Origin of the sequence: Paenibacillus sp. 102 (genome assembly GCF_039549175.1) — a bacterium.
Taxonomy (GTDB): domain Bacteria; phylum Bacillota; class Bacilli; order Bacillales; family Bacillaceae_G; genus Bacillus_A.
This window is the reverse complement of the sequence record NZ_JBCGHT010000014.1, coordinates 1-57,671: the sequence shown is the minus strand read 5'-3', so window position 1 is coordinate 57,671 and position 57,671 is coordinate 1. Positions and strand designations below refer to the sequence as shown.

52 protein-coding genes and 10 pseudogenes (1 of these 62 running past the window's edge) are annotated in these 57,671 nt (G+C 31.8%); 35 read left to right on the top strand and 27 right to left on the bottom strand.

Going from position 1 to position 57,671, the window contains the following annotated elements:
- Nucleotides 1–155, bottom strand: the beginning of a protein-coding gene (locus AAIE21_RS22420; protein WP_343268809.1) for a SpaA isopeptide-forming pilin-related protein. Its footprint begins 2,083 nt before the window's first position; only the first 155 of its 2,238 coding nucleotides appear in the window; its start codon is at nucleotides 153–155; its stop codon lies off the left edge, out of view.
- Between the two features lie 153 nt (nucleotides 156–308).
- Nucleotides 309–518, bottom strand: a complete 210-nt coding sequence (locus AAIE21_RS22415) for a helix-turn-helix domain-containing protein (RefSeq protein ID WP_343268808.1) — start codon at nucleotides 516–518, stop codon at nucleotides 309–311.
- 142 nt (nucleotides 519–660) lie between these two features.
- On the opposite strand from AAIE21_RS22415, the gene AAIE21_RS22410 reads away from it, so the two are divergent.
- The gene (locus tag AAIE21_RS22410) at nucleotides 661–1,044 is read left to right on the top strand and encodes a helix-turn-helix domain-containing protein (RefSeq protein ID WP_016133013.1); all 384 of its coding nucleotides are present in this window, start codon (nucleotides 661–663) and stop codon (nucleotides 1,042–1,044) included.
- A 271-nt stretch (nucleotides 1,045–1,315) separates the two neighbouring features.
- Here AAIE21_RS22410 and AAIE21_RS22405 read toward each other — a convergent pair whose 3' ends face one another.
- Nucleotides 1,316–1,567: a hypothetical protein gene (locus AAIE21_RS22405; RefSeq protein ID WP_343268807.1), complete on the bottom strand. Its 252-nt coding sequence runs from the start codon at nucleotides 1,565–1,567 to the stop codon at nucleotides 1,316–1,318.
- 24 nt (nucleotides 1,568–1,591) lie between these two features.
- Entirely contained in the window at nucleotides 1,592–2,746 is a 1,155-nt protein-coding gene (locus tag AAIE21_RS22400) for an AimR family lysis-lysogeny pheromone receptor (RefSeq protein ID WP_343268806.1), read from the bottom strand.
- A gap of 491 nt (nucleotides 2,747–3,237) precedes the next feature.
- Between AAIE21_RS22400 and AAIE21_RS22395 the strand changes: the two genes are divergently transcribed.
- Nucleotides 3,238–4,233, top strand: a complete 996-nt coding sequence (locus AAIE21_RS22395; RefSeq protein WP_343268805.1) for a Replicase RepFR55 — start codon at nucleotides 3,238–3,240, stop codon at nucleotides 4,231–4,233.
- A gap of 896 nt (nucleotides 4,234–5,129) precedes the next feature.
- Here the strand turns inward: AAIE21_RS22395 and AAIE21_RS22390 are convergent.
- Both AAIE21_RS22390 and AAIE21_RS22385 read right to left on the bottom strand, forming a co-directional pair.
- Nucleotides 5,130–5,654, bottom strand: a complete 525-nt coding sequence (locus tag AAIE21_RS22390; RefSeq protein ID WP_343268804.1) for a hypothetical protein — start codon at nucleotides 5,652–5,654, stop codon at nucleotides 5,130–5,132.
- Between the two features lie 197 nt (nucleotides 5,655–5,851).
- On the bottom strand, nucleotides 5,852–6,370 hold the full coding sequence (locus tag AAIE21_RS22385; protein WP_343268803.1) for a general stress protein: 519 nt from the start codon (nucleotides 6,368–6,370) through the stop codon (nucleotides 5,852–5,854).
- A gap of 239 nt (nucleotides 6,371–6,609) precedes the next feature.
- Between AAIE21_RS22385 and AAIE21_RS22380 the strand changes: the two genes are divergently transcribed.
- The 5 genes from AAIE21_RS22380 to AAIE21_RS22360 all read left to right on the top strand — a co-directional run bounded on the left by AAIE21_RS22380 (nucleotide 6,610) and on the right by AAIE21_RS22360 (nucleotide 10,947).
- Entirely contained in the window at nucleotides 6,610–6,939 is a 330-nt protein-coding gene (locus AAIE21_RS22380) for a DUF2085 domain-containing protein (RefSeq protein WP_343268802.1), read from the top strand.
- Nucleotides 6,940–6,977: 38 nt separating this feature from the next.
- On the top strand, nucleotides 6,978–7,193 hold the full coding sequence (locus AAIE21_RS22375; protein ID WP_343268853.1) for a hypothetical protein: 216 nt from the start codon (nucleotides 6,978–6,980) through the stop codon (nucleotides 7,191–7,193).
- A 201-nt stretch (nucleotides 7,194–7,394) separates the two neighbouring features.
- A complete protein-coding gene (locus tag AAIE21_RS22370) occupies nucleotides 7,395–8,927 on the top strand; it encodes a WD40 repeat domain-containing protein (RefSeq protein WP_343268801.1) in 1,533 nt (510 codons plus the stop codon).
- A gap of 351 nt (nucleotides 8,928–9,278) precedes the next feature.
- Nucleotides 9,279–10,205 carry a DUF2268 domain-containing putative Zn-dependent protease gene (locus tag AAIE21_RS22365; protein ID WP_343268800.1) on the top strand — a complete coding sequence of 309 codons (927 nt, stop codon included), beginning with the start codon at nucleotides 9,279–9,281 and terminating at the stop codon, nucleotides 10,203–10,205.
- Nucleotides 10,180–10,947: a MerR family transcriptional regulator gene (locus AAIE21_RS22360; protein WP_343268799.1), complete on the top strand. Its 768-nt coding sequence runs from the start codon at nucleotides 10,180–10,182 to the stop codon at nucleotides 10,945–10,947. Before AAIE21_RS22365 ends, AAIE21_RS22360 begins: the two co-directional genes overlap by 26 nt.
- Nucleotides 10,948–11,199: 252 nt before the next feature.
- On the opposite strand, the gene AAIE21_RS22355 is transcribed toward AAIE21_RS22360, so the two are convergent.
- On the bottom strand, nucleotides 11,200–11,778 hold the full coding sequence (locus AAIE21_RS22355; protein ID WP_343268798.1) for a DUF3967 domain-containing protein: 579 nt from the start codon (nucleotides 11,776–11,778) through the stop codon (nucleotides 11,200–11,202).
- A 386-nt stretch (nucleotides 11,779–12,164) separates the two neighbouring features.
- Between AAIE21_RS22355 and AAIE21_RS22350 the strand changes: the two genes are divergently transcribed.
- The 4 genes from AAIE21_RS22350 to AAIE21_RS29660 all read left to right on the top strand — a co-directional run bounded on the left by AAIE21_RS22350 (nucleotide 12,165) and on the right by AAIE21_RS29660 (nucleotide 15,522).
- Nucleotides 12,165–13,388 carry an Alp7A family actin-like protein gene (locus tag AAIE21_RS22350; RefSeq protein WP_343268797.1) on the top strand — a complete coding sequence of 408 codons (1,224 nt, stop codon included), beginning with the start codon at nucleotides 12,165–12,167 and terminating at the stop codon, nucleotides 13,386–13,388.
- 20 nt (nucleotides 13,389–13,408) lie between these two features.
- Nucleotides 13,409–13,765 carry a hypothetical protein gene (locus AAIE21_RS22345; protein ID WP_343268796.1) on the top strand — a complete coding sequence of 119 codons (357 nt, stop codon included), beginning with the start codon at nucleotides 13,409–13,411 and terminating at the stop codon, nucleotides 13,763–13,765.
- A 210-nt stretch (nucleotides 13,766–13,975) separates the two neighbouring features.
- Entirely contained in the window at nucleotides 13,976–15,103 is a 1,128-nt protein-coding gene (tnpB, locus tag AAIE21_RS22340) for an IS200/IS605 family element RNA-guided endonuclease TnpB (protein ID WP_343268795.1), read from the top strand.
- A gap of 122 nt (nucleotides 15,104–15,225) precedes the next feature.
- Entirely contained in the window at nucleotides 15,226–15,522 is a 297-nt protein-coding gene (locus AAIE21_RS29660; protein ID WP_481858705.1) for a 2-acyl-glycerophospho-ethanolamine acyltransferase, read from the top strand.
- 80 nt (nucleotides 15,523–15,602) lie between these two features.
- On the opposite strand, the pseudogene AAIE21_RS22335 reads toward AAIE21_RS29660, so the two are convergent.
- From AAIE21_RS22335 to AAIE21_RS22320, 4 genes and pseudogenes are all read right to left on the bottom strand, one after another.
- A pseudogene (locus tag AAIE21_RS22335) lies at nucleotides 15,603–16,042 on the bottom strand (DUF3967 domain-containing protein); the annotation flags it as partial.
- Nucleotides 16,043–16,281: 239 nt separating this feature from the next.
- Nucleotides 16,282–16,878 carry a DUF3967 domain-containing protein gene (locus tag AAIE21_RS22330; RefSeq protein ID WP_343268794.1) on the bottom strand — a complete coding sequence of 199 codons (597 nt, stop codon included), beginning with the start codon at nucleotides 16,876–16,878 and terminating at the stop codon, nucleotides 16,282–16,284.
- Nucleotides 16,879–17,057: 179 nt separating this feature from the next.
- Entirely contained in the window at nucleotides 17,058–17,372 is a 315-nt protein-coding gene (locus tag AAIE21_RS22325; RefSeq protein WP_343268793.1) for a DUF3892 domain-containing protein, read from the bottom strand.
- A gap of 285 nt (nucleotides 17,373–17,657) precedes the next feature.
- The gene (locus AAIE21_RS22320; RefSeq protein WP_343268792.1) at nucleotides 17,658–18,770 is read right to left on the bottom strand and encodes a Gfo/Idh/MocA family protein; all 1,113 of its coding nucleotides are present in this window, start codon (nucleotides 18,768–18,770) and stop codon (nucleotides 17,658–17,660) included.
- Between the two features lie 127 nt (nucleotides 18,771–18,897).
- Between AAIE21_RS22320 and AAIE21_RS22315 the strand changes: the two genes are divergently transcribed.
- Nucleotides 18,898–19,767 (top strand): LysR family transcriptional regulator, encoded by an 870-nt coding sequence (locus tag AAIE21_RS22315; RefSeq protein ID WP_343268791.1) that lies wholly within the window; start codon nucleotides 18,898–18,900, stop codon nucleotides 19,765–19,767.
- Nucleotides 19,768–20,046: 279 nt separating this feature from the next.
- Here AAIE21_RS22315 and AAIE21_RS22310 read toward each other — a convergent pair.
- Nucleotides 20,047–20,298: pseudogene (locus AAIE21_RS22310) on the bottom strand (glucan-binding protein); the annotation flags it as partial.
- Between the two features lie 520 nt (nucleotides 20,299–20,818).
- Here AAIE21_RS22310 and AAIE21_RS22305 point away from each other — a divergent pair.
- Nucleotides 20,819–21,640 (top strand): ParA family protein, encoded by an 822-nt coding sequence (locus tag AAIE21_RS22305; RefSeq protein ID WP_343268790.1) that lies wholly within the window; start codon nucleotides 20,819–20,821, stop codon nucleotides 21,638–21,640.
- Between the two features lies 1 nt (nucleotide 21,641).
- Nucleotides 21,642–22,013, top strand: coding sequence for a hypothetical protein (locus tag AAIE21_RS22300; protein WP_343268789.1), 372 nt, complete (start codon nucleotides 21,642–21,644; stop codon nucleotides 22,011–22,013).
- A gap of 277 nt (nucleotides 22,014–22,290) precedes the next feature.
- Here the strand turns inward: AAIE21_RS22300 and AAIE21_RS22295 are convergent.
- Nucleotides 22,291–22,977, bottom strand: a pseudogene (locus tag AAIE21_RS22295) (RNA-guided endonuclease InsQ/TnpB family protein); the annotation flags it as partial.
- Nucleotides 22,978–23,582: 605 nt separating this feature from the next.
- Complete coding sequence (gene tnpB / locus AAIE21_RS22290; RefSeq protein ID WP_343268788.1) at nucleotides 23,583–24,710, bottom strand: IS200/IS605 family element RNA-guided endonuclease TnpB; 1,128 nt, start codon at nucleotides 24,708–24,710, stop codon at nucleotides 23,583–23,585.
- Nucleotides 24,711–24,965: 255 nt separating this feature from the next.
- On the opposite strand from tnpB (AAIE21_RS22290), the pseudogene AAIE21_RS22285 reads away from it, so the two are divergent.
- Nucleotides 24,966–25,280: pseudogene (locus AAIE21_RS22285) on the top strand (hypothetical protein).
- Between the two features lie 109 nt (nucleotides 25,281–25,389).
- Here the strand turns inward: AAIE21_RS22285 and AAIE21_RS22280 are convergent.
- Entirely contained in the window at nucleotides 25,390–27,114 is a 1,725-nt protein-coding gene (locus AAIE21_RS22280; protein WP_343268787.1) for a helix-turn-helix domain-containing protein, read from the bottom strand.
- 1,257 nt (nucleotides 27,115–28,371) lie between these two features.
- On the opposite strand from AAIE21_RS22280, the gene AAIE21_RS22275 reads away from it, so the two are divergent.
- Both AAIE21_RS22275 and AAIE21_RS22270 read left to right on the top strand, forming a co-directional pair.
- Nucleotides 28,372–30,072 (top strand): hypothetical protein, encoded by a 1,701-nt coding sequence (locus tag AAIE21_RS22275; protein ID WP_343268786.1) that lies wholly within the window; start codon nucleotides 28,372–28,374, stop codon nucleotides 30,070–30,072.
- A gap of 1,058 nt (nucleotides 30,073–31,130) precedes the next feature.
- Nucleotides 31,131–31,534: pseudogene (locus tag AAIE21_RS22270) on the top strand (hypothetical protein).
- Nucleotides 31,535–31,896: 362 nt separating this feature from the next.
- Here AAIE21_RS22270 and AAIE21_RS22265 read toward each other — a convergent pair.
- The 3 genes and pseudogenes from AAIE21_RS22265 to tnpB (AAIE21_RS29655) all read right to left on the bottom strand — a co-directional run bounded on the left by AAIE21_RS22265 (nucleotide 31,897) and on the right by tnpB (AAIE21_RS29655) (nucleotide 33,364).
- Nucleotides 31,897–32,412, bottom strand: coding sequence for a hypothetical protein (locus tag AAIE21_RS22265; protein WP_343268785.1), 516 nt, complete (start codon nucleotides 32,410–32,412; stop codon nucleotides 31,897–31,899).
- A 312-nt stretch (nucleotides 32,413–32,724) separates the two neighbouring features.
- Nucleotides 32,725–33,171 (bottom strand): annotated as a pseudogene (locus AAIE21_RS22260) (SUKH-3 domain-containing protein).
- 49 nt (nucleotides 33,172–33,220) lie between these two features.
- On the bottom strand, nucleotides 33,221–33,364 hold the full coding sequence (tnpB, locus tag AAIE21_RS29655) for an IS66 family insertion sequence element accessory protein TnpB (protein ID WP_481858704.1): 144 nt from the start codon (nucleotides 33,362–33,364) through the stop codon (nucleotides 33,221–33,223).
- A gap of 74 nt (nucleotides 33,365–33,438) precedes the next feature.
- Here tnpB (AAIE21_RS29655) and AAIE21_RS22255 point away from each other — a divergent pair, with 74 nt between their 5' ends.
- Both AAIE21_RS22255 and AAIE21_RS22250 read left to right on the top strand, forming a co-directional pair.
- Complete coding sequence (locus tag AAIE21_RS22255) at nucleotides 33,439–33,894, top strand: AHH domain-containing protein (RefSeq protein WP_343268784.1); 456 nt, start codon at nucleotides 33,439–33,441, stop codon at nucleotides 33,892–33,894.
- A gap of 22 nt (nucleotides 33,895–33,916) precedes the next feature.
- Nucleotides 33,917–34,426, top strand: coding sequence for an ankyrin repeat domain-containing protein (locus AAIE21_RS22250; RefSeq protein WP_343268783.1), 510 nt, complete (start codon nucleotides 33,917–33,919; stop codon nucleotides 34,424–34,426).
- A 743-nt stretch (nucleotides 34,427–35,169) separates the two neighbouring features.
- On the opposite strand, the gene AAIE21_RS22245 is transcribed toward AAIE21_RS22250, so the two are convergent.
- The gene (locus tag AAIE21_RS22245) at nucleotides 35,170–35,343 is read right to left on the bottom strand and encodes a hypothetical protein (RefSeq protein WP_343268855.1); all 174 of its coding nucleotides are present in this window, start codon (nucleotides 35,341–35,343) and stop codon (nucleotides 35,170–35,172) included.
- Between the two features lie 228 nt (nucleotides 35,344–35,571).
- Here AAIE21_RS22245 and AAIE21_RS22240 point away from each other — a divergent pair, with 228 nt between their 5' ends.
- The 4 genes from AAIE21_RS22240 (at nucleotide 35,572) to AAIE21_RS22225 (ending at nucleotide 37,893) form a co-directional block, all read left to right on the top strand.
- Nucleotides 35,572–35,868, top strand: a complete 297-nt coding sequence (locus tag AAIE21_RS22240; protein ID WP_343268782.1) for a hypothetical protein — start codon at nucleotides 35,572–35,574, stop codon at nucleotides 35,866–35,868.
- Nucleotide 35,869: 1 nt separating this feature from the next.
- Nucleotides 35,870–36,055: a hypothetical protein gene (locus AAIE21_RS22235; protein WP_343268781.1), complete on the top strand. Its 186-nt coding sequence runs from the start codon at nucleotides 35,870–35,872 to the stop codon at nucleotides 36,053–36,055.
- 100 nt (nucleotides 36,056–36,155) lie between these two features.
- Nucleotides 36,156–37,337 (top strand): FtsK/SpoIIIE domain-containing protein, encoded by a 1,182-nt coding sequence (locus AAIE21_RS22230; protein ID WP_343268780.1) that lies wholly within the window; start codon nucleotides 36,156–36,158, stop codon nucleotides 37,335–37,337.
- Nucleotides 37,276–37,893, top strand: a complete 618-nt coding sequence (locus tag AAIE21_RS22225) for a replication-relaxation family protein (RefSeq protein ID WP_343268779.1) — start codon at nucleotides 37,276–37,278, stop codon at nucleotides 37,891–37,893. Before AAIE21_RS22230 ends, AAIE21_RS22225 begins: the two co-directional genes overlap by 62 nt.
- Nucleotide 37,894: 1 nt before the next feature.
- On the opposite strand, the gene AAIE21_RS22220 is transcribed toward AAIE21_RS22225, so the two are convergent.
- Nucleotides 37,895–38,119, bottom strand: a complete 225-nt coding sequence (locus AAIE21_RS22220) for a helix-turn-helix domain-containing protein (RefSeq protein WP_174103126.1) — start codon at nucleotides 38,117–38,119, stop codon at nucleotides 37,895–37,897.
- A 557-nt stretch (nucleotides 38,120–38,676) separates the two neighbouring features.
- Between AAIE21_RS22220 and AAIE21_RS22215 the strand changes: the two genes are divergently transcribed.
- The 4 genes and pseudogenes from AAIE21_RS22215 (at nucleotide 38,677) to AAIE21_RS22200 (ending at nucleotide 40,784) form a co-directional block, all read left to right on the top strand.
- Nucleotides 38,677–39,348 carry a hypothetical protein gene (locus tag AAIE21_RS22215; protein WP_343268777.1) on the top strand — a complete coding sequence of 224 codons (672 nt, stop codon included), beginning with the start codon at nucleotides 38,677–38,679 and terminating at the stop codon, nucleotides 39,346–39,348.
- A gap of 328 nt (nucleotides 39,349–39,676) precedes the next feature.
- Nucleotides 39,677–39,889 (top strand): annotated as a pseudogene (locus AAIE21_RS22210) (DDE-type integrase/transposase/recombinase); the annotation flags it as partial.
- Nucleotides 39,890–39,994: 105 nt separating this feature from the next.
- Nucleotides 39,995–40,231, top strand: coding sequence for a hypothetical protein (locus AAIE21_RS22205; RefSeq protein WP_343268776.1), 237 nt, complete (start codon nucleotides 39,995–39,997; stop codon nucleotides 40,229–40,231).
- Between the two features lie 367 nt (nucleotides 40,232–40,598).
- Nucleotides 40,599–40,784 (top strand): annotated as a pseudogene (locus tag AAIE21_RS22200) (RNA chaperone Hfq).
- 287 nt (nucleotides 40,785–41,071) lie between these two features.
- Here AAIE21_RS22200 and AAIE21_RS22195 read toward each other — a convergent pair.
- Together AAIE21_RS22195 and AAIE21_RS22190 are read right to left on the bottom strand one after the other, a co-directional pair.
- The gene (locus AAIE21_RS22195; RefSeq protein WP_343268775.1) at nucleotides 41,072–42,418 is read right to left on the bottom strand and encodes a S8 family serine peptidase; all 1,347 of its coding nucleotides are present in this window, start codon (nucleotides 42,416–42,418) and stop codon (nucleotides 41,072–41,074) included.
- Nucleotides 42,419–42,473: 55 nt separating this feature from the next.
- Nucleotides 42,474–42,734, bottom strand: a complete 261-nt coding sequence (locus tag AAIE21_RS22190; protein WP_343268774.1) for a hypothetical protein — start codon at nucleotides 42,732–42,734, stop codon at nucleotides 42,474–42,476.
- Nucleotides 42,735–42,958: 224 nt separating this feature from the next.
- On the opposite strand from AAIE21_RS22190, the gene AAIE21_RS22185 reads away from it, so the two are divergent.
- From AAIE21_RS22185 to AAIE21_RS22155, 7 genes are all read left to right on the top strand, one after another.
- Entirely contained in the window at nucleotides 42,959–44,185 is a 1,227-nt protein-coding gene (locus AAIE21_RS22185) for a Y-family DNA polymerase (RefSeq protein WP_343268773.1), read from the top strand.
- Nucleotides 44,182–44,523, top strand: coding sequence for a YolD-like family protein (locus tag AAIE21_RS22180; RefSeq protein ID WP_343268772.1), 342 nt, complete (start codon nucleotides 44,182–44,184; stop codon nucleotides 44,521–44,523). Before AAIE21_RS22185 ends, AAIE21_RS22180 begins: the two co-directional genes overlap by 4 nt.
- A 334-nt stretch (nucleotides 44,524–44,857) precedes the next feature.
- Nucleotides 44,858–45,019: a hypothetical protein gene (locus AAIE21_RS22175; protein ID WP_343268771.1), complete on the top strand. Its 162-nt coding sequence runs from the start codon at nucleotides 44,858–44,860 to the stop codon at nucleotides 45,017–45,019.
- Between the two features lie 71 nt (nucleotides 45,020–45,090).
- On the top strand, nucleotides 45,091–45,600 hold the full coding sequence (locus AAIE21_RS22170; protein ID WP_343268770.1) for a hypothetical protein: 510 nt from the start codon (nucleotides 45,091–45,093) through the stop codon (nucleotides 45,598–45,600).
- Nucleotides 45,597–46,964 (top strand): chromosome partitioning protein ParB, encoded by a 1,368-nt coding sequence (locus AAIE21_RS22165; protein WP_343268769.1) that lies wholly within the window; start codon nucleotides 45,597–45,599, stop codon nucleotides 46,962–46,964. The genes AAIE21_RS22170 and AAIE21_RS22165 overlap by 4 nt, the downstream gene beginning before the upstream one ends.
- Nucleotides 46,948–48,084: a hypothetical protein gene (locus tag AAIE21_RS22160; protein ID WP_343268768.1), complete on the top strand. Its 1,137-nt coding sequence runs from the start codon at nucleotides 46,948–46,950 to the stop codon at nucleotides 48,082–48,084. Before AAIE21_RS22165 ends, AAIE21_RS22160 begins: the two co-directional genes overlap by 17 nt.
- Before the next feature lie 260 nt (nucleotides 48,085–48,344).
- Nucleotides 48,345–49,517, top strand: coding sequence for a hypothetical protein (locus AAIE21_RS22155; protein ID WP_343268767.1), 1,173 nt, complete (start codon nucleotides 48,345–48,347; stop codon nucleotides 49,515–49,517).
- A gap of 467 nt (nucleotides 49,518–49,984) precedes the next feature.
- On the opposite strand, the gene AAIE21_RS22150 is transcribed toward AAIE21_RS22155, so the two are convergent.
- From AAIE21_RS22150 to colA, 5 genes and pseudogenes are all read right to left on the bottom strand, one after another.
- The gene (locus AAIE21_RS22150; RefSeq protein ID WP_343268766.1) at nucleotides 49,985–50,161 is read right to left on the bottom strand and encodes a hypothetical protein; all 177 of its coding nucleotides are present in this window, start codon (nucleotides 50,159–50,161) and stop codon (nucleotides 49,985–49,987) included.
- A 450-nt stretch (nucleotides 50,162–50,611) separates the two neighbouring features.
- Nucleotides 50,612–50,692: pseudogene (locus AAIE21_RS22145) on the bottom strand (IS6 family transposase); the annotation flags it as partial.
- A gap of 78 nt (nucleotides 50,693–50,770) precedes the next feature.
- A complete protein-coding gene (locus AAIE21_RS22140; RefSeq protein ID WP_343268765.1) occupies nucleotides 50,771–52,114 on the bottom strand; it encodes a teichoic acid transporter in 1,344 nt (447 codons plus the stop codon).
- 522 nt (nucleotides 52,115–52,636) lie between these two features.
- The gene (locus AAIE21_RS22135) at nucleotides 52,637–53,323 is read right to left on the bottom strand and encodes an IS6 family transposase (protein WP_343268764.1); all 687 of its coding nucleotides are present in this window, start codon (nucleotides 53,321–53,323) and stop codon (nucleotides 52,637–52,639) included.
- Nucleotides 53,324–53,397: 74 nt separating this feature from the next.
- On the bottom strand, nucleotides 53,398–56,034 hold the full coding sequence (colA, locus tag AAIE21_RS22130) for a collagenase ColA (RefSeq protein ID WP_343268763.1): 2,637 nt from the start codon (nucleotides 56,032–56,034) through the stop codon (nucleotides 53,398–53,400).
- Nucleotides 56,035–56,500: 466 nt separating this feature from the next.
- Between colA and AAIE21_RS22125 the strand changes: the two are divergent.
- A pseudogene (locus AAIE21_RS22125) lies at nucleotides 56,501–57,544 on the top strand (IS4 family transposase); the annotation flags it as partial.
- Nucleotides 57,545–57,671: the final 127 nt, after the last annotated feature.

The following is a 57,671-nucleotide window of genomic DNA, read 5'->3' as shown; positions in this document are numbered from 1 at the left end:
TCTTTCCCGTACATGGGGCTATAACTCCATTTCATTTCATATCTCTCATGATTAATGACTTCAGCACTCGCTTTCGTCAGTGGAAATACAAAATTCAGAACAACTAGAAGCATACTCACAGCAATGAGTAACGTTTGATACGATCGTTTCAACATATTAACAGCTCCCTCAAATGATATACAGTTTTCAATGATAGATAAAACAGAATTTTCAGATTTTAAACTTTAAAAAATAATAATAAAATTGGACCCTTTCTTCATTACTGATTTACAATATAAATGTATAATTGTATATTACTAAGCAATGTTTCATTCCAACTTTGCTCGATAGTAAGTTGCGAAAAAGAGGCTCTCAATAGGTACTCCACAAAAATCCGCAATACTTTTTGCCCGACTAGAAATCAGTCCTTTTCTCCCTGATTCTACATCATACAATGTACTAACTGGAATTTTGGAACCGTTTGAAACCTCATTAATTGTATAGCCCTTTGATTCACGAATTTCTCTTAGAACTGTCAAATATCTCACCCCCTTATTTACAGTTTATTCGTCTTTAAGACTAAAGTCAACACTTAAAGTTCATATTTTTAACACTTTAAGTGTTAAAAATATAGATACTCTTCTTAAAACCTACTTGTTTAAAATTGGAGTGATAACTTATATGAAAATTGAAGAAAACGTACTAGGAAAAAACATAAAAAAATTAAGGGCCTTAAAAGGAGTAAATCGCAAAGAAATGGCGGAAGATCTTAAAACTACGTATAGGACTGTTTCTAGTTGGGAAACAGGAGAAAAAAAACCTCGCCTAAACAAATTAGAAGAAATCGCAAATTATTTTGACGTTAATACAGCTTCTTTATTAAAGAGTGAAATTCCTGATAAAGAATTATTAAATACTATAAAGGGAGAAGATCCTGTTGAACGCCTAGCCCGACTGCTTTATGAAAAGTACATGAGCGTTCCAGATAAACATAAACCTAGAATTGAAGAAGAATTACTAAAATATGCAAATAAATTAAAAATGCAAATTGATAAAGAAGAATAGAGAGTCTCTACGATTGAGACTCTCTTATTCTTCTTTACAGCTATATTCTGAGCATAATTCAATAATTTCACCAAATGTTTGTAAATCCATTTCTTTTATAATCTCTGTAAGCTCATATATACTTAATTTCATGTCTTTTCCTCCATTTTTAGATTGTGAATTTAGGTACATAAATTTCGCAATTCCTTATTTAGAAATTTATAAAACATTTTATAAAAGCACAAAAGACACCGTTTAAACGATGTCTTTTTTAAATAAACAAGATTAAGAATCAGCCTCCACCACCGGGGTCAACCATTCTAGGCATTATGGATTTATTAACTGTATATTTCAAATTAGATTCATATGATTCAAATAAACTCGGAGAACCTCCGCCAGGATCTACATTCATATAAGAAACAAATTGATTATCAACATGTTTAAATTTAAAATGCCATTGATACGATACCAATTTATCTGATAATCCATTTACTATTGTTATCACCAGTAAGGAAACTACTATCAATCCAAATAACTTTTTCACTCTATTCTCTCCTTTCTGTAAAAACTATATTATAAATTCCATATATTCTTCATATACTCCTTCTGCAAATTTCCCGTACAAGAAATCATTATTTGACTTAAACATATTAATAGATTTCTTTATTAATGCTAAATCATCCTTAGCCATCCCCATATAACATGTCTGCATTGGTGATAAGTACTCTTTTTGTATTTCAATTTTTTCTAATATACTTATAGCTTCACTTTTTTTCCCTTCCTTAATTAAAAAAAGTGCAAACTCAGCTGGATGAAGTTTATTAAATTCTATTTTATCTATATCTTTCCACCAGACAATTCTTATAAAATTGATATCGTTTAACGCTATCATAAATTTTAAACTTTCTTTCGCCCCACTCAATATATTTAAAGCTTCCAAAAAGAATTTTAAAGACTTATTGTAATCAGAGAACATGTAACTTTCTCCACGCCTAATATTCAAAAATGCTTCCATGACTGGGAAAAATTTCAGATCTCTATATGTTCTTAAACATGTGTTATGTTCTTCAAAATCTTGACACATATCTTTTCTTAAAAGCGAATAACTCCATAGTTCTTTTACCCAAAAATAATATAAATTCTTTAAATAACTATTCGTCACTAATTTCATATTATTTTCAATCCTAATCTTATATCCTTCCATCAATCCAAAATCACCTAAATCACATAAAATTAGCATGCTAAGTATGTCACAATAGATTTCTATATCATAATTTTTTTTATTGATTATGGTTCTCGCCTTTTCAATATCTAAATATAAATCTTTAACATTATCTCCATCCAGACGAGCAATATATAAACTAAAAACTTTTTCCAATCGCTTCATTTCAATGTCGTCACTTTTCTTACATAGTTGCGAAATAAACTTCATTAATTTCAAGTAATCATTTAAGTGGGCAATAGCAAATGCAACTTTCACATTTATATTCATTCTATCTTTTAAGGAACTTAAATAATTAATCATCATTTGTTCTTGCTTATCTTTATCATTTTCAAAAACAATATATACAATTTTGGAGAAAGTGTATACTGATAATGCATTATCCTTGTTAAAGTAATTTGAAATGGTTGATTTAGCAACACCAACCTCTTTTGCAAGGTCTGTGTATGTCATATTCTTAAATGATATGTAATCATCAATTTCTTTTGCTAGATTCTTCATATATATTCACCTCTTTTTCAGCGGTATTCAGTTGAGTTTATAAAATATTCAGAAACATACATATTTAAGGCGATTATACCATAACAAAAAACTCCCTATTTTTCTCATTAATTATCAAAATATTCAGTTAATCAAAGGCGGATGAATAATAATTTTATCTATATTTTTCTCTTTAACTCTAAATATGAACTTTAAGTGTTGATATTCTTCAAACGGAATTGTAGAATATAAATAACTTATCTATGTACACAGTTTTTATAAACCAAAACAAAAAAAAACCCACCGTCCAGTTTTTAATTGGTTTCTAGTTTGGCGACCGGATCCAATTAAAAACTCCACAAGATAGGGTTTTAATTCACACTACAAATGTATGTGTTTTTCTTTAGTATCATACTTGATATTAAAATTATATCATAAGGTACATACTATGTGAATATAAAACCTCTGTTTTCCTGTTTAATTTGTGGTGGGAAAAATAGGAGGTTTTTTCTGTGTTATTGCACAACTTTTTGCTCCGTCGAGCAAAAGCTGAATTAAGTCCCCGAATCAAACACTTATCCAAAACACCTGGGGCTATTAATCAAGCAATCAAGAAAGTTACTACTTATATTGATAATATTGTCCTAGAATATGAGGGTATTACTACAAAGGATTATCTTACCAAACGAAAATATGAAGCATTAGAAACTGTTTTATCCTATTTGGTACAAGAAGGGTATTCTCAAGTAAAGCAAGATCATATCAGCAAAAAATCAGGTATTTCAAAACCAATTATTAACTACGTGTTTAATTGGTTACAAGACTTGGGAGTATGCCAACAAATCAAAGTACGAAGACATGGTAAAATTGCCCCTTCAATTTACATTTTAACTTTACATAACAATTACTTAAAAATCATTGAATATTTCAAGGTGAAATGGGCCGTAGCAATTGATGTATGCTCTACTTTCACTAAATTTTTAAAGAAAAAGCTCTTTAAAAAAGCTGTTGAATCCAAGCATGAGGAAAAGAATATTTCATCTACTGGCATAGATATTTTCAATTTTGAAGAACTAGAAAAACCAAATATTAATGCAAAAAACACTACTGATAGATCCCAAGATTTAGATGATTATTTAAGTGAAGATCAGAAAAAAGCCTATCGCTATATAACAAGTCAACCAGTAACATATTTAACCGAACAGGACGCTTATACTATAGCCTTAAGAATGCCGAAAGAAATTGACCGTTATCAAAGATGGGATTTTGAAAAATGCGTTGAATGGTTTGAATATGATCAAGCTGAAATAAGTAATCCCGCTCATTTTATGAAGATGTTCGCTGAAAAATCTAAACAAAGAAAAGAGCGTAACGATTACAAAGCAAAAGAAGCCTTAACTAATATGGAAAACGAACAAAAATATGAAAGCAAACTTCCAATTATAGACTGGCTTAATAGCAAGAAAATGGATTCCGTCTTACAAAAAATAGGTGTTCTAAAGCCCTAATTAAAAAAACATCTAAAACTTAGCCTTGCTCAAAAAAAGATAATTAGCAAGGCTATTTGTCATGTATTCTTATAACCTCTAAGCAACTTATCCTTTTTCGACACAAAGAAACTCAAAGCACCTCTCAATTCCTATAATTATTTCTCATTTTCTAGACTATTCTGCTATGAAATTTACACTTGTATAAAACTGAAAATTCACTTATTTATTCACAGATTGACCTTGAAATTTACTAAGATAAAATCTTGAATCGCTTGGTATAGTTAGCCTAATATCTCTAAAATAGATTCTAATATTTATAATAGTTTTATTTTTAAACAAGATTTAATAAATATAGTATTCGATCCCATAAAGTACACAACATAGGTATTTTCTTTATTTAGCGGTATGGTTTTAAAACTATATGTATAATTGCAAGTTTGAATTAAAGTTTGAATTAAAGTTTAATCAGCAATATAGAATGTACTAATAATTTTAACGTTTTCCGAAAGAAGTCTCCTTCCTCAAGTGTGTGCAGGCGATACCCCAACGGTAGGTGGGAGATGAATTTCGATTTGGCACTAGCCAAAAGATTGTAGTAAACTCATTACATACAGATTGTTCTTTGAAAACTGAAGATATGGGGTTGATACGAGAAAAGATTCGTATCGTAAAATCTTCAATCAACTCGTCACCATATCAAAATAGCGAAAACCAAGCCATGACGTTGATATGGATAAAACAGTCATAATCGCTAAAATGCGGTGGGTTCTCACCAAGAACTAAAATTGGTATTTTTTTCTCTACAAATACTAACCGTCGGTGCGACGGGGATAGCTTGGTAAATATAGATAGCTAATAAAAGTATCTACTTCCCAAGAAGCATCCACTTCAAGCTTCGCTAAGTGGTATGTAGTTCACTCATATATTCCCGATTCAAACAAAAAGTAATGGCTATCAGATTGCCCGAATATATGATCATAAACATAACCTTTTTGTACTTGTATTGTTTCAATATGATTCAATCTAACTAAGAATTCTTTAACAACTTGTTCTGGTACATTCACACTAGCTAAATCCTTTTTAAATCTACTTATAAAATCATCGTTGTTTACTAACTCTATGCTACTACATACTCTTGAATAGGATGTAGTAATCCAGAAATCTTTTAGTGCTGTTAGCCATCGTTCATCTAAAGGGGCTGGCTCATCACTAATATCCCATTCCTCTCCATCAAACAATTCTTTTTTAAATAGTGCAGAAAATGCTTCTTGAATATTATCAAATTGACCTTTTCTGGCGAATATTAAGTCTACTTGCATTGCATATTCATCCCGAAATTCATATACATCAAATGATAAATTTAATAATCTTACGTTTGCAATTTGTTTGGCAAATAAATTAAGATCATCAAACAATTCTTGAATTTCTTTATTCATCATATTCCCCACCCCCTTCTTCTTAAAGTTTTGATATTATGATCATTGATGTTTAACTAATATTGTTGGTTCACTAAGAAAAACGAAGTGTAAGTAATTTCGGTCAATTCTTTTAATAAACGGTATATCTTTGTTTCAAACCGATAATAGTAACCTTCAAATAACCCTAAAATACATAAGTAATTTCAACATGATATTTTTTATGAATTACGTTTAAAATCCTTGTTTATACACGCTTGTTTTAATTTCTTTGACCTTAGAAGATATTTAATATCAGAGATGCTATCGTATGAAAGTTGAACATAATAATAATTAATATACTCAAGCAATGCAAATACATAAATAAATCCAGAAACAAATAACCCTGCTAAAGGTAATGAAGGATACCAATAATACAAATCAATAACAAACGTAACAATCCCAGTGAAAATCAATACAATATTCATTTTCTTTATATTTTTTAATCGTTGAATAACCCAAATAGGAGTAATAGATGTCTTTTCCCTTTTTAGTCTTTTACTTTTTACGTACCAGTAAACCGTACCTTGTATTAAGAGAAATTCCAAAAGAAGAAATGAAATCCAAAAAGAATATAGTGAATATAAATGTAATTTAGGATAGACAGTATTTATTAAAAAACTTAAAGGAACAAAATTAATTACCGCAAATAATTCACCTTTATATAAATACGAAAGTCTTCTTTCTATAGTTCCCCTCATAATCCACACCTTTTATACTACTTATTAAGATTTAATAATATTATAAATATATTAACACGTAATATATTCATATTCCTTTCTTTTTATTAACTAACCGATATCGAAACATTATTCGTGAACCACAAACACAAAACACCAACATCCCTTTATAACAGCCAATAGCATACACATAACATCTTAAGAACTCTATAATTTTGTTACTAAATAAATTAATATATTACTAGAGAGGATGATCCGTATTGATCCGAGGTTTCATTTTATATATCCCTTGTCACAGAAAATCCGAAAGGAGTTTTCCTAAACTACAAAAATACATACCTTTATGTGCACGATGCACAGGTATGTTTATTGGTTTCATTATGTTCCCAATTTATTTATTAATAACACCTTCGTATACTCTATCATTAGCACTATCTTTCTCTGCTCAAATACCATTATTCATCGATGGATTCACCCAAAAGTGGAAATGGAGAAGTAGCACAAATTTTCTAAGAGTAACTACTGGCATCTTAAGCGGGAATGGTATGGGACTATTTATTTCATCTAGTATCATATGGATTCTATTTTAAACCCATTATTCATCAACGGAGGTATTTACATGTTCTGAATCTACTCGATTTTAATTCTCATTTCCGGTGGCAGTGGAATTGGTTTTATCATTCATGAAAAATATACAGAAGCAATAATAGCTTTTGCTATTTGTGCACTATTTATCGGATTACTATATTTTTATCTTAAGAGAAACTCCAAAAAGAGAAATTCGGATTGTAGCACTTTAGATTGTACCGATTGTTCAGATTTAGATTGTGATTGCAATGATTAAACTTCTACTTATCCATATTTCTCTGATAAGCAAAAAAAACTTGTGTATCGTTAAAGATACGCAAGCCTTTATGTGTATTACCTGAAATTTAACCGTTCAAATATCAACAGAGTTATCATACTAACCGGCTCTATTTTTAATTAACAAATGACTCTATTTTAACTTGCGGAATACATCAATTAGTAGAAGGAGGAAATATACGTGAGTCAAAATGTTAGAATTGCTAACCTCCCAAGTTATAAGCAAAAGAAAACTTTAAAAGAGTGCAACGAGCTCCTCAGTTCCATTTTAGAAATCAAACAAATATCTGCTTTTCAATGGTTATTTGAAAAAGGAATCTATTATATGGAGATTTATTTATCCTTTGTTGATGGAAATGGGGATAGTATCGATTCAGATTTATATAACTGTATAGAAACATGTGTACCTTGGAAATATTTGAACAACGATGATTCATTGTGGATTTATACGCAGCTTCGTCTTGAAATTGCAAGAGCTTTTAACTGGAATATGCTTGATATACAAAGCGAGAACATTTATACACCGATCCATACACATGACCTTAAACCACTATATAAATTATCGTCAGAAGAAAAGAAACAATCCGTACCTGTTTCTTTATTATCATATAAAATAGCTGAACACACTGTATTATACCGTCAGAAAGGTATCCTTTGTGCTAAAGATAACGCGAGAAAAAGATACTCCAGTCTAGTTCACCTTTCCGAAGATAAATTTATTCATACATACAATGGTGGAATGTATGTTTCGGATATACCCGGAATACAAATCCGCGAGGGAAATTCTCTTCATTGTATTGATGAAATTACTGGTATTGGACGTGAAACTATAAAGAGAGATGATGACTCCGTACTTTTAGCTGATGGACCTTTAGTAGAAGGATATCGGGCACATGTAGCTATTTGTAATCTATATCCATTAAATTTGGTTGATATTCTTCCGCTTTCCCCGCCATTTACATGGATATCGGAAAATGAAAATAAATTTATTGCGTTAGTTCCTCGGAAGGACTTACATGAAAAAAGTCACTTTGACATCAAACCAGCAACTGTAAAAGGGACGAAATTAAGAATCTCAGCAGAAGCCGTACAATCACATCCGTGGTTAAATGATGCTTTGAATCCCGAAAAGTATCATCTCATAGAGGTTGATATAGATTTACGTACGTGGAAACCTGTATTAACTCAAAAAGACTTTTTAAAGAATGTATACCCTTACGAAAGTAGTTATATCAAATTTATGATATATTCTCAAAAAGAAAATTGCATTTACATCACGGATGGATCCAGAATTGGATGCATTGAATTAACTAACCAAAGTTTTCAATGGATTACAGAGCTTAGTGGGGATTTAAATGTTTATTGTTTCAGTATGAGTCCATGCGGAAACTATATTGCTATTGGCGGTATAGCTGATGATCAGTATTCTCCAAGTTCATTTTCATTAATACATGCCCCTACTGGAAAGTTCATTTTCAGACTCCCAGTTTTTAGAACATTTAATAGTGCAATTTATTCGATTACATGGCACCCAGACAGTCAATGGCTAGTATTAGGATTAGCAAATGGGACTCTTATAGAACTTAACCTTTACGGCGAATCCCGATATTTCAAAGCGCTCAAAGGCAGCATAAGTCATATATGTTTCAATCAAAACATGATGTATGTAACAGGGAATGAAAAAGTAATTCGGGCCTGGAAAATCGAAGAATAAAATTTAGTTTTTGGGTTCGGTTCAAAAGCTTTTGAAGTTAAAATAAGATAGATTCAATTAAAACAAAGTCCAGAGGAATTGGTTAAAAATCCAATTCCTTTTTTCCAAACTGTGGTTAGACAGAAAAATGGTAAATAAAAATTATTGAATGATATTCTATTAATTCATTTTAAGTACGTTCAGCATCCATACTAAGCTAAGGTACTTACAAATGAAGGGTTCCTATTAATATTTCAAAAAACATCTAATCCCTTGATCCCATCCTCCTACTATATTTTTAGTTAACCCCCTTGACTATAACGCTACGTCATAGTGCATAATTTTAACTATATTAAATAAGGGGTGAAAGAAATGAATATAAAATCATTACGCTCAGATAAAATATATCGAAAAATTTCACAAGCTCCAAAAGAGGAAAAAGTTGAGTTATACAGACAAGAAATGTTGGCTCCGTTCATGGGGAAATGGGAAGTTCAACATGTTCCTTTTAAAGCTGAGGAGCCAAATAGTTTTGATGTTATTACATTGAATAATATAATGGGCATTTCTCCTACTCAGATTACAAATGAGATTACACCAGAATTAGAATTGATTTCTTCTGATTCTTTTTGGTCTGAGTGTACAGAAGCTGTTAGGAAAAGCCTTCATTTATTTAGAGAGCATGATGTAAACCTATATGTATCCGATTACTTATTCACTATTCTATTAGGGGATCGAAATAGCCCTCCATTAATGTTAAATGAAGGATATAGTGGTGATGGAGGTATCCCTGGCTATATTTTGTGTACACTTGTCCCAAATGAATACACAATACCTCGAATGAAGGCTGCTTTAGCACATGAATGTAATCATAATGTTAGATATCAATTCATTCAGTGGGACCATACTGTTACTTTAGGTGAATTAATTGTTAGTGAAGGGTTAGCAGAGAACTTTGCTACTTCTATTTATGGAGAAGATCTGCTCGGTCCTTGGGTATCGAAAACAACTATGGAAATGCTGAATAGACATATTAAACCTGTGCTCAAGGAACAATTACAATTAACAGGCTTTGATAAAATTGCACCGTATCTTTATGGTGATGAATTAGCAAAACTTCAAAACTATATGCCAGTCAATGTGCCTTATGCTGCTGGTTATGCCTGTGGATACTATTTAATTAAATACTATTTAGAAAAAACAGGTAAAAATATCTTTGAAGCCACAATAACTCCTGCCAATCTAATATTAGATGAAATAAAAGGATTTTGGGATGAAGAAACAATTATTAACGGTTAAAGATATTGTCCAAATTACAGGCGTAACAAAAAGAACATTACACTATTATGATAAAATAAATTTATTAAAGCCAATTTACTTAAAAGAAAATGGTTATCGAATCTATGATAGGAACAGTTTAGCAAAACTTCAAACGATTCTATTTTTAAAGGAAATGGACTTTTCTCTAAAGGAAATAGCGGATATTTTGAAACTTACAAGAGAAGAACAGCAACAATTATTAAAGAAGCATAACCAAACTTTATTGTTAAAAAAACAACGTTTAGAAATAATTATTACTACGGTGGATGAGTATGTATCAGGAAAGGATATCTACAATTTAAATATTTTTAATAATTCATCCATTTTACCATTACAGGAACAATATGCTCATGAAGCGAAATTCATCTATGGAGAAACAGAAAAATACAAAGAGTTTGAGGGGAAACTGAAAAAACTCTCTCCTAGTGAAAAAGCGAACCTATTTTCTGAATTTGAACTAAACATGGAAAAAGTATTAAGAAAAATTGCATTCTGTATTAATCAATCCCCTTCTTCCGATGAAGTACAGAAATTAATTGTAGAATGGAAAAGTTATCTCGAACAATCTATTGTATGTGACTCTGAAATGTTGAAATGTATTGCAAATACTTATAAATTAGATAATCGATTCAAAAATTACATAAATCAATTTAGTAATGAAGACTTAGCTGAATTTTTATATAACTCTATTATACATTATATAGATAAACAAAATAATTAATTTCATACTTTTAGAATACAACATATAAATAAAAGATGGTGTTAATTGAAATTTCACACCATCTTTTATTAAATAACTTTATTGTCACTGCACACCTCCATGGGGTTGCCTAAAATTATTCTATTCTCGACTCCATCTTAACTTTTTCAAAACGTGGCGACTTTATTTCAAATGCACAATATCAAATTCAAAAAAAGTAGGGAAGTTTGTATATTTTTACAAGCTTTCCTACTTTTTCACGTATCATTTAAGTTATTTTTTAAATAATTTAGCGAACCATGATTTTTCTTGTTGAGTAGATGCAATTAATTTCTTAGTTTCTTGTATTTCACGAACTACTTCTAATAACTGTTGATCTCTGTTATTTATTTTCCCATCAATACTCTTTTGTTGTTCATCAATCTTATTCAATAGCATTTGATTAGTTTGTTCTAAATGATCTATGCGCTTTAAAAGTTCCATGTTCATGGCTTTTTGTTCTTGAAAATATATAGAAACTTCTTTCATACTTTCATACATTGTCTGAATAATTGGCTTCGTTATTTCGTCGTCTTCATCACTCTCTTCTACTACAATATAATCTACATTTTGTTTCAACATCTGTTCTATTAATTCTGGTGGCTCTTGTGCATCTTTCATATTGGCAATTAATTTAAAAAGCTCTAATGCTTCCTGTTCATATCTCAGCGTTCGCCCTTTTGTCCCAGCAACAGTTGGTAAGTATGGTTTAAATTGATCCCGCCAGGCCTGAAGAGTTGTCCGTGGCTTCCCAAGCATCCTTGCTATATCTGCAAGAGAATATGTTTTCTTGTAAGGTTCTTCCCTAGCCATTTCATCGTCCTCCCCTCATCGTCATTTGTTGTTATCGATGTCCGACATGTTGTCATTTTATTGTTATTGATTATCATTCATGTCGGTCTTGTTGTCATTTCACTGTTATTCATCATCATTTATGTCGGTCTTGTTGTTGTTTTACTGTTATTCATCATCATTTATGTCCGACATGTCGGCATCTAACTGTTATGTGTCTAATTCGTTTGAAAGAAGGTATTTCCTTGTTTATTTTGAACTTTTTAAGTATATAACTTAATTAAATAATAAGTACGATTTAAGTCTTACTTATTATAAAAAAGTGTTCTTATTTTCAGTTTAATGTGCTAAAATACAATTAAAAGTATTGCTTAAGTCGCACTTAATGTATAAAGGAGGAATTAGAAATGAGAATTGGAAGAAAAGTAGCGGATTTCGGAAATAGTTTTAATAATTTCATGGTGGATGGTTATTATATTGAACTTGCAACGAATGTAGTTAAAATTTCAAAGAAAAAAGCTGAGGATTTACTTGTTGATCGTATTTCTAGACCAGAAGATTTACTAGATAGATTATTAATTTCTACTGAAATTGATGGTGAAGAATCTTTCTATTTAGTTGGACAATTAGCTGAAGATAATCAATTAGCAAACTCTCATGTAAATAAGATGCACGATAAAATTAATAGTCCTATCCCTTACATAAGCTTTTTAGGAGCAATTGCATATTATCATGCCCTTAACGCTGAGCAAGAAGATAATGAAGTTGAAATTGAAAACATGAGTATGATGCTTCCAATTTGGCTTTTAAAACGTGAAGAGAAATTTAGCATTGCTCATAAAAAAATGGAAGAAAGATTTATCGGTGAACATAAAGTTAAAGTGTTAACACCTGGAATGGAAAGAGAACTAACTATTACAGTTAATTCAGCAAAATGTAGAAATGAATCAGAAGTTGCTAGACATTCTTTAAAATATAAAATGGTTTCAAGAGATCAGAATACAAATGTAATTAGTATTGAAAAACGATATGAATCCGAGAGATTCGATGATTATGAAGTGGTTTTAACTGATATTGGTGGTGGTTCTACAGATGCTGTACGATTAGGTAAAGGACTCACAACACCTAAACACAGAGATTCTTTCCAAGTTATCGATATTGAACCATTCTTAGGATACCTAGAACGTTTTAGAAAAGAAAAATTGATTCAATACTTTAAAGATCTAAGAACATTAGAGAAATTTATTGTTAATAATTATAAAGAACAAAAGTATGTACTATCGAATGAAAATACTGGTGAAGAATATGATTTCACAGTTGAAATTGTAGAAGCACTAAAAGAATATGCAAGAATTTTAGTAGCTAAAATTCTTGATGTGTTCATCCCCTCTAGTACGAATACAGTATTGAAATTCATCTATATTGGAGGCGAAGCACCAGTTTTACAACCATATATCCGTTTAGCTTTATTGAATCATATGTCTGAAACGGCTGCTAAAAACAATCACTTCTTCTTGAACGATATTATTCAAAATAGCGAGAAAGAAGTATTTGCTCCAACTTCACGTACAATTAACCTAGCTGCATTAGAATTAAAAGCAATTGATGAAATGAAGGGGCAGTTAGCTTAAAATAAAGGGACGTGCTGATAATGGCTAAAAATAGAAAAATGGCATTACGTGCTGATAATATGCCTGAAGATGTATATAAGATCCTTAATGAAAAAGCTAATAGTAGGCAATTAACAGCATTTGTTGTTGAACTAGTACAAAATGAAAAACGTTATGAGCAACTACTGCAAAAATTAGATACTGTAGAGCAGAGATTAAATCTTTTAGATACAGTTGAAAATAAATTGGATCTTCTACTTACTAATGGATTTGTTCCCACACAAAAACAAGAAGATTTAAAAACGAAAGAGCCCGTACTCCAAGAAGGTAAAATTATTGACGCTAAGGAAGTACTTGGTGGTATTTCTGAAGAAGATAACGAAGAGATTGATTTCTAATTATTGACACTCCCACGGCTTAAGCCGTGGGAGTGTCAACAATTTAATCCTATTATGATATGATTTTTATCATCTTCTGACAGAAGACTCCTTCCTCAAAAATGTGAAGGTGTGAAACACCAATTTTAGGTGGGAGATGAATGTCGGTAGGCGAAAGCCTACGTTTTTTAGTATACTGTAGTCATCATACTAAAAAGTGAGGTGCAACCCATGTTAGTAAATAAGGCATATAAATTTCGTATCTATCCAAATAAGGAACAGGAAATAATAATTGCTAAAACCATTGGTTGCAGTCGCTTTGTATTTAATCGTTTCCTCGCCCTTTGGAATGAAACTTATAAAGAAACAGGAAAAGGATTAACCTATCATTCTTGCTCTGCCGAGCTCACTCAATTAAAGAAGCAAAATGATACGATTTGGTTAAAAGATGTAGATAGTATCGCTCTTCAATCCACATTAAAAAACCTCGCAGATGCTTTTTTACGTTTTTTCAAGAAACAGAATGATATTCCACGATTCAAGTCTAAAAACAATAAAATTCAATCCTACACAACTAAGCAAACGAACGGCAATATCGCGATTGCAGGTAACAAAATGAAATTACCGAAACTTGGCCTTGTTCGCTTTGCCAAAAGTCGTGAAGTAGAAGGTCGTATTCTAAATGCAACGATTCGACGTAACCCAAGTGGTAAATACTTTGTATCTATCCTTGTCGAAACAGAAGTACAAGAGATGCCTAAAACTCAATCCACTTGTGGAATTGACGTTGGATTAAAAGATTTTGCTATTCTTTCTGATGGTACCACATACAAGAACCCTAAATTCTTCCGTACATTAGAAGAGAAGTTAACAAAAACACAGCGTATCCTTTCCAGAAGAACGAAAGGTTCTTCGAACTGGAATAAACAACGTGTGAAAGTTGCAAGAATCCATGAACATATTGCAAATGCAAGAGCCGATTACTTACATAAGCTCTCTACCGAAATCATCAAAAACCACGATGCCATCGGTATGGAAGACTTACAAATCAGTAATATGCTCAAAAATAGAAAGCTTGCAAAAGCGATTAGTGAAGTATCTTGGTCACAATTTCGAACTATGTTGGAATATAAAGCAAAGTGGTATGGAAAACAAGTTGTTGTAGTATCTAAAACATTTGCTTCTAGTCAATTATGTTCCAATTGTGAATCCAAAAACAAAGATGTTAAAAATCTAACAATTCGTGAGTGGGATTGCTCTTCTTGTGGCACACATCACGATAGAGATCGAAATGCAGCGCTCAATCTTAGAAACGAAGCAATTCGTCTCTTAACCGTAGGAACTACGGGGATAGCCTAATCCATTAGAGTTCGATAGAACTCTGTACTTAGGAATCTCCCACTTCAAACAGTCCGTAAGGATGTTAAGTGGTGAGTAGTTCAAAAAGAGAGGTGTATTTTTTGGAAAGCAAAAATCTGAAGATGTTCACTAAAATCTCGTTCTTTACAGCACTGGCTACGATTATTGTTATACCAATCTCCTTATGCATTTCATCAATAACTTCGGACGAGAGTGTGGAATCTATCCTAAGTGTCTTTATATCACTTGCGTTTTTTGCTTCCTTGTTTGGCATTCCTTTAAGCATCGTTTCAATGTTCAGCAAAGAAATTTTAGCTAAAAGAATTTTTGCTTTAATTGTAAATTCATTACCGATCAGTCTTTTTGTTTATGCTCTAATTATGGAATTTATAGATGAATTCCTCCGAACTGCACCTTAAATGAGTTCAAATAAAATATGGTATGAAACGTCAATTTCATACCATATAGTAATATCCCTACTTCTATTATCAAAATATCATCACCAGAACTTCCACCATGGCTTCTTCTCTCTTGCTGCTGCAACTTCTTCATGAAATTCCTTCATTATTTTCTTTGTCTCTTGGATCTCTCTTAATGTTCTCATCAAAGTTTCATCTCGTTCTTCTAATCTTTTTTCAATCCGTTCGTTCCGTCGTCCCATACTTTCCTCAATGCGTTTACTTCTTTTCTCAGCTTGTTCGCTTAATCTTTGCTCCATTTCCAAGAGGTTTTGGTTCATTTGTTTCGCCATAACGTTATATTGTTGCTGTAGCTGTTGTTGAGTATAAATCGGTTTCCTGGGATTCCTCTGTCCTCATATCAACATTTCCTAATTGCTGCGTAATTAGCTTCACTACTTTTTCAAGCGTCATACCGTCATGCTTACTTAATTAATTTCTCAAACACCATAACATCATACTTTGTATACTCTCTTCTGCCTCATTTATCCTTTTTAACTTTAGGAAGGCAAATGTTTTTTTTTGAGGGATAGCCAATTTCTTGACTTGATGGGCATGGGATATAGGGGAGATTTTGAAAAATAAATGGGGTAGTATAAATGACAGATTCTATTACATGTACCACATTTCACTGCTATAATCTATTCGAAAATATATAAATATCCCTATTTCTATAAATTGATATTTCCCTATATCCCTACTTCTGTTATCAAAATATCATCACCAGAACTTCCACCATGGCTTTTTCTTCTCTCTTGCTGCCGCAACTTCCTCATGAAATTCCTTCATTATTTTCTTTGTCTCTTGGATCTCTCTTAGTGTTCTCATCAAAGTTTCATCTCGTTCTTCTAATCTTTTTTCAATCCGTTCGTTCCGTCGTTCCATACTTTCCTCAATGTGTTTACCTCTTTTCTCAGCTTGTTCGCTTAATCTTTGCTCCATTTCCAAGAGGTTTTGGTTCATTTGTTTCGCCATAACGTTATATTGCTGCTGAAGTTGTTGTTGAATATGAAATGGTATTAAATCTGTGTCCTTGGACTCTTCATCATTAACCAAATCTGAATTGATACTTTCTAACTTCTGCGTAATCATCTTCGCTGCCTTTTCTAACGTCATACCGTCATGTTTGCTAAGTTCGATTAACTTCTCAATTACCATGACGTCATGCTCTGTGTATTCCCTCTTACCTTGCTTATTCTTCTTAATGATGTAGAATTCTCGTTGGAGGACTTCAACGTATTTTCTTAGTGTGCTATCGCTCACTTGCAAGCGACTATAGACGTCTTTTGCGGTATAAATAATTTTCATATCCGACATAACGCTATAACACCTCCTAGAAAAAGTATTCCCTGGCATTCTATAAATTCCTGCAAAGAAAAAAGCCCTGATATTGGGCTTCTTATTCTACATTCATATTTTGTTACATAACTTGAACTACTCACCACTTCAAACAGTCTTTAAGGACGTTAAGTGGTGGGTAGTTCAAGTTTATCCGTTTAAAAAGAGGGTAAGTTATCTAAGTTATTTTCTTTAATACCATCAGGTTCACTACGTATAATATCCCTGCCATACTTATGAAATACATCCACATGTGCTAATTTTCCTGATTTTGCTTCATCAAGAGCAGTAATATAATCTAATTCTCTTCCACTACTGGTTTTAAAAGCAATAATATCATCCTCATCATTTTTACGAACTGCAACAATTTGTTCTACTCCTGAATCGATTTCCTCAACAACTTCCAATTGAGCTTGGTCTTCTCCCTGTTGTAAGTATTCATTATAAATTTTCTGAAAGTCTTTTTTATCCATAAAACCCACCTCCAAAACATTATTTTAGTATGTTCGGAAGCTATTAGTTTTATGTACTTTGACCCTTAACAAAATGGATTGGAAACCATGGATAATGAACTGAACTTTGCTAATGCAAAAGATTCTAAAGATTGTCCGATTTACAATGAAATAGTCCAAATATCACTACTATAACCTTCTATATAATATAGAAATATCCCTATTTCTATAATTGGATATTTCCTTATATTTTTGACGTTTATCTGCCGGGGATGCATAAATACAAGGTATAATGTCTTAAGATTGTTACTCATTTATTATGAGTATTTTTTTACCGGTCTCTGCAGATTTTCGAACTGCATCCAACAAATGATGCAGTTTAACAGCGTCATTAAAATTAGGAATTTGCCTTCGGTTCTCAAATATATCTTTGGCAAAAATAGTATAAGCATTAGCAACATAGTCTCTTGCACCATTATCTTTTATAGAGGATATTTTTACTTCTTCAGAATAAACATCCTTAGTATTTAACAAATAATTTGGGTGTGTAATTTTTTCAATTTTGAGATTACCAAATTGTACATGACCTGAGGAATTATTCTGTGTTAAACGAAAAACACCCTTTTCCCCTCTAATCTCTAATTGAAAGGCTGGATAAACTCCACCCTGAATATGTACAGAGGCCGAAGCACCATCAACGAGTGTCCCCTGTATTAGTATTTGATCAGCTGTGTTTTTTGGTATCTTTATGCCTGTTTCTTGTATGACAGCTTCTGTATAATGGATGTTCATTGTAGCTGATAATTCTTTAAAATCCCCCAGAATATAACAAAGAACATCCAGTGAGTGCCCACCGTTGATTGTGAGAAGGTTCGCCCCATTTCCTCTTTTTAAAAGATAACCACTTCTTTCATCTGTTATTCCTCCCTTGCCTTGTGTTGCTACCTGCATTGTGCAAGAGATGATTCTGCCAATCTCTCCCTGTTTGATTGCCTGCTTTAAATAATTAACTTCTGGCGATTGCCTTCCCTGTAATCCAATCGCATGATGAATGTTCGTATTATTAACCAATTTTGCCAGTTTTTCAGCCTCTGTAGTATCTATACCTAAAGGCCATTCACAGTAAATATGTTTGTTTTCTTCTATGGCTGCAATCGAAGCTTCATAGTGGAAAGGAACCTTTATACTAACTATTACTAAATCAACATCTTTTGATCGTGCTAATTCCTTATAATTTGTAAAAGCATGCGGAGCATTTAGCATCCTCGCGCTTTTTTTCGCGGTTTCCATTTTTGATGTTCCAACTGCCGTTATTTGATAAAAAGGGGTTTCCTTTAGTACCGGAATATGTGTTTTACTAGCCCATTGATTATTCAAAGATCCACCTATAATCCCTACTTTTATCACTTTGTTCTTCATTAGCTATTCCTCCAAATCCTTATTGGAACCATTATCTTTAAACCAAGTATAATGATAATCAGACATCATTTAAAATGTTAATTTATGATGGTTCTATCACTTTTTTTGATGGGTGGCGAAAATTCTAATGGATATTGAAAACATGAAGGCTTTTGTTTCAGTTGCGGAATTAAAAAGTATATCTGCTGCTGCAGTTAAATTGAATCACCTTCAATCTAATATGACTGCAAAAATAAAAAAAATCGAAACTTATTATAATCAAGAACTGTTTATCAGAAATTCAAAAGGAGTAAAACTAACGAAAGAGGGAGAAAAATTATATCATCAATTTAAGAAAATATTGTTCGTTTGGGAAGAAACTGAAAATATCATGAAAAAGCATGCTGAAAAACTCCGTATTGGTACTATGATATCAATCGGTGGAAATCAATTTTCCAGTGCTTTAAATAAACTTTATATAACATACTCTGATTTATCGGTAACATTAAAAACAGGTTCAACAGAATATATTGAAGGTCAAGTTCTTCTTGGGAAAATTGACGTTGGTTATACGATTGGATCGCTAAACAATAAAAAAATAAATTATAAAAAAGTAGGATATGAGGAATTGGTTATAATAGGTCAAGGTATAGATCAATATACGATATTTGATGATTATTTACGCAAAAAAAACATACTTGTATTATCAGATAAGTGTTTGTATCTCACATTATTGTGTAATATTTTTAAAGACATGAAAATTCAACAGGATGAAATCATTGAAGTGGGTGATCCAGAATCCTTAGTACAATTTGCATTGATGGGTATGGGAATTTCCTTAGTATCAAAGCGCATAGCAAGTCGCTACAACATCGATAATTATTTAGAAGTTCCATCACCTTATAAATACGTCGATTTGTATTTGATTACACGTCTAAATCATGAATTTACCCCTATAGAAAAACAGTTCATTGAGTTAAATAACTCACTTAGCAACACCATTAGGGGGATTTTTTGAAAAATAACTGAAGTAGTATAAATAGCAGATTCTATTGCATGTACCACATATCACTGCTATAACCCCCTTCAGATAGGGATATATCCCTATTTCTATAAGTGGATATATCCCTATATCCCTACTTTTGTGATCTGGAATATTATTAAAAACATTATTCTTTCTAAATTAATAAGAAGGGATAACACACAAAAAAGACACCTGCACAGGTGCCTTTTCTTATTATAGAAGTATCTTAAAATAGATATCTGGTGTCATATATTCAGTTTAAAAGACCTTTTGTTACATCATAACGCCATTATCTTTGAATGAATACCATTTACCATCAATAAAATGTTTTTCTACTGCCATTGCACCATTAGATTGTAAATAATACCAATTTCTATCTTTTTTTAACCAGCCTGTTTGCACCGGACCATCATAAAAGTAATACCATTCACCGTCCACTACTTTCCAGCCTGTTACCATGGAGCCATCCGGATTGAAATACCATACCGTACCGCCTTCAGCTAGTTTTCCTGTCCGCATAGCACCACACATCCATCAATCTAAGATAGATACATATACCTAAAACGGCTAAACTATCTTATAAATGGTTATACTGTTTTATAAACAATTAAACTTTATTTCAAATCCACGCTATTAATGATTGTTGTTAATAATAGAATGAAAGGTAAATCATCTCTTTTGAAATCAATAGTTTAGGCATTATCCATTAATTCTATGATCTTATTGCATGTACTGAATATCACCACTATAATTCTCTTTATAATATGGAAATATCCCTATTTATATAAGTTGATATATCCCTATATCTATATTTTGTTATTAAAATATAGATATAGGGATATAAGAAATTGTTAAAAAAAGAACTAGAGTGGTATAAATGGCACATTCTATTGCATGTACCACATATCACTGCTATAATCTTCTATATAATATAGAAATATCCCTATTTCTATAAATAGATATTTCCCTACAACTTGATTTCGGTACCAAAAATACAGAAATAGGGATATAGGGAAATTTTCAAATAATAAATGGAGTGGTATAAATGGCTATTACAATTACTGTTGGGAATTACAAAGGGGGCGTTGGTAAAACCACTAATGCTGTATTAAACTCTTATGAATTCGCAAAAAAGGGGAAACGAACTTTACTCGTTGACCTTGATCCACAGAGTAATGCAACAAAATCTCTTATGTTAACAAAATCTATCCTTAATCCTGATGAAAAGGTAACTTTAAATAAAACATTAATGAAAGGAATTCAAGAGGGGAATTTAGATGGATTAGAAGTTGAAATAATGGAAAATTTACATTTAATTCCTTCTTATGTTGATTTTCAAGATTTCGCAAAATTTTTATATAAATCGTGTTCTTCGGAAGCAGAAGAAGATTTCTACTTTAAGGGATTACTTGAGAAAATAAAACATAAATACGATTACATATTTATCGATGTTCCACCTATGTCAATTGAAGTCACAAAAAATGCAGTTGTAGCTTCTGATTATGTTCTTATAACTCTACAAACACAAGAGCGTTCTCTTACAGGTGCAGAAAACTACATTAACCAACTAGTAAAATTAAAAGAGCAATATGATCTTGATATTGAGGTTGTAGGTATTCTTCCCGTGCTATTAAAAAATAATGGTAAAGTGGATGAATACATTATGGAAAATGCTCGTGAAATTTTTGGTGAAGAAAACCTATTTAAAAATATCGTTCCACAGATGGAACGTATTAAAAGGTTTGATGTTAACGGTATTACTGAAAATGATAGACATGATTTAAATGTAATAGAATTATACGAAAAGATTAGTGATGAATTATTGTCTCGTATCAATATTTTTGAAAGTTTGAAGGTTGGTGTATAACATGGCAAAAACTCCTGGATTATTAGGCAGAAAAAAGAGCAATTTTGACCCAACAGATCCTTATATCCCAAACGAGGATCCAGTTGTAACAAAAAGTGGCGAAGATACTCCAAATTTTTCACCTAAAAATGAACAAAAACAAGTAAATCAGCAGGAGAAAAAGAACGAGCAAACACCAGAGAAAAAGAAATTTAAAAACCAACAAGGCAGTATTAAAATTTCTAGTCAATCTAAGGAAGAACTCGAAGCACTAATGAAACTCACTAATACGAAATATGCTCATAAAATAATTAATTTACTTATAAATAGTTATGTCGAAAATGAATTAACTCCTGAACAGAAAAGGAAATTTAAAATATTAACAGAGATTTAAAGATATAGAAATATCCCTATTTAGAAATGGGGATATTTCTATATCTTTGTGGTTTAAAAAATATCATCACCTGAACTTCCTTCACAAACTTTTATTCTCCCTCTCCGCTGCCACTTCCTCATGATATTCCTTCATCATTCGTTTTGTCTCTAAAGCTAACTAGTGAATGACCCCTCCTTAACACTCTTACGAGTTGTTTGAAGAAGGGGCTTCCTGTTTCATAGAGCGTTGCTATTTGAGAATCCAAGTAGTCTTACATACTCTCCACAGGCGTCTTTTATACTGTTTGGACACAACCTTGCCCTACAGTTTCAGTCGTTCTCGCAAGTAATTGCTCTAACCCTTTTTGCAAAATGTTTAGACTAGCATTATGATCCCTGTCTAATACCGTTCCACACTTTGTGCAAATATGTGTCCGAATCGATAGTGATTTCTTCACACGATTCCCACAGCTCGAACAATCTTGTGATGTATATGCTGGGTCTACTTTCACAAGTAAGCCTCCAAATTTTTCACACTTATACATCAGCAGCTTGCGAAAAATCCCCCACCCCGCATCGGAAATCGACTTTGACACCTTTCGATTCCGAACCATATTTCGGATATCAAGATTTTCTATACAAATCACCTAATACATTTGCGTGAGATGATAACTTAATTTGTGTAAAAAATCTTTTCTTTGATTCGCCACCTTTTCGTGAAGGTTCCGAATCCTTTCTACTTGTTTTCTATAGTTAGCAGAGCTTTTCTTTTTCTTCGAAAGGTTACGTTGTGCTTTTTTCAATTGTTTTTCTTTTTGCAAAAGAAATCTTGGATTTTCAAATATCGTTTCATTAGAAAGAACAGCGTATGCATGAAGTCCCACATCTATACCAACTACATTTTCTCTATCGATAGAGGGAGATACAACTTGTCTTCCGACACTAAAAATAGCGTACCATCTCTTAGCCTGGCGTTTCAGAATCTATCATCGCTGTGTTCTTTTCTAACAATATAGAAATATCCCTATTTCTATAAGTGGATATTTCTATATATCTCTACTTTTGTTGTCAGAAATGAAGGGATAGGGGGGAGCTTTGGAATAATTACTGATTCTATTGTATGTACCATATATCACTACTATATTCTTCTTTACAATATAGAAATATCCCTATTTCTATAAGTAGATATTTCTATATATCCCTACTTTTGTTGTCAGAAATGGAGGGATAGGGGGGAGCTTTGGAATAATTACTGATTCTATTGTATGTACCATATATCACTACTATATTCTTCTTTACAATATAGAAATATCCCTATTTCTATAAGTGGATATTTCTATATATCCCTACTTTTGTTGTCAGAATGGAGGGATAAGGGGGAGCTTTGGAATAATTACTGATTCTATTGTATGTACCATATATCACTACTATATTCTTCTTTACAATATAGAAATATCCCTATTTCTATAGGTGAATATTTCCCTATATCATTGCTTTTGTTATCTTGAACTACTCACCACTTAACGTCCTTACGGACTGTTTGAAGTGGGAGATTCCTAAGTACGGAGTTCTATCGAACTCTAATGGATTAGGCTATCCCCGTAGTTCCTACGGTTAAGAGACGAATTGCTTCGTTTCTAAGATTGAGTGCTGCATTCCGATCTCGATCGTGATGTGTGCTACAAGAAGGGCAATCCCACTCACGAATTGTTAGATTTTTAGTGTTTTTGTTTTTGTATCCACAATTCGAACATAACTGACTAGAAGCAAATGTTTTAGATACCACAACAACTTGCTTGCCATACCATTTCGCTTTATATTCCAACATCGTTCGAAATTGTGACCAAGATACTTCGCTAATCGCTTTTGCAAGCTTTCCATTTTTGAGCATGTTACTGACTTGTAAGTCTTCCATACCGATGACATCGTGGTTTTTGATGATTTCGGTAGAGAGTTTATGTAAGTAATCAGCTCTTGCATTTGCAATATGTTCATGGATTCGTGCAACTTTCACACGTTGTTTATTCCAGTTCGAAGAACCTTTCGTTCTTCTGGAAAGGATACGCTGTGCTCTCGCTAACTTTTCTTCTAATATACGAAAGAATTTAGGGTTCTTGTATGTTGTGCCATCAGAAAGAATGGCAAAATCTTTTAATCCAACATCAATTCCACAAGATGATTCAGTTTTAGACATTTCGTTTACGTTTGTTTCGACAAGGACAGATACAAAGTATCTACCACTTGGATTGAGTCGAATCGTTGCATGTAAAATACGACCTTCTACTTCACGACTTTTGGCAAAGCGAACAAGGCCAAGTTTCGGTAATTTCATTTTGTTGCCTACAATTGCAATATTCCCGTTCGTTTGCTTAGTTGTGTAGGATTGAATTTTATTCTTTTTAGACTTGAAACGTGGAATATCATTCTGTTTCTTGAAAAAACGTGAAAAAGCATCTGCGAGGTTTTTTAATGTGGATTGAAGGGCAATACTATCTACTTCCTTTAACCAGATTGTATCCTGCTTCTTTTTTAATTGAGTGAGCTCGGCAGAGCAAGAAGGATAGGTTAATCCTTTTCCTGTTTCTTTATAGGTATCATTCCAAAGAGCAAGAAAATGGTTAAATACAAAGCGACTGCACCCAATCGTTTTAGCAATTAATATTTCTTGTCTCTTATTTGGATAGATACGAAATTTATATGCTTTATTTACTAACATGGGTTGCACCTCGCTTTTTTGTATGATGCCTACAGTATACTAAAAAATGTAGGCTTACGCCTACCGACATTCATCTCCCACCTAAAATTGGTGTTTCACACCTTCCCATTTTTGAGGAAGGAGTCTTCTGTCGGAACATGATAAATGTGGGGATAGGAGGGAGCTTTAGAATAATTACTGATTCTATTGTATGTACCACATATCACTACTATATTCTTCTTTACAATATAGAAATATCCCTATTTCCAAAAGTAGATATTTCTATATATTTCTACTTTTGTTGTCAAAAATAGCGAAGATACTTCTGTTTCTTCACCTAAAAATGAGCAAAAGCAAGTGAATTGACAAGAGAAAAAGAATTTTAAAAATCAACAGGGCGGTATTAAAATTTCTAGTCAATCTAAGGAAGAGCTTGGAGCACTAATGAAACTCACTAATAAATATGCTCATGAAATAATTGATTTACTTATACATCATTATGTAGAAAATCAATTAACTCCTGAACAGAAAAGGAAATTTAAATTATTAACTGAGATTTATAAATATAGAAATATCCCTATTTCCGAATAGGGATATTTCTATATTTATGTATTGTATTTTAAAACCAACAAATTCAATAACTACATTAAAAAGAGTCCTATTTCTAGGACTCTTTTTAATACTAATTTTTAGCTTTAATTTACATTTTATCGATAATCATTTGTCTTTTATACCATTGGTTTAATTTGTCTCTCGCAGTTCCAGAGAGACGCTTTGTTTTTTTATTATAGAATCTTGAAAGAGTGGGCTGTGATATGCCTATCTCTGCTGAGAGCTCCCGCATAGTTATGTTCTTTCTCCGATGCATAAATTCTATTCTATCCCGAATTAACTGTTCATTTCTGTTCATATCTAAGGACTTTTCTTCAGTTTTTACTGGCTGATTATCCCTATGAATTACATCAATAGTCTTCTTCTTCGCTAAACTTTCCGTTGAATGAATTACATCAGTAGTCTTCTTCTTTGCTAAGTTTTCCATTGAGTGAATTAATTCTTTAGGTGGTAGTATTACTATTCCTAACTGTGAATAATAATTTTTAAACCAATTCTTCTTCGTCAATTGTTCTTCATCTAAACCTTTATCATATCCCCAATGGGAAATTACACCTTCTTTTTCTAAATCAATCAAAACATTTTCTAATTGATCACGAATACGGTTAGGCTTTTGCTTTTGGTTTATGCCCATTACCGCTAATAATCCTTTATCCCCCCCTATAGAATAGGGCCTTTTTAAGTTAGAAAACATTTGACGAATTCTCCACTGCCATGTCAAATAACGAATTAACCTTTTATGATATTTGTGTCTATAGCTATTATATTCTAGGGCCTTTTTTGATAATAGTGCCGTAGTGCTATTAGATCCATATAGATAACTGGATAAGAAACTTCCCGGTTTAATTCGGCACGATTCTATACCCATGTATTCATTTGTATTTTTATCTCTCCAAAGCACTACAGAATCTAATACAAATAACCTTTTAATCACTTCACGCTTTACCTCATAATGTTTCCCAGTTTCAGCGCGATCATTTAGTACAACTACTTCATTCTCATCGTTTAAGTATATAAAAATACTTGCTAGAGCCGCTATACGTTTAGCTACCTTAATCTTATCTTCCACCCTATAATATTCAACACCATTTGCTTTTGCTTTTGAAATACTGCACATTTCTAAAACTTGTTCATATGAAAAATCAATAAATTCATCAGGTGTGTTTGCTTCATTTAGCCATTGAATTGTGATGGTATCTAATACGTCAGCTGTTAAATCATCCATATTACTCATTACACCATCTACTAATGTATTCCATCTTGCGGCTTCTTCAATATTCGTTAACCTTAGGTCTTCATCTTTATGAGATGAAAGCTGTGCTACTCCGTTACTATCTTTCGTTTCAATGGGATATGATTTTAATTTTGTACTTTCATCTTCCTCAAATTGATTTTTTGCTATCCCATCTCTTAACTTATAATAAACAGCGGAATTATTTACTTCCAAATAATTTTCATGTGCTATGTTCGCATCAGGTTCAATCACTGGTGTATGTGTTCTAGTATTAACTATTTCATCATTACGAAACTCTTGGGCTATAAAGACACTAATTGTCTCATGAATCGTTACTTTGTAAGTATCTATATTTTTAAATATATCTAAAGCGGAAATGCCTTTTCCTTGCTGCTGCTTCACCCACTGTACAAGCATTGAAAATGATGGAGAAAGGTATTCTGAAGTTACAATTTTACTATTATCTGCTACAACGTCTACATAGTAAGAATTCCATTTATGCCACAATTGCTCGTTCTGTTTATAAAGTGGTTCTGTTATTGATAATGCATCTCTAAACAATTGTAGAACGTCTTCCATATATATTTTGCTCCTAACATAAATTTAATAAATGTTATTTAAACGTGAAAATACTTAGCTATATGATGTCCCTTTCTAAATAACAAGAAAGATAATTAGAACATTCTATTTAAATTTTTCTACGTTACACCTTTACAGGATCCTAGTCTTCATACCTATGATCATCCCTTTTAATGATTATACAAGACCAAATCAATTTGTAAAATCCAAATACAAGTTAATTCAAAGGCTTACATAGTATCCTAACTTTTTTTCATAGATCACTCTTCTATTAGTCTTATTTTTCATAACATGAAAATCTGTAGCTATATTATTGCCCATTCAACTGCACGAAATTTTTAAAAAAGAGGGCTAAAGCTTGATATAAAAGATTTCCTTTTGTAATTACAATATGTAACATGAAAACTTATAGCTATATGATGTCTCTTTGGAATGATGTAAATGTTCTATTAATCCTTTGATATCATACACTCACTACCTTTTGGTCGTATTTTTAACTATTTATATAATATGAAAATCTGTAGCGATATGATCTCCCTTTTTTCATACAAAGATGAAAAGTTCTTAGTTATATGATGTCCCTTTTGAAATTTTAAATTTCGAGACTAAATCCTTTAATATCAACGTTTAAAGACTATGCTATGAATAATTTCATATCTAAGAACATGAAAACTTATAGCTATATGATGTCCCTTTTGAATGATGTAAATGTTCTATAAACCCTTTGATATCATACATTCACTGCCTTTTGTTCTTATTTTCGACTATTTATATAAAATGAAAGTCTGTAGCGGTATGATGTCCCTTTTTTTATACAAAGATGAAAAGTCTTTAGCTATATGATGTCCCTTTTAAAATTTGAGATTTTGAGTTCAAACTCTTTAATACCAACGATTAAAGGCTATTCTATAAATAATTTCATATCTAAAAACATGAAAACTTATAGCTATATGATGTTCCTTTCGTATTTATAAAAGAGCCCCATAAACATTGTTTTATCAATGTTTATGAGGCTCTTTCTAATGATTTATAAATTTTCTAGAAAGATGAAAATCTGTAGCGGTATGATGTCCATAAAAAAAAAACGATAAATCTTCAAATCCCTTGATACACAAGGGATTAACGCGCATTTCATCTTTTCATTTTCTCTCTTAAAGGGGCACATTTCATCAAATTTCGATTTGATATAATCATAATTGGTATATTTTATAGTGTTTTGGCATATATTTCTGGATTTCTGTGTAGGAGGTGAAAAAGATGGGACAATCATTTATTATTCGTAATCAACGTAGTTTAAATGGACAAGATACTAATGCAGTTTTAGTAACATTGAAATCTTGGCAGAAACTTGTTGAAGCTTTTGAAGAAAAATACTACAGCTATAAAGATACATACCTTGAGGATATTCTAGATCATATGACATACGAAGAACGTATTGCTGATGTAGACGGCTTTGTGGCTCAGGCGAAACCATCTTTTTCACGTCGTACACTATCTGCTATTTCAGAAACAATGGGACGAAAACATAAATTGTACGGTATTACAAATGCGGATCTCGAAGTCTTTTTATATCTACACAAGAAATGTTACACAAATGGAGTCATTCCAAATGTAACAGTACATATGATATGGGAAGATTACAAGCAGTATAAAGAGGAATTTGCTTATATACAGCATTCTCAATTCTATATTGCATTAAAGAAATTAAGTTTACATAACATTATTACACTAGAAAATGAATTAGATGGCCGTTATACCATTAAGCTCACTCATTTTATGAACGAAGAAACTGAAAAGGCAAATTCCTATGTGTATATTAGCCCAGTCGTGTTTACCAAGGCTTTCTTTGAGCTGTCAGTTGCGGCTAAGAAACTGTTCTTAGACATTGCTATGCAACAGCACAGCGAAACAACTCTTAAACGTTCCTTAGACAAACAGGATGAAAGAGGGAATTCAACTCATTTTGGCGGAATGTACCGCTTTTTACATAAGAAATACCCACATCAAATCCGTGGGGTTATGACAGAATTAACAACTGCATTACCATGTACAGGGACTCCCCTATTCAAAATTTGCAAGTTACAAAAAGGGGGTAAAAATACAAAAAGATATACGACGTTATATCTATCCTTACATACAGATTTCTTATGTACAAAAGAAGCTGGAGAAGTACAGTATCGCGATCCATTCACCCCAAAGGTTACGTATGCTCGGAAATCTCGTTTTATTGAATCTGTGCTACAGGAAATGAATATTGGTGAATTTACACAAGACATGAATAAATTTATCCATGTACTTAAGTATACTTGTCATCGACAAATTCGAAGTGTCATTCGTAGCTTACGTGACATGATAGATCGTAATGAAGAATATCCAAGTAAATTAGTATATACATTGAAGAAACTATTAAATCAAACATCACAATATCAAATCCTTGATACAGCAGCAAAAGAAGGTATTTACCCTCTTATTACACAACATGTTCCAAAAGAGCAAAAAGAACAAGCTGTATTTGATTTCGGATTGCATTTCTCTATGTACTCTCTACGAAACATCAAAAAGTTGTTCCGTAAAACATATAAGTTACTAAAATATAAATATGCTGTACCTGTTACAGAGGAATCGTATCACCGCAACTATCTAAAGTATCAAGAAGAAACGTTGTTTAGAAAGTACGCCTATGAACAAGGTACAAATCTAAATGCTTATATGGCTTTAGAAATAGAAATACGTGAACTTCTAAAAGCAAGAGGACATAAAGAACGCTTTATTCCGAGTGATGTTCGCGAATTGTTCATTGAAAAGATAGATCGACTACCTAAAGAAAAGCTTCGCGTTATTGAAGTGCCGGATGAGTTCAATTTGATTACATTTATGCGTGCATTTGAACAATTAATACGCGCTGGTATTCATGTAACAACAGCTGAACAGGTTCTTGAGGTAATCGAAACAAATTAACAATACTCGCTCTCTATTTTTGAAAAAAGTATAAATAGAGGGCTATTCGTGTTGGTTCCATTATTTAAAAGCTCTTCACTGATTTCTCCTCATAGACATCCTTACTCGATTCTATTCATAATAGAGTCTTTTTTTATACATTCCTATACAAAGCTGTACTGCAATTAACTAATTTTCCACACCTATGTTTAAATAAACACATTATTTTTATCTAAAATACATTCAAATACCTACAAAAAATCATAAGATAATTATTAAATTTCGTGGGTAAGTAGATAAATGAAACCTAATGTGAATAATATTATGTAAATATTATTGAAATAAATGGGTTTTACTACTTCACCTATCAAAAATCATCAATATTTATGTGAGTAATGTGACCAATTCTAATTATGTTGATTAGTTAGCGTATATTGTGAATGTTTTGTGAGTAAATATTATAAAATTGTGGACATACAGTGGATGAACTGAAAATCTAGCACTTGAATAAATATATGTAACAATGCATCAATTTGTTTCATTTTTTATGTAGAAATATATGATTCCATTTATGATTATTTGTAGGTTTTATACCTTACTAATGGCTAATTTTACGTTGTTAGATTTTGCTGTTTATGATTTTTTACGCTATAGTATGCTCAAATTCCTTGTTACAGTAGGGATAAGACCATATTTACTAGACCTATATAAGTTTTATCTTTATATTTTTAATATATATAAGATATATATTTATATAAGATTTTTAAGTAATTTATATATTTTATTTCACAAAGAACATAAGTTTGTATATAATAAGAACGTGTGTTCTTGATATATAGTGATTAATTTGTACGACAATTAAGAGGCTTAATTTCTTATACTTAAATTTAGGAAAGGAGCCTTTTTCTTTTGTCTTCAAAAGGAGGACATTCATGAATAATGTAATTAAAAGACGGCATACTGTACAATACGCACAAATTCATAATAATCCTTTGCAAAATGATTTAAGGGACCCTAGATCCATAGGATTACTCTCACATTTAAATTTATAGATTAATAAAGAGTAGGAGAGATTTTTGATGAAAATAGTATGTATGAGTAATACGGGAGAACAACTTTCAGATAAATTAATTGAGATTGGTTATACGAAGAATATGAAATTTAATTTGGATTTGAATTGTGAATATATGGTATTAGCTTATTAGAAAGCGGAAACATAGAGTATTTAATTTTAGGTAAGAATGAAGATAAACCATCATGGTACACAGCAGAATTATTTAAAGTATCTGATCCTTTGCTTCCTTTAGAATTTTATTTTGGTGATCATAGTCACAATAAAACTACAACAGCAAGGTTTATCTGGGGCTATAAAGAGTTAGTTTTAGAGGCTAATCATGCGATAGATTTAATTAATAGAGAACCAGAAGCACTAAAAATATTTTTAAAGAGAAAAGCAGAAATTCATGAATTTATGGATTTTTGATTAAAAATAGCTAATTTTTAATCAAATGGCAGTTATCTAGAAAAGTGAGAAGCGAAATTATTTACGACTAATTGTATATAGATTTGTACAAATTTCTATACAATTTATAATACAACTGATTAGTAATTTTTGTTGTGTACCATTTTTTATGTATTTAAGTAATCACAATATATTTTTTATAATAATACCACTTTCATAATATGTGAGAGTGGTATTATTGTTGCTAATGTAAAGTGATAATAAAGTTATTTAATTTCTAACCATTTAAATGTGTTTGTAGACAAAAATCAATAATAAAGTTGTTTAAATCTTGTTCAACTAAAGCACCCGTTAGTTCAATAAGAAAAAATTATCTATGATTATTAAAGTGGCCCACCTTCAAAACCAATAGGCCATCCATCATCTTTAAATTTTACTTTATACTGAAACTCAAAGTGACCATCAAAAATAAAAGCTAAACTAAACCCTGAAAATATATAATCGTCAAAATTAACCATCTTCCCAAAACATATTGTGGATAGATAGTAGTTCTTCATTTCTTGATTAGGGAAGAATTTCTGTAAATATTTTAATGCACAGCTTATATGTAGATGGAGTTCATCGAATATTTTTTCTGCCATTTCGATAATCTCCACATCGGGATTTTCATTATTCCCTTGAATAATAATATCCACATCTTCCCATTCTCCGATATTAATACTATAAAACCACCGTTCTTGAATGAGATACTTCTCATTTTCGTATACAGTGGGATTAACTAGGTTTAATTTTTTTAACTCATTTTTAGTTAACGGTTTATCAAGAATAAGCTTTTTATGCAAAATATCTTTGATATTAGAGACAATATATTTAGATTTGTTTAATTCTAAAGAGTCCATTTCCCACCTCATAAATTATAAAATAAAGTAAATTCCCCCTTAATTATATCATCATCCTTTTTCAACTATCCTGCACCGTTAGTTCAATAAGAATTAAACAACTTTATTATTTTTCAAAGGACTTTATTGTAAATTAAACAACTTTATTATCTCTTAACATAAGTGGCAAAGTATTTTAAAACTATTTTTTAGTTTCATCAACTTTAAATCACCTTTTAATTTTATCTACCACTCTGTTCCCTTCCCACTACTCACTGCTTAATTACAGTTATGCAGTAAGTTAGGGCATAATTTTTCATTAGAAAATTATTATTATCCTTTAAATTTATCCCAAATCAATGTTCCTTTTTCACGAAAAATATTATCCAATGCTTCTAAAGCATTCTCTCCTGCCCAACCTGTTGATTCAAATATTCTTCCTGATTCTTATATGTATAAATCTATTTCAAAATTATAGAGTGAGCCTATAGGAATAACTTTATCATCAATAAAATTTTCTAAACCAAAACACGAACTATCTAACACACCTATCACTTCCTTAATGCAAGTGGTATGTTTAGATATGACCAATCCATCTGGCCAAATTTTTTCAACATTGATTCGTAATTCTCCAAACTCCTCCATAAATTTTTTTGCACTTTCAAAAACTTCAAAGCCTCTTTCTTCAAGAAACTTTATATTTTCTGATATGTCTATTTTTCTCCCCTCATACCATCCCGCTTTTTTCAATTCTTCTATTGCCTTATTTGATATTTCCATTTTCATTCCTCCTAGTAATCAATATTATAGAATACTATTACCCTTCAAATCACTGTTTCTTTTCCAATCTGCGATAGTACAACCAGAAACCATTATGTTCCCAAACAAGAATTTTTAATTTATCGCGTGAGCGATTGCAAAAAACAAATAAACAAGAAGAAAAGGGATCTAACTCAAATTCTTCTTTTACAATAGCTGCGTACGGGTAATACCGTAAGTGATTATCTTGATGATATAATTGTGAACGGGAATGTCGATGCCGCTAAGATGAATAAGCTTAAAAATGCTATTGAAAATAATACTTTTAGTAAAGAAGAGTTGGCTGAGATTGGTAAAAAGATATCTGATTTAGGTATTACTAAAGAGTATAATGAAGCATTAATTAAAATGAATTTTGGTAAGTATCTTAAAGGACTAATAGGTGACCCACCTGCTGATATGATAAATCCACATGCACATCATATTCTATTTAAAAAAGGTCTTGGCCAGAAACAAAAAGCACTTGTTCAAGAAGGTCAAGAAATATTAAGAAGGTATGGGATAGACCTAATAATTGGTAAGGAAAATCTTGTTTGGGCACCAAATGCCTTAGTAGGACAACATAGTCTTGATGCTTTGGAGATTGTTGTAAAGCGGTTAAGGGATGTTGAAGCTGAGGGCGGTGACCTTGACGATATTGTTGACGCTCTTGAAGAATTAGGTGGATTAGCCAGTAGAAGATAATTGAATTTAAGGAGGATATGTTTTGGATAAAAAAAGTGTAAACAAAGCAATAAGAAATGCAATTAAAATTGGTGATATTAATGAAGTAAAACAATTAATAGGTAATGATAAAGAAATTTTGAACACAATGACTACATTTGGAACATGGTTACATGTAGCTGCCAAGAAAGGACACCTTGAAATGGTTGAGTATCTAATTAATAAAGGGATAGATATTGATGCTAGAGGTGGTACATTTGATGCTTCTGCATTAAATTTGGCAGCAGGAGCGGGGTATTTGGAGATAGTAAAGTATTTAATTGAGGCTGGCGCAGAATTAGATGTGAGCTTAGCAAAAAGAAATCCATTATTTGGTGCGATTTATGGTGGACATAAAGAAGTAGCTGAGTTTCTAGTTGAAAAAGGAATAGATATTTCAATTAGATACACTGGAGAAAATATTAAGAATATGAATGCTTATGAATATGCTAGAGAATTTGGGCAAACAGGAATTGCTGAATATTTAAAACAGAAGATGGATGAAAAAGAATAGGCTGTTAAAAAGTACATACTCTACCATCATAGAGTATTACGTGCAATGATAGAACAGAAAACGAAGTACGAGCTTAGGCGAGATGACATTTTATTGGGAGATGAATATAAACACATGGACTGTATATTAAACTAATTAATGACGATCTTTTGGAATCCATTCTTCTTCAATTAATCTGCACCATTAGTTTAAGTGCAATACTTTCCATTCAAACAAAATATTTTCATCATCTTCAAGTTGATATTCCACAATCTGGCCCGATTGTGGAATAGAATGACCCGCATTTTTTAACAACTTTATTATTTTTCAAACGACTTTATTGTAAATTAAACAGCTTTATTATCACTGCACACTTTTTTCGAAATGTCGAAACATTTATATAAGCATTGGGACTTGAATGAGGACAAACAGAAATTGCTGAATACTTCAGGCTAAAGATGGATGAAAAAGAATAGAAAAAGAGACTTTTTATTTAAGAGTATTTGCTACAGAGATATGCATACTTGATAATAAAACAGATGAATATTTCAACAAACCATTCAGTAATCAGATTTCTAAATACAATGATTAATAAAACATTGGTTTCTGCATTGATTGCAAATCTCATTGTACATGCTATAATATAAATACAATCTAAGGTATACACCAATCTATAAATTCATACAATAAAAAAGAGAGCAACATGCGCTAACATGTGCTCATCTTTTAGAGGTAACCATAGCCGTTAGGGTGATGGTTATCGTTTAACGTTTTGTCTTACGAGATCCACCCTTTTTCTTTTGCTTGCGACGGCGATAAGAAAGGGTGGATTTCTCTTTTTCTAAATGTTTCTTATAAAGGTGTGCTATGCTCTCACGTAGTACGCCTTTAATAATCTCTTTAAGAAATTCAAGAAATGTTTCCATGGCTTTATTCACCCCCTTCCCCCACTACAAGTGGAAAGAAGAGAAATGACAACCATGCACCCTAACTTTTCGGTTACTAAGTCATTATAGCACAGTTTCAGAGAATTGAAGATTATTGTCGAACGTCATTCTAAAATGGGAATGGCGTATTTTAATTCTTTTTTATTGTACAAATTCAAAAAAGTAAATCATCATCATATGTATTTAGTGTATCTAGAAATCTATATGGATGGTGAGAATATGAGTCAATATCAAATGCTGTATAGTACACCTTATTTGTATTCTTCACAAACTTTACGTCAAATGTACAAAAGGACAAAGAAAGAAGAGGATATTTGTGCTATACAAGAGCACATGCTTCGGCATGAAGTGTATTTAGATCGACAATACCGAGGTTACTATTATTTAAGCCAAAAAATTGAGGAAGATCTAAATGATGACGAGTATCCATTAAGTTGGAATGAATTACTCGATGATTATCAATTGTACAAAGATAATGAAGGGAATCTGTCTATTAAACCGAAAGGACGGAGTTAACATGACAATCATTGGAGAATTAGGGGTTGTTTATGGTGTTACTGGTATCTCAGTTTTAGGGATTAAATTCTTGAAAAAGAAAGGACTTTACCTTCCAGATTGGTTGCTACGTGCAGGTCTCAAATGCTTGCTTATCGGAAGTGTTTGGTACGTTCTAATGGATATGCTAGATGTGTTTCTACGCTAGTATCACATGTGGTAGTTGAAAAATAAGATAACAGTGCACCTATTAGATGTATTTCTTCCCTTCCATACAAGCTCAACTACCTCAAGGAGGTATGGAGGAAATGTTGTCACTTTTATTAATTCCAGCAACCCTTTTAACTGTTGCTTATTTTTATAGAGGTAAAGAGATGAGTGATAAGAAAAAAATTGCTACGTTTTTTGAAATTACAAAGATCTGTGTTCAGCATAAAGGTGAATTACAATATCCCGTTTTTATAAAAGAAATGGAAGATGACATAAGCATGAATTATGTTTACAAGTTACCGCTCGGCGTCCCAAGTCAGCTCATCAAAAAGTTAGCTGAAGTATTAGAAGAAGGACTATATAAACCTGTTAAAATATCGTTTCATCAAAGGGAACTTCATATTCGAGTATTTAAGCAACAAATACCTGAAGTGTGGAATTGGTCTAAGGATCTACTAAAGGAGCACACATGGAGAGTTATGATGGGGAAATCGTTAGATAAACACGTATACCATGATTTCGAGAAAACACCGCACATGTGCGTAGCGGGTATGACACGTTTTGGAAAGACAGTATTTCTAAAAAATGTGATGACGAGTTTAATTTTACAACACTCTCAACACGTGAATTTTTATATTATCGATCTGAAGGAAGGGCTAGAATTTAGTCCTTACAAAGAGCTATCTCAAGTAGTAGAAGTAGCTGAAAACCCGGAACAGGCGTTAGAGATGTTGGTGAGAGTACGTGAAAAGATGGTAAAACAGATTGAGATGATGAAAAAGTCCTATTTTACCAATGTTATAGATACATCAATTAGAGAACGTTGCTTCATCATAGTAGATGAAGGAGCGAATCTTTGTCCGACACAAGGTTTACCTAAAAAACAACGGGATATATTGTTTATGTGCCAGGAGATGTTATCTGAAATCGCAAGAATCGGAGGTGGTTTAGGATTCCGGCTTATATTTTGTACCCAATATCCAACCTCTGACACATTGCCAAGGCAAATTAAACAAAATGCTGATGCAAAGCTAGGTTTTCGATTACCAACAGCGGTTGCTTCACAAGTTGCTTTGGATGAACCAGGTCTTGAGGATCTGCCTTCCCTTCCAGGAAGAGCATTATTTAAGACTGATCGTACAGAAGAAATCCAGGTACCGTATTTAAAGGATAAAGACATGTGGGATTTACTGAAGCAATATAAGGTGGTGAAAAAACATGAGGTATCAAACCCTCAAACAGAAAGCGAGGCAAATCGAGATTTTATCCACTTTGAGTAAATTAGATTTTGCAACCAGGAGGCAATTGCAAGCCATTCACTGTTTAGGAAGTATTCGGAATGCAAATCGTGTATTAAAGGATCTGGCTTCTTATTGTCACATCACAAAAATTGCTCGTGAACATGTATATTATTTAAATAAAAAAGGACGGGATTTATTAGGAATTACAAGGACAGTAAAGAAAAATAGTCAATTACAGCACATATTAATGAGAAACGAAGCCTGGATGTGGCTTGGATTTCCAGAATGGAAAACAGAAAGGCCTATAGAGTTTTCAATCGGTGGTCAGCGACATCGAATCATCCCAGATGCAACCTATTTTGAAGATAAAGTCCCTCACTTTGTTGAGATAGATCGTATGCAACATATGAAAGCAAATGAACGTAAAATACAGTTATATGGCCATATAACAGATATCTATAAAAGACAGAAAGATATAACTCCAGTAATTATCTTTTTCACACTATCAGACTATCGACAGGAAAAGTTAGAACAATATGCTGTAAAACAAAATGTATTTATGAGAACATTCGTGATGGAAGATGTATTTAGTTAATTTATGCCCAAAAGTCAGTAGAATCTATATTTTTACCGGTTAATTTTCTTAATGCTCTAATAATACGATTGGAATTCTTAGTTGTAGGCGATACGCTATCCAAACTACACAATCGACTCACGGTAGAACGGGTAACACCACTTTTTGAAGATAGCTCTTCTTGTGTGATTTTATGCTTGTCTAAAAAACGTCCTAAAGCTGATCTAGGTTTAGAATACCAATTCATTGAATTCACTTCCTTGTGTTTTTATCTACAGCATGTCCAATAATCCCATTTTTTAAAAGTCACTGAAAATAGGAATTTTATAAACAGTAGAGCATAGAATAATATAAAGAAAATCTAAAAAAATATGTAATAATTTTGAGGAATCTAGCATTCATAGTAATAGCTACAAGTTGCTGATACACTAGCCTAATGGCAACTTGTTGCAAAGGGTATTCCTATAAAATAAAAAGCTTAAATCCATTGGTACACAAGGGTTTAAGCTTTTTATGTTTTATTAAGTTATGAAACATAGTTTAATAAAATAAGAAACTAAAATTTATTTGGCAGTCGAATTTTGAAGAAATATATAATTTCACGTACCACAATTTTAATAAAAATAAAATTAAAGTTGGATATATTGATAAATTTTCAGAATATATGTTATTTTTAGAAATGGGATAAGTAGGGGTTTTTATATGTGAAAATTACTTTTCATATGCAACATGTAAAAAGTTATTAAACATATAGAGGTATTTTTTACTGCACCCAAAACTAAAATTAAGATGGAGGAAATGCATATGACAAATGTAAAGTTTCAAGATGCTCATGTAGTTGTTCGTGGAACCTCTCGTTATAATAATGATGCGTACGATACGGTTTCAGTGTTCACTACAATTATAACGGATGAACCATTGTCTGAAGAATATTATGTACCAAGTGGAAATTCGCTATCTAATGAAGCGATTGCGATGATAAAGAAATCCGGTTTAGAATTTCGACCATATAGGGAAAGTGATTTATTGGCTGGAACTGAAGATGTGGTGACAGAAGCAAAGGAAAATCGTACTGAAGAAACAGAACAAGACGTTGCAAGAATATTATTGCGTTCAGCATTAGTAAAATGTCCATTAACATTAATTAATCAAATTGGAAATAGTTATGTGTATGAATTAAGATACGACTACAAAATTTATCGTCAAAGTAATGGTAGTTATCAATTTGAGATTCGCTTACCGTTTGATGGCATTGCACTCCAAAATGGCAGTCAAGTACAATTAACTGTTTTGACTCCTAAAGGAGCAACAGTTAACGGGGTTGAAACAAAGGGATTAGATGAGAATGGTAATGAAATTCAAGAAGAAATTACAAAATTACAAAATACAAACTGTATGGTAACAGCTTTTCGTTATCAATTGGATCCACTTTTTATTATTAACTACACACATAATGAGCCATTATATCAAGGATAATAGAAGAGCTAAAAACTTATTTTATTGGTTGTAAGGAAGTAAACATCTCTCTTAATAAAGATAGCAAGTTACCAACCGCTGTTATCAAAACTGCTACTAGAGTCGCTACTGTAACCGCTACTTCCTGAATCATGTTGACTACATCTTGAATTTTCTGTAGCTTTAAAATAAAGTTTGATTAAAAATACCCCACAAGCCAACATTTTACAATAAATAAAAAGCATCCATTTTGAAAAAAGATTAATCAAAATGGATACTTTTCTAGTAGATTTAAGACTGGTTTTTATAAAAAAGATTGATCATTTTTTACTTATGTTATTCGATAATAGCGCCCGCATTACTTTGTGCATTTAAGAAATTATGGGAAAAAGGCTTCTGTAAGCACACTACTCATTGTACAATTAAATACCTGAACAATCTTATAGAACAGGATCATCGATAGGTGAAGCGTTGTTTTGCCAAATCCGCAGGATTTCAAAGTATTCGTTATGCTTCACGTACGATAAAAGGAATCGAAACCGTTCATGCACTATACCGAAAAGGCGAAGTCTTCAAATAGACTCCGCCTTTTCGGTATATCATGAATTACAGCAATTACTAGTATCCTCATACTATTTCCTCATATATTCATGCCTCTGTTTATCTCTTGAGAAACTTTGCAACAGAACCTTATAAAGAAACAGAAGTTCAAGTTGAACATGTACTTAGAACCAACACTGGTGAGTGGTTCCAATATTATGCTGGTGATGAAGAAAATAACTATTGGATTATGAAAGATATAGAGGATGAAGAATTAATAAATTTCCCATTGCATCAATATACACTTCTGGAAACAAAACCGCGACAGATTCCAGAGAAAGAGCCAGACATTCAAATAGATTGATCAAAATTCATCGATAAGGATACACCTTATGATTTTTACTACTCTGAAAAGGCATTCAACCTTCGGATTTTACAAAATTAAACCTAGAATGATCTCGTATACATAAACGATGAATGGATAAAATTTACAAAAAAGTTGCGAAAGGTGAGAAAATCTTAGAGAAACTTTTTGAACCTTGGGAGATGAGATTCATTGGGATGATATAAAATTTATTGGCTCTGGTACATTTGACGATATAAAAGAGGGGAAATTTACAGAGCAAGAAATGGAACAGTTATATGAAGAAATAAAGAAAAGATCCTATGCTAATCCTTTGAAATAACAGAGCTTGCATTGACTGCGTTCCTAAAAAGGAAAGAAATGCATAATGATTAATTTACAAGAAAATATGTATCAACAAGCTGTAGATTCGAAGAAACTAGTCAGGTTAATCTTAAAAAGTGGTGTTCATATTCTAGGATAAATTATCTCAACGGATAAATTTACTGTATTAATTAAATCGAATGACCAACAGCAACTTGTTTATAAACAAGCAATCTCAACAATTGTATAATAAAAACTATATATCTAATCATCTAACAATGCATATATTTCTTATGGTATTTTATTTATTTGCTATAACGCAAAAACAGGAATTGAGTGGTTCAGATTCAATTCCTGTGGTGAAGTCATTTGCCAATGAATACCCTTTTATTAATTATAAAATGAGGAGTTTTGAGTTGTTTTTAACCAAATTGTTTTTCAAATTTATAAGATGTTATAGTCTGTAAGGTTGCGTTTTTGGCAACCTTACAGACTATAGACAGATTTTTTAGGGTACAACGAAAGATATACTTTACTTTAAACTATACGATCAGGGTTATTTTCATTTGCTAATTTAATAATTTGCATTATGTCTGGTCGATTACCAATTCGTTGGGATGCCGGTCTACTAGGTTCATCTTGTTGAGGTGATCCGGAGATGTTAAGATAATGCCTTACATCCGCTGGCTTCATAGGTTCTTTCTCACGAACGATTAATGTACCTTGTGTACAAGCAATTGCCCCAGCTACTATTGGAGAAGCACTAGAAGTTCCACCAAAATTATCAGTATACCATAAGTCTTTATTAATGTTTGTTCCAGATAAATCACCATAACCGGTAGTAGTTACCTCGTACCCCCAACCTTGTACATCAACACATTTACCATAATTTGAGAAGCTAAGTCTAGAGCGATCATTCCCCCAATTCCTTCCATGAGTGCCAGGTGGAGGTGCTCCAGCCCCTACCACTACGGCAAGACAATCTCGATTACGCCTATCAAATGGATTTGACCAATTATCAGGAAAGTGTTCAGGCTTAATATCATAAATTGAGTCGTCTAAATTTTCTTCTCCATTTCCTGCTGCTTCTACAATAATAATTTCTCTATCAGTTGCAAATTTAATTGCAGCAAAATCGTCTGGCCACCATTCTACAGCTATATAACCCTTTTGATCTATTCTTTCTTCATAGTCATAACGCGGACCAGGTCGATGCATTTCTAAAATAATAATATCACCACGTTTAAGCTTTCTAGCTGCTGTAAAAATAGCTCTAGCTGAACCCATCCTCATGTGGGATACTTCCATTACATGGGAATCAGGGCAGATCCCCTTAATTCCATACGAATTTTCGTCACCACTAACTACCCCTAGAACTGCTGTTCCATGGTTTTCCCAATAAGGGTCCGTACTTGCTTGTCCGGCAACAACTCCACCATTGTTCTCGGTAAGATCTTCATGAGTATTACGCCATCCACCTTCTATATCTATAATATTTACTCCTGTACCTTTTCCTCCAGGTATCGTCCATGCAGAGTATGCATTTATACCTACAGGGGGGGCATTAAGGTATACTTGGCGCATAGAATAGTCAGGGGTTTCACTAGTAAGAGTTTCGTTAGGAATTTTAGGAAGATAAGTAGGTGGCTTTATATAGGTAGCCTCAATCAGATTATGTTCCCTAATGAAAATGGATAAGTTCTCTAATTTCTCTTTCTTTCCCATAAAATTATAGTAAGCTGATAAGTCAGGATAATCTTTCTCATCAACATCAAATATAGGGTGTAATAAAATCCCCAATTTATTTAAGTATTCCAAAAGAGTACTTATATCAGAACCAACTTTCTTCATTACAATCAACTCATGTCTTCCGATATTTTCCATGAAAAATTCTCCTTACTAATCCCCTAAAATCATTTAATACTAGGTTTTATTATTTTTAAATTACATATCGAATAATTTTAACCTTCACATCTGTTTTTTCAGAATTATAAAAACTAAAGACTAATAAATTTTCAGACTGTTTTAAATTTTGACCCATATAATAAACCTTTTTGTTATCGGGAGTTCTAAAACCAATCCAACCAAATCCAACATATGATATATTAACATCTCGAGTTGAATTTTTTGTAATTACTTCGTCGTATTCATCCAATAATGTTAAATCTAATTCTTTTATTTGTTCTGTACTAAAAAACAAAATTATCCCTCCATTTCCTTATTTGTTTTTATATTAAACCTAAATATTAGGTATTATTCATCATTTGGAAATCTGCAAAAAAATAACAGTTTCAAGATGATAAGCAACACAAAAAAAATCAAACTTTTTTAAAGAAATGGAATGTCTTTAAACATTTGTACCTTTTAAAAGAACGTAAGTTCGCATGTGATAAGAACTAATGTTCTTGTTGAGAGGTGATTAATTTGTATGACTATTCACTTTTGCCTAATCGGATTATATTATGTGTTGATCTACGTAGCTTTTACGCATCAGTCAGTTGTATCAAAAGAGGATTAGACCCACGATATACAAAACTTGCCGTAGTGGGTGATGTTAATCGAAGTGGATCGATAGTACTAGCGGCAACACCACCGCTTAAAGCATTAGGCGTTAAAAAAATGGCAAGGTTATATGAAATTCCTCGCTGTAATGACATCATTGTGGTAAATCCAATCATGGGAACTTACATTAAGTGCTCAAATTATATAACTGGTTTAGCTTTACAATATGTTCCCATTGAGGATTTTCACCAATATTCCATAGATGAATTTTTTATGGACATTACAGATAGCATTCATTTATTTGCTAATAATCCGTATGAATTCGCAATGAATTTCAAGCATGAAATATATCAAAAAACACGTATCGAATGCACGATAGGTATTGGTCCTAATCCTTTAATGAGTAAGGTTGCTTTAGATGTAGAAGCAAAGAAAACGAAAGATTGCATTGCATATTGGAAGTACGAAGATGTACCCATAAAGTTATGGCCAATACGACCAATCAGTAAGTTTTGGGGGATTTCCGGTAAAACAGAAGCAAAATTAAATCGTAAAGGAATACATTCAATCGGAGACTTAGCGAATTACCCTCTCAAATACTTAAAACAAAGTTTTGGCATAATTGGTGAAGAGATGCATTTACATAGCAACGGCATTGATTTTAGCCGTATTTCAGAAAAATATGTTCCGGCAACCACTTCTATCGGAAAAAGCCAAATACTTATGCGTGATTATTCGATAGAAGAATTCCCGATTATCCTATTGGAACATATTGAAGAAGTCATACAATTTTCAGTCGGTTACAGTAAAAATTATGCTGGTGGTTTCAGAAAAACTCATACTTTAAATCGACCAACCAATTTAACCATGGATATTTATCATATATGTACATATTTTTTACATGAGTTTTACACTGGGGAACCCATTAGATCGGTCAATGTTTCTTTAACTAACTTGATAAAAGAAGGCGAAGAACAAATATCACTATTCGATAACGCAATACAACGTGAAAAGGAAATGAAATTAACTAAGGTAATGGATGAAATACGTTCTAGGTTTGGTAAAAACAGTATATTAAGAGGGATTTCGTATACAAATAGTGCGACAACAAGATACAGAAACACACTGCTAGGAGGACATAAGTCATGAACAACGCAAATATGCCAAAGGGTAGAGGAATGGTAAAATGGACTCCTTTTGCTGCAATGCCAGAACAATTCGTTGGTATCAGCGAAATTATTAAAGAAAAAACGAAGGTGTCACGCCCAGTATTAACACAAGATACAAAAGATCTAATTGAGAATAAGTTATTATGCTCATTACTTTCAGAAGAAGAAATATTAATTACTTATTATGAAGATGGCCATCTACTTACAAGCTATATGACTGTAACGGACATAGATCCTTTGAATACTTCAGTAATATGTACTGACGCATTTTATAATAAAATTACTTTTATGTTCAATGACATTATTGATGTGAAATAGTGAAAAGTTTATATAACAAGCATTTGTTACATTTTGTTCTTAATGTATTTTTTTCTAAAAATGCTAACAGTACTCCTTATAATAAACACGTACCTAAAAGTATATTTCATTTTCGGTTTAAACTAAAAATAATTTTAATACCTTTTGGTACTATGTTTTCTACTCAAAAACCACTCTTCCAAAAGGTGTACCTTTTGAAGTAGTTATGAAAAGGAACCCGTTATGGATTCCTTTTTGTTTTGTGAATTTTTTATGATACAACTTACTTTCTAGTCATCCGTTTCGCCAAATACACATCACACTGAAGAATTTGACCAAGGATGATGCAATTCAAATGTCATTGTTCGAAGATACTTCCCAAAAAGATACTAAAAGGAAATTAGCAAAGACAATAGACGGAATCCGGCATGGGTATGGTAAGAAATCAATTATGCGTGGTATTAGCTATATTCAAGGAGCTACACAACGTGATCGAAATAATAAAATTAGATGGTGACCCCAGGTAGCTAGTAGCTGCACGGGCTATATATGGTAAAATATATATAATGAATTATAGGAGGGTATTATATGAAAGAGGAGTTAGAAAGGTTACTAAAGGATCAACAGACTAATTCTGGGAAAAATGAGACAATTAATCCAGGTGATGATAATGAAGAAATATTAGGCGATGAGGAAGTTTTAGTAGATGAAAATAAATCCTTATTGTATAAAAGCAGAATAAGAGAATTAATAAAGGATGTAGCCTCCTCGGATGGGCTAGATCTACGAATATCTAAGGAAGGATTCCAAAGGTATCATGATTCAGTAAAGTTTCTTTCTGTGATTCTGATGTATGAAATAAATAGTGTCTTAAAAGAACAAAAGAAAAAAACTTTGAATGTAGCACATGTAGATGAGGCAATATCAAAAATGCTAGGCAGAGCTGATGCTTTAAATATTTCAATTCAGGAAATTGAAAGAGTGCTAGAAGTGCTTCAGAGTAAAAGTCATACTACGTCTATTTCTAGAGCAATGGATTATTTAATTATGGAAAATGAAGGAACAGAATCTGAAGATGAAGGTAGTCTAGAAAAATGAATATAAGAGAACAAAAACTTTTCTTCACTCGAGATGGGTTTAGTATTTGGGAAGAAATATGTGAACTATCTACAGAAATTACTTATGAAATTATTAATTGGTGCCTTAGCGAAAGATTAATAACTACATTACCCGCAAGCAAAGATGAATATGGCTGGTTTTTATATAAAACATATCTTGACTTAAATGAAGAGGGAAAAGAGCAGGAGCTAGTAGCTAAGATTAGTCAATATTTTAAAAGCATTCCTGTTCCTAAAAGTGACTTCAATGGATTACTTTATTATTTTCCGATAAATAAGATTGAAATTAATAAAATATACAATTTACTCAAGGATTTAGATTTTGAAGGTATAGATCATGTTAATGTGAACATATTTTCTCTCCTAATGACAAAAGAAGATATTATTAATATAAGATTGACTACAGAGAAAATTACAACTTACATGAATCACAAAATATCGCAAAAAACACATACTGAATTAAGAATTTACCCTCAAAGGGATATAATTCTGCAGACAAATTTCTCAGGATATACTCATACTGATGGTGAAAAAAATGAATTTATTGCAGAAATTTATAGAAGAATTGCAGCTAGCCACCAGGGGAGTTCAATTAAGCCTTATAATTTTAGTGATCATACTTTAAGACGGTTACTAGTTATTAATAATGAAAGTATGCCTTCACGTTATAAATTTGATAATGGAATAATGAAGTTTAGTGTTGATGTTAAGCACCCAATGAGTTTCTTGGATGCTCTGTGTCATGATGATATAAAGTATTTGTATGATAACTATCCCATTTCTGTGGTTAAACTAAACAGGGGTGAGGAGGTTAGTTTAATCTTAGATGGATCTGAAGGTAAGATAATGTCTCGATTAAAAAACCTTCAAGTTATAGATATAGATAAATTTATAAGTGAAATCTCTGTATTACTCCGATACGATTATCTAAATCACACTTATGAAGAAGAAATGAAAAATCTTGCTCGAAGACGATTATCAGTTGGAACAATTCCCCAACGAGAAGCTGTAATTGCAACAGCAAAAAAAGAAATCGGAGAAGTGTTCGAAACAGCATTTAAAGATGAAACTCAAGTTATAGTAAAACTGTTACAAAATACTTTTTTTTACTGCTTACTTGAGGGGAAAATTATTCCTTTTGATGAAAATACTTATAAGTTAGATGAAAAAATCTTAGTTTATCTTAGCAAAATAAGTGGTCTTGCAAAGGAAGAAATAACTCAGATTTTAAATTTTCTTATTAAATTAGGCGCTGATAATGGGAATAATATTGAAAGTTTATTGGAAAAATTAGATACAGCAATACCAATAACGCAGGTGATTAATTATGCTAGTGGGCTCTGAATACGAAATTCTTTCTCGTATAGCTTCTTCTTATAAGTTACAGAAAAATAGTAATAATATTGTTTTTTCTTTAACAGACTATAAAGTGAAATTCCAACAAGATGATAGAAATCTCCAATATTTAGAGAAACTTGAATTGCAAGGATTTATAACAATTAAAAATGAAATAGTAACCCTTAATATAACGAAATGGTGTAATTTCTTTGTAGAAATATTAAGTAGAAGGTTAGTGAATCAAGGGTATAAATATGATATCTCATATGATGAGAAAAAGAATTTAATTATGGTATCTCAAGATGATGAAATGAAGACTGAGTTAAAGGTTAACTTTGATCCTAATGCCACTTTAGATAATGATGTTCAGACGATTCATTTTTGTTATCTTCCTACTTTAGAGTACTATTTACATTGGTTCATTTTAATTAACGATGATAATGCTTTAGATATTTTTTCATTTGTTATCTCCAATAAACTAAAAAGATTAAATATTGAGCGTCAAATAAGCTTTAATTTTTTTAGCGGTTTAGACCCTGAAGATATTAATCAGATATATTACGTTACCATAAAGGAATATTTTAAAGAGTTAAATTTAGACATACTAGAACATGTTTCAGATACTCAAATTCTTTATGAAACAGTTAAAACAGAAGAATTTGATGCATACTTTGTAAAAAAAGGACAATTTAGGGTTGCTGTAATAAAGATAGAAAATAAAATAAAGTTTATAACATATGACCAAGAGAATATTTTGGTACATAACACCGAAGTTGAGAATATCATCATTAATTTAAAGGGAAAGCTAATAGCAAAGGTTAATGAGTTTAATAGTATACGTAATATTAATAAACTAAAGGTTATCGATAATTCTAGAAAAGTGGCACAATTACTTTCAATAATCTTGGTTCCAATTAATGGTTTAATCTTATTGGCAAATTCTTTAAATATATCTTTCATTAAACAAATTACAGAAAATAAATTAGTTTTTTGGGGATTGATCTTACTATATATAATCACCTTCATTTTAACTATAACTACTGTTGTAGTCCCTAGTATAAGGATTAATACATTTAGTTGGAGCTTCTATAAAAAAACGTTATTTAAGAAAATGTTTAATATCTAAGTGGCATTTCGTAAAACAACACCGAATGCTAAATGTTTATTTTTTTGTACCGTTCTATGACTATCACGCTAAGAAATACAAGTGTCCCCAAAACGAGAAAATTGAAATATACAGGTGAAAATGTACAATTTTTTTGTTTTGGGAACGTTATAAAATTCTTAAGCTGATGGATATGGGAGTATTTTGTTTTGTTAGCTTGATAGAGATGTTATTAGGTATTAGAAGTGTTTAAAAGAATTAGTTAGATAGGGTGTGTATTGGTGAGAAAGAGAATAAAGAGAAAAAGTTATCAAATGGAAAAAGAAGGTGAGCAAATACAAAAGGATAGATTATCTTATTTACAAGATACTGCATGGATTATCACAGTTCTCACAGGAGCCATCTACTTTTTCTCTTATTCTTTTCAAAAGGGAATTAGAGATTATTATGGTATAGATGATATTAGTTTAAGTGATCTAGATGTACCTTTAATTGTTAGTTCTGTATATGATGTTTCCTCTTTGATACTCAGGGTGTGTATTTTATATTTTATTTCAAGAATGTTAATTTGGTGTGCAAGTTTTATAATGAATATACTGGATGCAAGGCAAAATGCTCCTAAAAAAGATACTTTTATAAGAGTGAAATTAGGAAGCTTTTATTCAAAAATAGGTGAGTTTTCAAGTTCATTTATTGAAACAGATTTAAATAAAGTTGGTAATTTTAAGGAAGTGATAGGAACAATCTATGATAGGAAAGAGTTTGCTCCTATAAATGCAATTACAAATGGAATTTTTCTTATGCTAGTCCTTGGCTATCTACCATTTTTAGTATTAAAGGATTCATATAATTTTAATGTAGCTAATCTATTAAGTATTAGAGTATGGGCACTTTTTTTCATTTTACTAGTAATGTTACTATTTTTATTTATTGTACTTTCCCTAAAAAAATTGAAGTCAGGAACAATTAAAAATGGACTTTTAAAGCTATGTTTAAGAGGGATTGTTGCTATTTATAGAAGAAACCCATTGGCTTATATTTGGAAGCAATGTAACTGGGGAATAAGAGGGATTATAATCATTACAATTGGTATAGGTTCATCATGGATTTTCTTTCAATATGGATATACAAAAGCTGAGAAAAAAGAAGATTATACAATTGTACAATATCAGGGGAAAGAGTTTGTTATGTTAGATAAAGATAAAAATAGAATGCTTGTATCTCCTCTTACAATAAATAATAATCACTATATGATGTCAAAAAATGAATTTCAATTAATTGAATTGAAACAAGGAAATACTAATTCTATTGTATTTAAAGGGAAAAGTTTAGTTGGTGGTTTGCAGGTATCTCCTAATGAGAGGGAGGAAAGATTGAAGGAATTAGATAAAACTATCCAGAGTATCCCTGTTTTAAGAAATTTAATCCCAATTAGTTTGCTAATTGATAAATAGCTACAGCATGTTTAATCTTTTGCAACTGCCAATAGTTCTCCTGTCCTGATCACAGTTAGTAATTCTCATTGGTTAATTAGAGCAGATGATTAAAGTGTGACAGGTATAGAGGAACTTTATATTGGGATGCACTTTGATTATTCCACAAAACAATAGATTCACTCCTGTTAACATAGTTAACTTATTAATATTGAATTTGAAAATAAAAAAAGAACTTGTAAGGAATCACTACAAGTTCTTTTTAGATAATTTAAAAAGGTGAAACAAACTATCTCATTATTTGTAACGGGGAAACCATATTGATTAGGTTTGATTCCATTATATAACAAATACTGACAATCTAATTTTTTAATTTAGAAAATTATGTTAATTAATAAAAAATTAGAGTTTATAGTTTTTATCCCTAAAAAATCCTAATTGTTTATTTTGTACAAAACACTTTAAATCAATATCTATATCATAATAAATTAGTGAAAATATAAGTATAGGTAAATGAAGAAGAAGAAGAAGAAGAAGAAGAAGAAGAAGAAGAAGAAGAAGAAGAAGAAGAAGAAGAAGAAGAAGAAGAAGAAGAAGAAGAAGAAGAAGAAGAAGAAGAAGAAGAAGAAGAAGAAGAAGAAGAATGGAGGGTTCTTACCTAACATACTATAGTTATATTCATATATAATAAACTATAATAAGATGAATTTATTATTATAACTAAATATAATTCTTGAACACATGTAAGTCACTGACATTCTGACCGTGAATTTTTGAAAGAGTTGAAAATTGTATATTTCGTACAAAATGTAAGTTATAATTTTTTTGAAGAGCAATCTGTAAGTCCCATTGAAATATGTGGTAAATTTACATGGGATATGAAGTGCATATTAAAAAAGAGATAATGCACTAAAAGAAGTGTTCTTATCTCTTTTTTACTTATATGATGAAGAAATAAATTGTGGAAAAATTAAACAAACGTTTGTTTAAAACATATTGGCTATGGATCAATATAAGTGATATGAGGATGAGAGGTTCTGTTGAAAAGTTTTTTAAATTTAGAGAATCTGGTTCAGAATCGTCAAATGTTAAGTAATAATAAATAATTTCTTTAATTAATTATACGTTGTAAAAACGCAGTTTGGTTGCAAACTACGTTTTTGTTTATATAGGGCATGAATCGTTTCGAAAACTTTGCAACAGAACCCCTTACTTCTATTTCTTCTGCTGTTTCGATTAAATATGTCATAGCCATTTAACCATTACCAATATCATTATATTTCTTCTTTTTCTTCTGTTTTTCGTTTTCGTAATAACCATTCAATAAGGTTAACCCCCGACAAAATAGTAGATGCTACTAGAATACACCCACCAGCAACTAGGAAACTATTAGAACTTAACTCTATTGAAAATACATTTGCTACAATAACCATTAATATTCCAAATATAAAAAGAGCTAAACTAAAATACTCCCACCTTTCACTTCTTTTTAACACCTTCTTTCCTTTCAATGCTAAAACAAGAAAAATATACAATTTAAAACTCAAAAACAGAAATAAACCCAATAATATTATATATACTAAGATTTTTACGATAAATTTATCTAATTTAAATAAAACTATTATTTCTCCTAAATAATTTATTCCAATCTCTATACCTCTACTGAAATAAATTGTTCCAATGGCTATAATTAAGCTAGAACTTATCAATAGTAAAAATTTACGTTTAGCTTTTTTTATAGATTTAAAATCTTTAATCACTTGATCGAACTTTATCAAGTTTCCTTTAAAGTACCCTTTTAAAAATACGAACCTTTTCTTTCCCTTATTCGCATAACTATTTATATCTTTTTCATACTCAGACAACTGATGGAGCATTTCAAAGAGCTTTTTTAAATAGGTAATAACTTGTACAAAAGCAGCTATTAAAAATAGAATCAATAAATACTGTGCCATATCTTCGTGACCTTGTCTTGCATTATTTAATATATTAGCTTTAGATGTAATATATCCTATGCCTATATTAAGAACAATAAATATAGGTGAGACTATCAATTCATTTATATCTCTATCAATTTTTTTTACAGGAAAAGAATAAACACCGGCTATTGTTAGCCCAACAGATAAAATTAAAGCGTATATAAAGGAATATTCATCTTTAACACCATATTGAGCAAAAGAATGCAAAAGTACAAAACATAGACTACTTACCGATATCCCTACAACTATATACAATTTAATTATGTAAGCTAAAAAGAATCCAACTGAATGAAATTTATTTTTTAAAGAGAATATCACTCGCATGAAAATCATTGGAACATTCAATGTTTTCGACGACAGATTCACAAAAAGCAGAAGGCAATTCAAAATCATAAATATTTTAAAAAATACATACCAATCACTGTACAGATTTTTGGTAAATAAAGATAATGCTAATGCCACAAAAAAGGATCCAATAGCAGAAAAAAATGTACTAAATATACCATTATATAATAGTATGATGATTAACTCGTAATTTGCTATTTGTTTTTCATTATAAATTTTAATCTTGCCAGCAAATATCGCTGTGATTTCTAAAAATAAACACCAAATACTCTGCAATATCTTTTCTACTTTCAATTTACCACCCTTCCTTCTATATAAAATCCCGCCTACTTATAAGGCCTCACCATATCAAAAAAAGAAAATTGTACGTTTAGATACAATTTGGACACATTTTAACTGATACACTGTACGTTAAGTGCAAAGTTTGTTACTAGAAAACTAGCCTTTTTTAGTGAGTTAGTCTTAGATAAACTAATTGATGTCTGCACTACAGCATTTATTGATATTATTAATAGAACAAACATGAATATCAAAAACCATTTTGGAATATCATTTTTCTTTTTTATGAAAGATATTAAGAGAATTAAAAGTAATATAACCAAATATGCTATTGATACATGCAATTCTAAATTTTATTATATTATATTTTTTAATATCAAAACCGGATATAGAATTTATATCCATATTGAGAAATTTATTACAAAATTTTCTGTGAATGTATAAAAATCCGAAAATAAATTTTTAGATATTAGTTTACTTGGTTCTGTTGCAAAGTTTGAAAAAAGCATAAACAGGTTGGTAAATGAAGAGCAATGTTTAAGAAGTAGCTAATAATTGTTGAAGTTCATTGTACGTTGAAAAGACGGAGTCTCTTTGAAGACTTCGCCTTTGTTTATATAGAGCATGAATGGTTTCAATACCTTTTATCGTACGTGAAGCATGACGAAGATTTTGAAATCCTGCAGATTTGGCAAAACGTCTCTTTACATGCCTATGATCCTGTTCAATAAGATTGTTTAAATGCTTGATTGTACAATGGATTGTAGTTTGATAAAATCCTTGTTTTCTTAATTTGTTAAATGCGCAAAGTAATGCCGGCGCTTTGTCTGTAGTGAGAACAGTTGGTTCTCCAAAATGTTTTACTAATCTTTTCATGAAGGAATAGGCAGCTTGATGATCTCGTTTTTTACGAAGTTGAATATCCAATGTGTGTCCATCTTTATCAATTGCACGATAGAGATAACGCCATTCTCCCTTAACTTTGATATAAGTCTCATCTAAATGCCAAGATAAGCGTGCAGATTTATTTTTCATTTTCCAAATTTGATAGATGAGATTGCCATATTCATGAACCCAACGCATGATGATTGTTGGGTGAACTGAAATACCACGTTCTTTCAGGATTTCAGATACATCGCGATAACTTAAAGAAAAACGGCAGTAGTAGCCGACAGCTACTAAAATAATATCTTTCTTGAATTGTTTTCCCTTAAAATATCTCATGTCTGATTCTCCTAGATCCTGTTTTCTAGAGTGTAGCTTCAGGTAGAAAACTTTGCAACAGAACCCCTTTTCGTTTATTTTACTTCTGCTGTATAATTCCCTGTTCCACCGCTGTATTTATATACAACTAAATAATATTTCCCTGGCTGCGCATAATAATTTCCAAGTAATTTATTTCCTTCATGTTTTGTTGCATACGCAACATAGTTGTTAAGGTCTGACTCATGATGCAACACCCAGTTCAGCCCAAGGTTTTGTTCATTCGTGATAGTAATTTGTAAATCTTTTGGGTCTTTTACATCAATTAAAAATCGATCAACTTGATCTTGATCACTTAGGCTACCTCGCAATAAGGTGTTCAGAGATAGCGGATTAGCTGTATTGAAGGAATCATTCGGTTCTTTTTCTACACTAGTATCTTCTTCAGTATTCACTCCACTAAATACAACATCATATTCAAATTGTCCGGCCGCAGTAACACGGTAATTCACGAAATAAGCAGTTAATGTTTTGTATCCGCTCCATTCTTTTTCTGAAAGATGTTTTAGCATCTCATTCGTTGCTTGGTTCATCGCTTTCCGGTCCTCATTTTCTCCTTTTGACACACCTCCTGTATATGTTCCTTGTAGTGTAAATGTATTAAAGAATTGTGATTTATTTTTTGTTACCTTCACATCTTTTAACTTCGCTTCATTGGTGATATCTACTGTAACATCTGAAAGTGGCTTTGGAGCGTGCTGTGCTAAATAATCATCTGATACTTGCGGAATTGTATACTTCTCACGATTGTCAATAAGCATTTGCATATAAGATTGGTAGTCTTCATTTAATTTATTATCTTTACTTAATGTAGAGCGGTACGTATCATAACCTGGTACATCATTTGCACGAATTAAATCATGCACTTTATCGAACATATCAGGGCGGTTATTATACATATAAGATTGCAATGCAAACGAATAGTTATAAAAATCCCATGTTCCATACTTTGCATTTAATGTTTGCTCTGCTGTGTACCGCTTAGCAGGATCACTGGATAATCCACCAATTATACTTTTTCGCGGTACTACGCTATCTACACGAGTTGAACCTGCGAAGAATTCCGCATTTCCTTCTTCAAACCAAGTCAAACGTTCATTTTGATATAATTCTCCTTGGCCCCATAATCCCGGCACTTCGTATCTTCCCTGTAAATAGTGTGTAAATTCATGACGGAATAATTCTTCTAAACTGTATATGCTTTGTTGTGGTGTACGTTCATAAGTAAAGAAAGTTCCGATTCCTTCAATATAAATTCCACCATTATTCGTTTCATATCCGTACAATTGACGATTCAATTGATATTCATCCGGACTATTGTAAATGACCATTGTTATCACATCATCAGCATGTCCACTTTCAAGCGATTTATCACTACCAACTGTACGATAAAATTGAGATCGCACTTCTTTTGCCGCCCAATATAAACGTTTAATTTTGTCTTCGGTAACTTTATCTCCCGCTTTAAAAACAATTGTCCCATCATCAAATGTGTACGTTTTTGGCAAATATTTTTTCTTACCATCTTCTCGAATTTGATCTAAATTTACTGTTTTTCCATTCGCATCTACTCCGCCGTAATTTGTAACAATTTGTTCTGCCGCGACAAAATATTGCTGTCCCAAATATGGATAAATCCGCATCGCTTCTGTAACAACCTGCTGCCCTTTTGTTGGTGTACTATGAAGTTTGCCAAAACGGCTAGCATAGTAAATTCCATTATTAATTAACCATCCGTTTTTGTCTGTTACCGTACCAATGAGTGCAAAACGATTTATTTCATTAATAAAGCTATCGATGTTCCTATACCACATTGTATCTTTTGGTTCTTTACCCGTAGTATACATATACGACTGAACCTCATAATCAATTCCTTTCATCAAATTATATATAGCATCTCCTTTTGTATGGTCTTCAATGAAAGCTGCAAGGTTATCGTTATATTGTTTGAAGATTTCACCTGCATATAGCAGTACTTCTACATCAGCTGATGCGTTCCCAATCAGCATTCCATACGATGAAATAACTTTGTTTTGTTCTGTCGTACCAAGTTTAAAATTCGGATTCTTCGCGATTGTTTTTAAAGCTGGTAAACATTTATCATGATAGCTTCGCTCGTTTAGTTTGTTTAACTCCTGATTATAAAAGCCTAAATAAAATCCAGAACGTAGAACTTCTACTAATGTCTCAATTCCTTTTGAATCATCCTTCGTATAAGCTCGTCCTTGTTCTGCTAGTTTATCAATAATAGCTTGCACCCGGCTATCATCTTGATAGAACTTGAGACTATCACTATTAAACTGAAATAAATCTGAAATTTGATACCATTTAATTGTAACAAGAAGATCGGTTAATTGTTTGTTGCTTAATTGATTTAATTCAGCCATTGAGTATTTTCTTTCTTCAGTTAGTTGTTTAGCATTCTCTTTCGGCATCGGTGGACGTTGTGATAAATCTGCTAACTTTAATCGTTTTGTAAAAGTGGCATTTTCTTGTACGCTCGAAGAATGCGCTAACTCATCAACAGATTTCTTTGATCCTACTGGCTCCATTTGTAATACTTTCTTTGTAGTTTTTTCTTTTGTCTCTGCTTGAATTTGTAACCCATTACATGATATAGTAACAAGTCCAACACCAAGCATCAGTTTACAAAATTTAGAGTATTTAGCCACACTATTTCCCCTTTTCAATAAATTGATAATTCAGAATAATAATTAAATTGTTCGATCTATCTTTATTAAGCGTCTTCTCTAGTGATACTAGTAAAATTAGTGATATAATAACAAGTGATTTTTTACCATAAATAATCTTTCATACTCATTTCTTGAACTCATCCTCCCTTCCTTTAATTAAATACAAGCAAAAACCGTACCAATTTTGTATCTTATGAATAGAATACCATCCTTCATTAACACTGTATAAAAACCTATACACAAATAATTTAGATATGTATAAATTATTTGACATTACCTCCCCCTTTATGAAAACAGTTTGGTACAAAGTCTAGTTTGTTTCCGTCTTAAGTTGATGGATGTGGGGTAGCACCACACATCCATCAACTTAAGAATTTAGGGTATTTTTGAAGTTAAAAGCACGTTACTATTTTCTTATGTTAATGAGAAAGGGGACGTGCTTTTTATGAATATGCACCAAAAACAAGAGTTATCTTTATTTGCTGAAGAGTTATATCGATATATGTCTCCCGCTACACTTAATCAACTAGCTATAGAAGCTGGCGGGATGAAACGAAAACGTAAGTGCCACGGGCACCATTTCTTATCGTTGTGTGTATGGTTAAATCAACAAATCGCTACTACCTCTCTTACTCAACTTTGTAGTCAATTAGAAACTTCAACAGGAATTTTATTAAGTCCTGAGGGACTTAATCGGCGATTTAACGCGGCTTCTGTAGCCTTCTTTCGAACTGTATTTACTACACTTCTACAAGCTAAAATTGGGGGATTATCTAAGATTTCTCATGCTCTTTCTGCTTACTTTGAGCGTATTCTTATCCTTGATTCTACAACATTTCAAGTGCCGGATCGTTTTGCATCTACTTATCCTGGTGCCGGAGGATGTAGTCATAAAGCTGGTGTGAAAATTCAACTAGAGTATGACTTGTTAAGTGGGGAATTTTCTGATGTGAAAATTGAACCAGGAAAACGAAGTGATCAAGCGTATGGTGCGACTCGAACAGGTATGGCACAAAAGAATGAACTATATATTCGTGACTTAGGATATTTTCGTTTACAAGACTTTAAGTCTATTCAAGATAAGCAAGGATATTATTTATCACGTCTTAAGTTACCAACTAAGATATATAGAAAGGAATTCGAAACAGTCATATTTAAAACAAAACCCGCTCAACTGAGGCCGGTATATATACAAATTCATTTGGAAGACATCATGAACCAATTACAACCTGGCCAAGTGTATGAATTACATGATGTATATGTAGGGAGCAAAGACAAACTACCTACTCGCATTGTGGTTTATAAATGTACGGAGGAGCAAAAACAAAAACGCCTACGTGATCGAGCTATTCGTGAAAAGAAAAAAGGAATTACATATACAGAGCGTACGAAACTTTTACAAGGAATTACGGTATATATGACAAACACTCCTACAGATATTGTCCCGATGGGACAAGTACATGATTGGTACTCTTTACGTTGGCAAATCGGCGTGTCCAGATAAGGACACATTATCTAGTTGGTGAAAGTCCAATCGGGAGAATAGACTCCACTCCCGTAGCCTGAGAGGCGCCATGAAGTGAAAACGACATAGCGAAGCCCTCTGACATCACATG

What these genes read in the sequence shown, in the direction of transcription:
- AAIE21_RS22170 (WP_343268770.1), top strand. Translation starts at nt 45,091, where the DNA reads ATGAAAGAGGAGTTAGAAAGGTTACTAAAGGATCAACAGACTAATTCT.
- tnpB (WP_343268788.1), bottom strand. Translation starts at nt 24,710, where the DNA reads ATGTTAGTAAATAAAGCATATAAATTTCGTATCTATCCAAATAAGAGA.
- AAIE21_RS22325 (WP_343268793.1), bottom strand. Translation starts at nt 17,372, where the DNA reads ATGGATAAAAAAGACTTTCAGAAAATTTATAATGAATACTTACAACAG.
- AAIE21_RS22215 (WP_343268777.1), top strand. Translation starts at nt 38,677, where the DNA reads ATGACAAATGTAAAGTTTCAAGATGCTCATGTAGTTGTTCGTGGAACC.
- AAIE21_RS22305 (WP_343268790.1), top strand. Translation starts at nt 20,819, where the DNA reads ATGGCTATTACAATTACTGTTGGGAATTACAAAGGGGGCGTTGGTAAA.
- AAIE21_RS22275 (WP_343268786.1), top strand. Translation starts at nt 28,372, where the DNA reads ATGGGACAATCATTTATTATTCGTAATCAACGTAGTTTAAATGGACAA.
- AAIE21_RS22390 (WP_343268804.1), bottom strand. Translation starts at nt 5,654, where the DNA reads ATGATGAATAAAGAAATTCAAGAATTGTTTGATGATCTTAATTTATTT.
- tnpB (WP_343268795.1), top strand. Translation starts at nt 13,976, where the DNA reads ATGTTAGTAAATAAGGCATATAAATTTCGTATCTATCCAAATAAGGAA.
- AAIE21_RS22345 (WP_343268796.1), top strand. Translation starts at nt 13,409, where the DNA reads ATGGCTAAAAATAGAAAAATGGCATTACGTGCTGATAATATGCCTGAA.
- AAIE21_RS22315 (WP_343268791.1), top strand. Translation starts at nt 18,898, where the DNA reads ATGGATATTGAAAACATGAAGGCTTTTGTTTCAGTTGCGGAATTAAAA.
- AAIE21_RS22385 (WP_343268803.1), bottom strand. Translation starts at nt 6,370, where the DNA reads ATGAGGGGAACTATAGAAAGAAGACTTTCGTATTTATATAAAGGTGAA.
- AAIE21_RS22195 (WP_343268775.1), bottom strand. Translation starts at nt 42,418, where the DNA reads ATGGAAAATATCGGAAGACATGAGTTGATTGTAATGAAGAAAGTTGGT.
- AAIE21_RS22365 (WP_343268800.1), top strand. Translation starts at nt 9,279, where the DNA reads ATGAATATAAAATCATTACGCTCAGATAAAATATATCGAAAAATTTCA.
- AAIE21_RS22330 (WP_343268794.1), bottom strand. Translation starts at nt 16,878, where the DNA reads ATGTCGGATATGAAAATTATTTATACCGCAAAAGACGTCTATAGTCGC.
- AAIE21_RS22240 (WP_343268782.1), top strand. Translation starts at nt 35,572, where the DNA reads ATGAGTCAATATCAAATGCTGTATAGTACACCTTATTTGTATTCTTCA.
- AAIE21_RS22255 (WP_343268784.1), top strand. Translation starts at nt 33,439, where the DNA reads ATGAATAAGCTTAAAAATGCTATTGAAAATAATACTTTTAGTAAAGAA.
- AAIE21_RS22410 (WP_016133013.1), top strand. Translation starts at nt 661, where the DNA reads ATGAAAATTGAAGAAAACGTACTAGGAAAAAACATAAAAAAATTAAGG.
- AAIE21_RS22235 (WP_343268781.1), top strand. Translation starts at nt 35,870, where the DNA reads ATGACAATCATTGGAGAATTAGGGGTTGTTTATGGTGTTACTGGTATC.
- AAIE21_RS22355 (WP_343268798.1), bottom strand. Translation starts at nt 11,778, where the DNA reads ATGGCTAGGGAAGAACCTTACAAGAAAACATATTCTCTTGCAGATATA.
- AAIE21_RS22225 (WP_343268779.1), top strand. Translation starts at nt 37,276, where the DNA reads ATGAGGTATCAAACCCTCAAACAGAAAGCGAGGCAAATCGAGATTTTA.
- AAIE21_RS22265 (WP_343268785.1), bottom strand. Translation starts at nt 32,412, where the DNA reads ATGGACTCTTTAGAATTAAACAAATCTAAATATATTGTCTCTAATATC.
- AAIE21_RS22135 (WP_343268764.1), bottom strand. Translation starts at nt 53,323, where the DNA reads ATGAGATATTTTAAGGGAAAACAATTCAAGAAAGATATTATTTTAGTA.
- AAIE21_RS22150 (WP_343268766.1), bottom strand. Translation starts at nt 50,161, where the DNA reads ATGTTAGGTAAGAACCCTCCATTCTTCTTCTTCTTCTTCTTCTTCTTC.
- AAIE21_RS29660 (WP_481858705.1), top strand. Translation starts at nt 15,226, where the DNA reads ATGTTCACTAAAATCTCGTTCTTTACAGCACTGGCTACGATTATTGTT.
- AAIE21_RS22165 (WP_343268769.1), top strand. Translation starts at nt 45,597, where the DNA reads ATGAATATAAGAGAACAAAAACTTTTCTTCACTCGAGATGGGTTTAGT.
- AAIE21_RS22360 (WP_343268799.1), top strand. Translation starts at nt 10,180, where the DNA reads ATGAAGAAACAATTATTAACGGTTAAAGATATTGTCCAAATTACAGGC.
- AAIE21_RS22220 (WP_174103126.1), bottom strand. Translation starts at nt 38,119, where the DNA reads ATGAATTGGTATTCTAAACCTAGATCAGCTTTAGGACGTTTTTTAGAC.
- AAIE21_RS22175 (WP_343268771.1), top strand. Translation starts at nt 44,858, where the DNA reads ATGTCATTGTTCGAAGATACTTCCCAAAAAGATACTAAAAGGAAATTA.
- AAIE21_RS22180 (WP_343268772.1), top strand. Translation starts at nt 44,182, where the DNA reads ATGAACAACGCAAATATGCCAAAGGGTAGAGGAATGGTAAAATGGACT.
- AAIE21_RS22350 (WP_343268797.1), top strand. Translation starts at nt 12,165, where the DNA reads ATGAGAATTGGAAGAAAAGTAGCGGATTTCGGAAATAGTTTTAATAAT.
- AAIE21_RS22160 (WP_343268768.1), top strand. Translation starts at nt 46,948, where the DNA reads ATGCTAGTGGGCTCTGAATACGAAATTCTTTCTCGTATAGCTTCTTCT.
- AAIE21_RS22300 (WP_343268789.1), top strand. Translation starts at nt 21,642, where the DNA reads ATGGCAAAAACTCCTGGATTATTAGGCAGAAAAAAGAGCAATTTTGAC.
- AAIE21_RS22230 (WP_343268780.1), top strand. Translation starts at nt 36,156, where the DNA reads ATGTTGTCACTTTTATTAATTCCAGCAACCCTTTTAACTGTTGCTTAT.
- AAIE21_RS22400 (WP_343268806.1), bottom strand. Translation starts at nt 2,746, where the DNA reads ATGAAGAATCTAGCAAAAGAAATTGATGATTACATATCATTTAAGAAT.
- AAIE21_RS22280 (WP_343268787.1), bottom strand. Translation starts at nt 27,114, where the DNA reads ATGGAAGACGTTCTACAATTGTTTAGAGATGCATTATCAATAACAGAA.
- AAIE21_RS22320 (WP_343268792.1), bottom strand. Translation starts at nt 18,770, where the DNA reads ATGAAGAACAAAGTGATAAAAGTAGGGATTATAGGTGGATCTTTGAAT.